The following is a 57,671-nucleotide window of genomic DNA, read 5'->3' on the forward strand; positions in this document are numbered from 1 at the left end:
ATGACAGAAACAGCTCAAGGCAACAGGGCAAATCAGCACACGGAGCACCAAAGTGACATGAAGCATGCACAGCATGAACGGAACGAGGCGAAAGGCTCATGGGTTGCCGGTGTTGACATTGGAGGAACCAAAATACTGATGTTGTTATCCAATCAGAAAAGCGGTGGTGAAGTTCATGAGCGCAGGTTGCCGACACAAGCCGCGGATCAGCCGGAATCCTTTTTCCAATGGTTATTTGCCGAATTAAAAACGTTCTGTGCAGAAGCTGGATGTGATTGGGATCAGCTCGCGGGAGTGGGGCTAGGTTTCCCGGGTGTTATTTTGCAAGATGAAGGCGTACTTCGGAATGCTCCTGCATTCCAGTGGGCTGAAGAAGATATTCGGCCGATGATTGCCAAGTACTACAGTGGAAGAATCGTTATGGATAACGATGTGAACATGGCAGCGATGGGGGAAGTGGACCAGGGGGCTGCTAAAGGGCATCGCCACAGTGTAATGGTAACCGTGGGCACAGGCATTGGCGCTGCACTTGTACTAAATGGAGAATTGCACAGTGGACAACAGGGCGCGGCGGGTGAGATTGGACATTTTATCACAGGGGACGAAGGGTTGACACGCGAATATGTAGTAGATGGTGATGCCTTCGGGGTGTTTGAACAAGTGACGTCAGGGACCGGTATTACGGAGCGGGCGAGGCACTATTTTAAATCGGGAAAAGGAAATGAACTATCCCTGATCTGGAGTCTGGCCGGAGGCGAAGTGGGGCAGATTGAAGCAAGACACGTGTTTAAGGCGGCTGAGTCAGGTGATGTAGCTGCCCTTGAAATTCTGGAACTGCCTATGCGTTATATGGCAAGAGGACTCGCGAATATTACGGCTCTATTGAACCCATCGATTATTGTACTCGGCGGCGGAGTAGCTGCATCCAATCCAACCTATTATTTGAACGAAGTTCAGGCCAGACTCAAACGTTATGTTGTGCTTCCGGTCCAAGTGGTCATTGCCGAGCTTGGCAATAAAGCAGGGGCAATCGGAGCGCTCGCTTCCATTAGACGTCATCTTGAACGTATGTAACGGCTAGTAATAGGAGTAAACCATACACAGAGACTACAGAAATAAAAGGATGGAGATCCGGATGAGTGATAGACATATGACGGCTAATACAAAAAAAACAAAAGCCGAATTCAATGAAGCAAAAGCGGTATTAATTAAATTGCAGTGTTTATATCTGTTTATGGGACTTGCCGGAGGCATCTTTAACCCTTACATCAATCCGATTCTGGTTGCTCAGGGTTTTTCGAGTAAGGATACCGGATTTATTATGGCTTTTGGAACCTTAATATCCATCTTTCTCCAACCGGTCTGGGGAATTTTGGTGGATAAATTCAAAAAGACACGCCTTGTATTGGTCTTTAGCCTGCTTATTCCAGCGGCGTTAGCGTATTTTTATAATATTCAGGTATACATTATATTAATTTTGATTTATACTTTGTGCACTATATTTCAAGTGACACAGATACCTGTAGCTGACTCCTACGCGGTAACGGCAGCAAGAGCGGCGAATACCTCTTACGGTATGATTCGGCTGTTCGGAAGCCTGGGGACAGGGCTTGGCGGATTCGCTGCAGGAATGTATCTCTCCCAGTTTTCCATTCATATGTTATGGCTGCCCTTTCTGCTTTTCAACATCTTGAGCGCAATACTGGCGGGCACACTCCCCAAGCAGACGAGCATCTCCTCGTCCTCGGTAACTTTCTCCGTAGGTTTGGCAAGATTACTTCGAAATCGCACGTTCCTTCTCTTTCTCACGGGTTGTTTTCTGGTGAATCAGACCCTTACAGCATTTAACTCCTTTTTTGTTATTTCATTTCAGATGGCTGGTGGCTCGGTTGCCTTGACGGGTACAGCTCTTTTGATCGCTTCCATCACCAATGTACCCTCTATGCTGGTAGCCGCTTATGTGTTACGCAGGTGGGGACATGAACGAACCATGTTGCTGGCAGCGGGAGCCTACATGTTACGCTGGGGAATTCAATGGTTATGGCCAAGTCCCGAAGTGATGATTGGTGTTCAGGTGTTGCACGGATTGTCATTTGGATTTTTCTATATCGCGGCAGTGGAATATGTGGCGTCTGTTACTGGACGTGAGATGCAGGCGACAGGTCAAAGCTTGTTTAACATGGTGTTTGCAGGACTCGGAGGCATTGTGGGAAATATGCTTAACGGCTATTTGTTGGATACTGGCGGTCCGTCCATGATGTATCTGGCTTGTACCATCAGTGCGGCAATGGGGGCAATTATTCTGTATATCGTCAGCAGACAGGCCAAAGAGCAGAGAAGGGCCTACCCGTTAGAGTAGAAATGGAGTTAGAAACTTAAAGTAGAAACGGAAGGAACTGAGGCCTATGAAGGTAAATCTGAAGCGGACTTGGCACACCAGGTTGATTTATTCATATTTCCCCCTATTTCTGCTTACGATTTCCATTCTGATCTTTCTCTCCTTCCTGGTTGTTAACGAATTGTCACGAAAAGAAACCAAAAAAGCGGATATGATCTCCACACATTACATTGTCAGCACATTGGAGCGTTCATTAGGCGATATTGAGATGAGACTGCTGGATGAAATTGTAACGAACACAATGTACAGTCGTTTTTTGGAAGCCGAAAAAGGACAATTGTCCAGTCAGTTTATTTATGATGCAGCCAGTGATCTGAACCGTATGGTGGATCAACAGGGCATGGTGCAGTCGATTTACCTCTACCGAATGTCGGATTCGAGCATTATTACACCTAGAGGAATGGTAAGTTTTGAGGAATTTGAGGATAAATCGTATATCGAACAGGCGTTGAAAAATAAATTGAATCTGGGTTGGAATCAGCCCAGATCCTACAAAGAACGTTCATTTGATGTCCCTTCACAGGTCATCAGCATGAATAAATGGCTACCACTGCCTTGGGGTGGTGAAGGTCTGCTTGTTATTACCATACGGATGTATGCTTTGGAGAGGCAAATTGACAATATGACGGATGCGAATCTTTCTTTTCTACAGGTGAAGGATAGTCATGGGGATCTCGTATATTCGGCTCATCAGATTGATGCGGCGGAGGGGAATGTCCTTAATCAGGTCAAGGCTGAGAAGCTAGGACTTACCTTTGAGAGTGGCATTCAGACAGGTCAGTTATATTCATGGGTATCACTGGTGTCTTATGTGTGGATTGGAATTGGTATTCTCACCATTGCTGGTGCGGTCGCAGGTTTAATCTATATTACACGTAGAAACGTAAAACCCATGCAACTGATGATGAATCGCATTCAGGCGTTACAGCCCCGTGTGCATGAAGAGGATGCCGCACCTTCTGTCAAAAACGAGCTTGCACTGATCGACCGGGCGCTGGAACATCTCATTGCTCAAACCGTAGATTACGAGAAACAGCATCATGAGAATCTGCTGATTCATCGCAGGCAGTTGCTTGTGGATTTGATGGAGGGTGAACGTATAGATTCTTTCCGTCAGCGTCTTCGTCACTTGCAACCGCTTGAGGAAAGGTTTCTTGAACCGCAGTGCGCCGCTGTATTGGTAGCGGAGATGAATGGGGCAGACCTGCCCGCTCCTTCCAATACGCTGAAAATGGCACTGATGAATGTGTTCAAGGAACTGGTGCAGAAAGAGAGCAATTTTGGTGCGTGGGCAGAATGGTTTGGCAGTCGGCGTTTAATCGTTGTGGTAGCCTGCAATGAAAAAGAAAGACTGAGTCGTGAACTTCTGATGGATTTGGCTAAACAGTTGCATATGTGGATTGCTGAGCATTTCCGGATTCGGTTTACGTTCGGAATCGGGCAAACGGTTAACGGCTGGGAAGAAATCACTCGATCCTATAGCAGTGCAGACACAGCTCTGCAGCACCGGCTCACCCTTGGTCAGAATGCGATTGTACTCAGTGAACAACTGCCAGGCCACATGGAACTGCATTCGTATAAATACTTGCAAATGCTCGCAGACATCGTTCGGGAGTTCAGGCTTACCGGGGATGGCTGGCGAGGGCAGCTTGACCAGATGTTTATTGCTTTTAATGAAGACCAAATGAATGATAAGGATATTCGTATGCTCTTGCAATCGTTGATTCAGATGTTGGCGCGTGAGTTCGGGGAATTGTCCGAACGTTTGCAACACCAATTTGATGAGCCCGTTCTGATACGGCTTCGCTCGCAAATTCAGGAGGTCGACACCCTTGAAGGCATTCGGGAGATTTTGCTGGATTGGCTGAAAGAGGTCTATCGTAATTATGTTGCAGTTAACGAAACGAAAAGTCATCGTGCGATGATTAACGAGCTGCGAGTGTATATTGAAGAGCATTTTGATGATCCGGATCTGTCGTTAAAACATCTGAGTGATCGTTTTCAAATTTCGGGTAAATATGCAAGTTATTTGTTCAAAGAAGAATTCGATATGAAGTTTGTTGATTTTCTTGTGAAGTTGAGAGTGGAAAAAGCATGCCGAATGCTGACATCAACAGATACAGCTATTCAGGATATTGCCCAGCAGGTGGGTTACGCTAATGCGATTTCATTTGGTCGAGTATTTAAACGTGTGATTGGCGTGACTCCGGGGGATTATCGCAAGCAGTATGGCAAGTAGCAAAACGATAAACCGAAGAAGGTGTTAGGCTAATTGGAATATATCTGTCATTTTGCTATCCATAACATTTTGCCTATATAGAATAAGAGAATGATTAAAAAACTCCTCTAGTTAAGCAACGTACATTTTCCCCGTTGCCGCATAGAGGAGTTTTTTTAGAAGGGCTACTCGAAAAAACGTAAGAGCACAGATAGAAGGTATACGATATGTTCTACACTATAGATATGAAAAGGGGGAGACAAAATGAATCAGTTTGGACAACAAATTTGGGGTTCCGTGGAGCTTGGCAGTGAGATAAACATTGATACAGATAACAATACCTTCGCTTTTGACGTGGATGGTTTGCGATATTCTTTGGCGATTCCAACGGGAAAATACATCACCAGTAGGAAAAGACATGAGTCAGAACTTGTTCAGATCATGACCAAGACAGCTGAACAACTGAACTTGCCTGTACAGTTTAGGCTAGGCGGGATTCATAATGATCAGAAGTTCAATGTATTAATTCTGGAACATCTCGACAAGGATAAAGAGTATCTGCTTGATGAATTCGGAGGAAGCGCAGTAGATACCGTTTTTGGAGAAGTGCGCTTTAATCTGGCCCCAAGAAACTAAGCGAGTAATAACATCGTACATTCTCTAGAAATGACCGCAGATCAGGCGGTCATTTTTTATTACATACAAAACGGGAAAATAGATTATCTTTTGTCTTCATTGTCGAATTAGAGAGAATTACCACCTAAAAATGAGTGTGGATCTCATGAATTTATGTTAGTTTATATAACATAAAATAACCGAAAATAGTTTATTGTAAGGAAAATGGTTTAAAAGTCAGGTTTTTTGACGTTGAATTGAGTTTTAACCCTTTTTGAAAATAGTTTATTGTCGATTTTCAGAAAATGATGTAATAATTAATGACATTCACGGATGCAACAAGTTGGACAACCATAACGGAGTGGCGATCATGTGAATCATTACAGAATGAGTGCGAAAGGGGAAAGGTTAAATGAAATTATTTCAAAGACGCAAGGCAGGAAAAGCAAGTTCGATTCTCGCAGTGGTAACAGCATTCACTCTATTATTATCCGCGTGTTCATCAGGCACTGAATCATCATCTTCATCATCCGGGGAAGCGGGTTCGGGGAACAGAACCACGTTGAAAGTAGAAATTTTCGACCGGGGAAATACACCGGCAGGTTACACCATCTCCGATAGTTATCTGACACGCTTCATTCAAAAAGAATTTGGTGATCCGAACAACATTGATGTTCAATTTGTTCCCGTTCCCCGCTCAGAAGAAGTGCAGAAGCTTAACGTGCTTATGGCAAGTGGTTCTGAAGTACCCGATATTGTATTCACTTATGATTCCGGTACATTTAATCGTTATGCCTCACAAGGCGGTTTGACAGAGTTGACCGATCTGCTCAACAAAGAGGGAACCAATCTGAAAACATTTTTGGGTGATGACACACTCGCATACGGTCAGTATGACGGGCAACAATTCGCAGTACCGGGTAAACGTCTGGTTTTAGGAAAGTACGCTTCATATGTTCGTCAGGACTGGCTGGATGCACTAGGATTGCCTACACCTCAAACGGCTGAAGAATTGCATACTGCTCTGAAAGCATTTAAGGAGAAAGATCCGGGCAAAGTGGGCTCATCACTTATTCCCATGGGGATGTCGATCGCTTCGGCACAATATGAGCCATTGATCTGGTCTTTCATTCAGCCTCTGACGGAAGAACAAAGATATACACAGACTCAACAGCTTGGCTCTAATGATTATCCAACGCTGCTGCCTGGCTTCAAAGATGCACTGAAATATATGAATACGTTGTACAACGAGGGATTAATGAGCGCAGACTTCGGACTTGATAAAGACAAGAAAAAACTGTGGGAAGATGTGTCCAACGGCAAAGTAGGTTTCTACAGTGAAGATGCCGGAGAGATTTACATCTCGGGTACGTATAAAAACCTGCAAACCAACAAACCTGATGCGGTGATGACACCGATTGATGCGTTCAAAAATTCGGAAGGCAAATTTGCCAAGCCGGCATATGCACCCAATGCGATGTATGTCATGATTCCGAAAACAAGTCAAAATGCAGAAGCAGCCATGAAATATTTGGACTGGATGGCTTCTGGCAACAATCTGTTTGACCTGCAATACGGCGTGAAAGACGAAAACTATCAGTTGGTGGACGATGTACCCCAGATCAAAGAGGATGCTTCTCCTGAAATCGCTGGCCGGATCTACAACTCCGGTGACATTGCGATTATTGTAAACGGCAAATATGTTGGAGACGAAAAGAAAAACGAAGAGGCTTATGTGGTTCAGGTAGATTCCAAATACCGGGATGACATGCGCAAATCGGTAACGATCTCTAACACGGATACAATTCAACCCGTACGATTCTCCAAACCGATTGAAGCGGAATCTCGCTATGGTAACGGCTTAAAAGATAAATTCTCGGAGTTTATTGTGAAAACAACCATCTCCAAACCGGCTGATTTTGAAGCTGTGTATAACAGTATGATGAGTGATTATATGGCAAGTGGAGGCCAAGCTATTCTTGATGAGCGTACGGAGGCTTACAAAGCGATGAAGTAATTATTTATCATATAGCGCAGGTTAGACAGGTCTGGCCGTATTAAACAGGACTTTTCATGGGGGCGATGTAAGGATCGCCTTCCATGAGACATCCTTCACGACTTGGGGGGAACATTATGAAGACAGGCACTTATTTCCGCCGAAACTGGCAAATGTACGCATTACTTGTGTTGCCCATGTTATACTTCATCATTTTCAAATACGGTCCAATGTATGGGGTACAGATCGCCTTTAAGGATTTTAACTTCTTCCAAGGGATTGGTGGCAGTGAGTGGATTGGATTCGAGGGGTTTAAGGAAGTGTTTCAAAATCAGGGATTTTATACCGCCCTGCGTAATACAATCGTTCTGAATTTGCTCGACTTGCTTGTCTCCTTTCCAGCACCGCTAATTCTCGCCATCTTGCTCTTTGAATTAAGAGTCGCCTGGTTTAAAAAGATGGCACAGACGTTGCTGTACATTCCACACTTTATTTCCTGGGTCATCATAGGTGGTATCGTATTGCAGGTGTTTGGCACACAATCTGGCTTCATTAACAACATGTTAATGAGCATGGGGCTTGATCCGCTTCCGTTTCTCTCAGATAAAAACTATTGGATTTTTACGTATCTCGCCGTTGGGGTGTGGCAGAGTGCAGGCTGGGGAACGATTTTGTATCTGGCTTCCCTTACAGGCATTAACCGTGAGCTCTATGAAGCTGCCGAGGTAGACGGAGCCAGCCGTTTGCGCAGAATTTGGCATATTTCCCTGCCAGGCATCAAAACGACGATTGTTACCTTACTGATTATCAATGTCGGCAACATGATCTCCATTAGCTTTGACCGGCCGTTTATCATCGGAAATGTGGCAGTACGCGAATACTCGGATGTGCTTAGTACGTTTGTGTACCGTCTGGGTCTGCAGTCGGGCCAGGTAACACTGGCAACCGCAGTGGGACTGTTCCAGGCTGTCGTTGGACTGATTTTCATCCTTGGTGCGAACTACGCTTCTAAAAAATTGACAGATGAGAGCATCATGTAACGGAATGAATGCTTCTGAGGCAACACGGTATCCATCTATGATCTGTAAGGAGTGAGTGAGATGTCGGAAAACACGGCGAATCGAATATTCAACACAGTAAATGTGATTCTGATTGTCATTGCGATGATCCTGTGCCTTGCACCTTTCATCCATATTATTGCGATCTCGCTAAGTTCGAACCGGGCGATCGGTTCGGGAGAGGTTTCCTTTTTTCCAAAAGAGTTGTCCTGGGAGGCCTATGGTAAGGTGTTCGGTGATGGTTCCATGATTCGTTCTCTGATCTACACGATCTGGCTGACGGTTCTGAGTACGGTGTTAAGTATGCTTATGACCATTATGGCGGCATATCCCCTTGCCAAAAGCAGTCTGAGAGGGCGAAAGTGGTTCATGCTAGTCATTGTAGTGACTATGTTTTTTAGCGGTGGCATTATCCCGGAATATATTTTGATCAAAAATTTGCATCTGCTTGACAGTACTTGGGGGTTAATTCTTCCTGGCTTGATCAGTCCGTTTTATATGATTATTCTGATCACCTTTTTCCGCGGCATCCCGGAGAGTCTGGAGGAGGCTGCTGATATTGATGGCAGTACCCAGATTGGAACGTTAATGCGCATCATTTTGCCGTTGTCTCTTCCGGTTATGGCGACGCTTAGTTTGTTTTACGCTGTAGGACGCTGGAATGGATTCCAGGATGCATTAATGTATATTACCAAACCGGAGTTGTATCCGTTACAATTGAAGTTATATCAGATGATTCAGCAAAACCAAATCACCGAACTAATGCAAAATGAAGGCATTGGTGCAGTCCATGTGTTACCAGAAAGCTTGAAAGCTGCTAGTGTAATATTCTCGACGTTGCCGATCCTGCTCGTATATCCGTGGTTGCAGCGATTTTTCATCAGCGGTGTAATGGTAGGTGCTGTGAAAGGTTAACGTCTCAGGAGGTCATAGGCATGACACAACCGATGGTTAAGAAGATGTCCAAGGAACAGCAACATCTGGTACACCAGTCCATGGTCATGATGGATCGTTTTTATGACGATGAATTCGCATTGCTTCGCAGCTTTGAAGACGATGCATCAGAGCACGGTACGCGAGGAAGTGCGCATTATGCGCTGGGCCTGCTGATTCGTCAGGAGCCCGGCGATGTAGCGCGGGCAGTTCGTGTGCTTCACAGCGTGCTAGATTATCAATATGACGCGCCCGAAGAAATCTATCACGGCACCTTTGCGACCCAGACAAATGAAGAGCACCCACCCGCGGGCCATTATGCATGGAAATCATTTGCGCTAGGCACAGCCTATTTCCTGGAACGCACCTTTGAGAAGGTGTCTGCGCAGTTTATTCATAATCTGCAGCAAGAGAATGATTTGTTGACGAAAGGCTCGGACGCCAAACAATTAAAAAAGTTGTTTTATGCGTCTGTGAACGCCGTTTTGCCTCCGGTCTGGATCAGCTATGATCCAAACTGGCGGGAATTTATCGCATGTGTGTGTGCTATAGCAACAGCCGAGTTTGCGGAACTTCTGCCGGATAAGCTTATTCGGCGAATGGATGAAGCGATGGAACGTGCCGTTCAGGGCTCTGTTGATCGCAGACGGTCAGATGTGATTCCGATGAACACGAACATTGAACTGATGCATATTTTTATTACCCATTATTATGGACACCGGTTCCAGCGGACGGATTGGATTCAGCATGCGGATGAACAGGCCGAAGGTCTCTTACAGGAGTTCGAGCAATACGGGGGTACGTTTGCTGAGTTCAATACCACGACCTATTACGGGGTGGATCTCGCCGTACTTGGGATGTTCCGAAAGTATGCCGTAACGGAGCGCATGACTGAAATTGCTCACCAGATTGAGTATGGTTTATGGAACAATATTGCGCTGTATTACAATGCCAATCTGGAGAATTTATCCGGGCCATTTGCTCGGGCATATGATATGGAGATGCGGGAGCATAGCTCCATCGGTGTGTTTCTCTATCTTTTGTTAGGGGAAGGTTACGAATATTTGACAGGCATGAACTGTGAATCGGGGCATGATCCGATGATTGCTTTACTGGGGATAGATGTCCCTGAAGAGGTTGTGCCGTATTTTTTAGCTCATCAAGGAGATCGACTTGTGCAAAAACAGTTCATGGAACTGTGTGAACGCAACGATCCAAAAGCAAACCGGAATCTCTGTACCGCTTCGGCCTGGATCGGTGAGAGACGAATGATGGGAGCAATGTCTGGCAGTCGCAATACAAACGGACAGATGCATCCGGCAACGATTCATTGGCAGACCGAGACAGGAGAGCGGTATTACTTGCGTCTGATTCGGCGTGAAACAGGTGGAGACTGGAACAGCCATCTGCGGGGCATCATTTTTGAAGCGGAGGTCACGCCGGAAACATTGAATATTGAGGTGCAGCTGGATACAGCGGAAGAGATTGAAGTTTATTTCGAAATCAAAGGACCTAATCTGCATCCACGCGATTTACAACCAGCACGTTGGACGCTTCCGGGGCTAACCTGTTCTGTAAAAGCAGAAGCGCCAGCACCGACAGTGCTCATGTATACGGATTATGCTGAGATTATATATCGCTATGTTCCGGGTGTGACGGAGAACCGGATGAAGTTTGGGCTCGGGATCAGTGAATAGAACAATGAGGTGAGACGCTTATCACCAAGGTAGAGAGAAGTCCATGATTGGGCGATGAAGAGGACTAGGATAGGGCTAATGTGCGGAAGGAGGCAGGGCATAGTAAATGTATACAGATAAAAAAGAGTACTCTTTCTCGACGTGCTGGAATATTAAACGCCATACGACGGGTGAAGGTATGATCGAAGAGATTCTGTCGCTTGGATTCAGACAGGTAGAGTTAAACTATAATGTGACGGATGAGCTATTGCGGACGATTGAACCAATGATTGAACGAGGGCAAGTAGACATATCAAGTGTGCATAACACCTTTCCGCATGTAGCTGATCCGGATTACGGTACAGATTCGGTGTTACTTGGATTTGATGATGAGCCGCGGCGTAAACGAGCGATTGAACTGCTGCTTCGTTCTGCTGAATATGCTCATCGCTACGGTGGAAAGGCGGTTGTTGTGCATCCGGGGGAAGTGCCGTTTGAGTATAACATTGATGAAGCTCTAAAAAAGATCTATCACGAGCAAGGCAAGGATTCATCCGCCTATCAATCGTTGTGGCAGGAGATGCTGGAGAAGCGGCAGGCTGGTAGTGAGCATTACTTGAAACGCATACAGGAAAGCCTGGAGGAGGTATGCAATCTTTCGGAGCAACGTGGATACGCTGTGAACTTTGGTATTGAAACCCGTTCACGCTGTTATCAGATGCCAACGCTGCAGGAAGCGGGCAGCATTATTGGTCAGATGAAGGGTGCACCTCTGGGATTATGGTACGATATCGGCCACGGTATGATGATGGATCGGATGGGATTGTATGACAATGTGCGCGAAGCGAATGCGCTGATTGATCATGTCGTGGGTGTGCACATCCATGAAACGGTAGGGTTGTCCGACCACTGGTGTCCTTATATTCATAGTCAAGACATGACTTATTTTGATTCATTCCTGGATATCATTGATCGATCTCCAGTGAAGGTGTACGAGCTGAAAACAGCTTGCACGCCTGAGGAGATCGACGAGAGCCATAAACTCATTACAGCTCGACTTGCTGAACGTCGGCAAGATAATCGGCTGGCGAACGAATTGTGATACAGTAGTGGAATTGGGGAAATACAAGGTACAACGAGCGTGAGCAAGTAGAGAAAACACAGAAAACACAGCAAACACGAGGTGAGCTTACGCTCTCTCGTGTTTGCTGTGTTTGCCGCGTCGAAACGGAGTGTGTCAATAAGGTTATGGGCAAGAGTGGAATGGAGAGGAAGTGAGGAACGTTAGTGTTAGTATGAGCGGCAATGTGCACAAGGTCAGTTTCGATAGCCTTCATATAGGCTGGATAAAACTAATATCCTTTCACTCATACATCCGTCGTTCCAATTCGGCAAAAGCAATAGCAGGATCATCACTAGAATTGTCGATATAAGCAACGGATTCCGCCGGAAGCGGCCAAGCCACGCGTTTTCGATCAAGAGAAGTACGAAACGCATCCCAGTTAGCCAGTTTCCATTCATCTAATGGAGATTGTCTCGCACTGATTCGCTGATGATATAACGCTTCGTTCTGCAAGTAAACATAAGCAACTCGAACGTCTGTGTTATTAAGGGAACGGCCAATGCGTGCAAGTTCCTGCTCAATCCAATCGGGTGTCCCGGTCTCTTTGGTAAAAGGCCCAACCACGAGAGTGTCTACACCAAGTTGTACGTTATCCAAAGCGGCGTCCATCGTGATTCGATAACCCAGATCGCGGCACAGCCGTTTGTATTCCGGTGAATCCCGGTCTGATGGATCAAGCCCTTGTAACGTCATGATGGCCTCTGCTGCGGGACGAAGCAAGATGTCCATGTCCAAAAATGCAGCTTTATATTTACGCGAGAGCGCTTTGGCGAGCGTAGTTTTGCCGCTTCCGGCTCCGCCGAGAAAGAAAATAAGTTTACTTTTGCTCATGCGAGAATGTCTCCTTTAATTCGTAATATCGGTCTATCTAACTCTGTGAAGATCGAAAAAATCTCTGTAATCAATTCAAGGTTTAATAGAGGTAGTTTAACATAAATGGATCAACCAAGTACTGGACATGAAAGGAATAATAAAGTAATATGACACCTAGATTAACTATGCATAGATTTCCGATGTATAAAACATTTATTTAGGAGGGAGAGATTTGCTTGCAGATCAATAAACAAATGATTAAAGGAAGTACAGAAACATTAATTTTAACTTTACTTCATGTACAACCCATGTATGGCTATGAGCTGATTAAGGAACTGCATCGTCAATCGGAGGGTGTGTTTAATCTAAAAGAAGGGACATTGTATCCGATTCTACACGCCATGGAAATCGAAGGATGGGTTGAGGCTTATTGGGCAGAAGTGGAGGGTAGAAAACGGAAATATTACTCCATTCGAGAACAAGGCATACAGGCACTACAACAGAAAAAAGCGGAATGGTCTTTATTTCGTCGTGCTGTAGATCGTGTGATTGGTGAGGGAGGTCTGATTGGATGAATCTGAAACAAGCGAAAGAGCAGGGCAAGGAGAAAGAAAATAAAAATGAGATTCAGATATATCTGAATCAAATCTGCGGTCAGGTCAAGGCGAGTGAAGTACATAACGATCTTCGTGAAGAACTCGGGAATCATCTCGAAGAGATGATCTATGACAAGGAGCAGGAAGGATTCACATCGAAGGAAGCTGTCACATATGCCATTGAACAGATGGGTGATCCGGACGATTTAGGCAGAAGAATGCACAAAATCCATCGTCACCGGATGCACTGGGGATTATTGGCGGGGGTCGTGGGGATGGCTCTCATTGGCATGGTTTTGACCTGGATTTATACAAATAGTTTATTAGGCTTGGGATATGAATACTCATCTGTCCATCTGATCTATACAAGTATGGGGATCTTAGCCATGCTGTTCTGCCTCTTTTTTGACTACAGGAAATGGATTAAATCTGCTTGGTGGGTATACATTCTAATAAATGTCCTCTTATGGATCACCCCGGTGATAGCAGACTCGTATGGTAGCATGAATAGATTCTTCACATTGCCATTTGGCTTCTCAATCGATGTTACCACATCCGCACTTTGGATATTGCCACTCGCGATCGGCGGGATTGTCATATCCCATTTTCGTTCGGGTCTGAACGTGCAAATGATCTTTACCTATATTGCATTAGTAGCTTTGCCTATGGTACTCATCTATCAAATCTCGGATTGGGTCCGATTATCGTTATTTGGATGCATATCTCTGCTACTGTTCGGATGGATTACAAGAAAGTGGTTATATACGCTGATTACTGCTTGTTTTTGTGGATCGGCTGCCGCCTTATTATTACTTGTAACCGATCAATATAGTCGATTCGAAAGGTTGTCTGTTGTATTTAATCTGGATCAAGAATCTAAGGGTATGGGATTTATGAACAACGCTATTATCGATATCGTCAAAACAGCGGGATGGTGGGGGAATGGTACAAACATCCCTATAGGATCAACTTTAAAATATCTTTATCTGAGTTATCCGGGGGTTATGCTTATAGATGTGTTTGGGTGGTCTGCCTGCGCGCTGTTTATTGTTGGCATAGTGTGGTTTGTAAATACATTATTTAAAATACTGCCGCGTGTACAAGACAAGTTTGGTTCGACCATTGTATTGTCTGTAACGGTTACACTCGCACTTCAACTGAGTTATTCAGTGGCGATCATTACGGGAATGGTCCCAATCATGAGTGTTAAATTTCCCCTTATAGGATATGGATCTCATGTGATACTTGAATACGCTATGATCGGATTGCTTCTTGGTGTTTATCGCCGAAAGGATACGCTTTCCTTGAGCCGTAACTACACCCGAACGGGGAAGGGTATGACTTTATCAGAAAGATGATGGATTATATCCAAGTTGACAACTTCTCAGAGCCCAGATATGCCGCGGATTTTGGGGTCTCCGTGTGTTGAACTGAATTAACAGATTTGCCAGAGATCGAGCCTGGGTAGAATTGTCCAAATTAAGAACGGAATCAAGCGGAGTTTGGATTTGCCAGCAGTTCATTTATGCAAATGTGATATGTAAGTGCTATAATGTAAAAATAAACGTATGAAGGGGGTGAATCTCTTGTTTGAATTACATGAGCTATTGCCGTATATATTCTCTATCGGTCTGATTTTCACCGTCAGTTACGCCTATATCGCCCATCTACACTGTGGCATGACGGAGTATTGGATGGAAGGCGGCAGTGGGGACGGAATTGAACCTGTTTTGCCGGCACTCGGCTTGAACTTACAGCGCAGACCGGAAGACTGGAGCCGCATGGTCAGACGAAAAGAAGCACCGGATGAAGATGAACCAGACTGTATTTCCTTGTTGAGACCGGAATCAAGCAATCAACAAGGAGGATATATATGGAACAACATACAAACAAGAGGTTCACACTTACATCTGGCAAAGGACGGATCTATGGTCTGATTGCGATTTTATTCGCAGTTATGCTACTTGCTGGATGCAGTAACAATGTATCAGAGATTAATTCATCAACACCTGGTTTTTTTAATCATTACGTTGTTTTTCCGCTGTCGTATCTGATTCAGCATATCGCCAGTGTATTCAATGGAAGTTACGGCGTTGCAATTATTGCCATTACATTGATTATTCGTCTCGCCCTATTACCGCTTATGATGCGTCAAGCCAAGTCCCAGCAGGGAACACGGGTCATTATGAATGCGATGAAACCTGAACTGGATGCCATTAAGAAAAAGTACGAGGGCAAGAACGATACGGCTAATCGGCAGAAGCTGTCTGAAGAGACAATGGCGTTATACAAAAAGCATAAATTCAACCCGCTGAATATCGGCTGTTTGCCATTATTTATTCAACTCCCAATTCTATCGGGGATTTACACGGCAATTCGTTTAACGCCAGAGCTGTCTTCCCATTCGTTTTTGTGGTTTAAGCTTGGCGCCCCTGACTATGTATTGGCTGTAGTTGTAGCCGTTATTTATCTTATTCAGGCGAAAGTGTCACAGGCGAATATGGCCCCGGAACAGCGCAAACAGTTTGCGATAATGGGGTATATTTCCCCGCTAATGATGGCATTTTTCTCGCTCTCGGCACCAGCAGCTATGCCGCTGTACTGGACGGTTGGGGGGTCATTCTTAGTGCTTCAGACATTGCTGTTCCGCAAATTGTACCCCGTAGAGCATCCACAGGTAGTTGAAGCGACGGAATTAAACACGCAAAAGCCAGATCACATCAAAGGCACTAAACGTACGAAGAATGCTACACAACCGAAAAATGCAGGCGGTTCCAAACGTTCTGCTAAACCTGCCAAATCGTAGTTGAGGTATAGAAATACGGTGTAGTGCAATAAAGAAGCGCGTCCATAGGGACGCGCTTTTTTATTTGCTTAACTTATATTCCAGGTATCTCTGGTTCTCCGGATAATTGAAAACGGGAAACGAAATGCCAAATTAACTCCCGACGGGAGGAAACTTTTGTTTTGGCGAAGATGGACTTCAGATGATCTTGAACGGTATAGGTTGAGATATGCATGGCTGCTGCCATTTCCTTCGAGGAAAAGCTGCGTAGCACGTAGGCGAGCAATTCACGCTCTCGAGCGGATAAGCCATAACTCTCGGACAGCAAGGGGAGCAAGTCCTGGGGCATAGCCTGCTCCAGCCAAACGGCAACTTGATCCCGCTTCTCTGAATGCTTCTCCGATTCGAGAGACTGCATTACGCTAGCCTGAAGCATAACGTAACGACCGTCCGCCAACTGGACACACACTTTAGACAGTGAACCGTCCGATGTTGTTGGTGATATTGACGAGGCATTCTTTTGAATGGATTGTAGCAGATGAGAACTTACGGCACGAACGGGTCTCGGAAGCACATCGGATTCAATCTGCTCCAATCGGCGTAATTGGGATAACCAATATTGTGCGGCCGGATTTTGCATTACAGGTTCGAGCGGAGCGCGTAAAATAACAATGCCTGGCTCCCTCGGACTGCCACCTTGAAGCTCTTCCATCAATAATAGATGCGTTGTCCGTAGCATAAATGCAATTGAGGATGCCCAGTGTTGCATGAGCTCTCGCTCTTCTTCAGAGAATGTAGGCTTGTTCTGTTTGCGGTACAACGTGAGATAACCCCAGCAGGCATCGTTATTCACAAATACCGTTCGAAGCTCATCTCCGAATCCGGCAGGCTGTAAAATATTCGTATAACGTGAACTTGCCCCAGGCCGTGATTGAATGGAAGCATGCAAAATGGCAGCATACTGACCGGATTGAATCAAGTCGCTATATTTATGGATATCCTCTTCCATGTATTCATTAATAAATAATCGATCATGAATGGCTTCAATGCCCTCTTCCGTCACCGCGCCTGTAGAAAGAAGGGTGGAAGGATCTACGGTGGTGAAGCAATATGCATCATATGTGATAACCGTATGAATTTGTTTGAGAACAGCTTCCCGATAGGTGCGAGAGGTCCAGTTTCCTTTTTCAAGGGAAGTAATCCGATGTACATTCTGTGTAGTAATTAGGCTGGTCAATTGGATAAGCTCCTTCCCGAGTACGTTAATATCCCATACTTATGGGATGGTCGTCTGTATGTATCCCTTTATAATGAAATTAGACGAATGCAGAGTCAAGTCTAACTTCAAATTCAGAGGAGTGTAGCTACGATGAAAGATCATATAGATGGTACACGGGATGAAAAACGAAATAAAGGAACGGATCATACATGCTCGGATAATCCTTCACCCATGAGTTGGGATAGCGCGGACATCGTTCGTTATGAACAATCGATTGCTCTCAAAATTCCGGGATATGCCCATATGCATGATCTGATGGAAAAACTTCTCACAGCAACAATAGCAGATAACAAACATATGAGAATATTAGTTACAGGGGCTGGAGGGGGCAAGGAAATCACTTTGTTGGGTACAAAACATCCTGACTGGTCGTTGACAGGCATGGATACTTCTAAGCCGATGTTGGATTTGGCGAAAAAAAGAGCACATGAAGCTCGCATCTCGAACCGGGTCAAGCTTTTTTCCGAGACCATTGAACAATTACCTGAGGATGGATTGTACGATGGTGCCACGAGTATGCTGATGCTGCATTTTATCCAGGGACTGGAAGCAAAAAAGTCTTTCCTAATGCATCTAGCAGGTAGGCTCAAATCCGGTGCACCTCTAATCCTTGCTTCTGTTAATGCAGATCTGGATTCTTCGGCTTATCCGGTCATGATGCAGGCATGGCGAGAACATATGTTGCAGGCGGGTGTGCTTACGGAGGAATGGGAAAGGTTTGCCGCCTCTCTCGGTAAGTCATCCGATCCTGTAAGTGGTGAAATCTTAGTGACATTGCTCGCGGAGTGTGGTTTTTCGCGGGTAACCCGTTATTTTGCAGCATTCTGGGTGGAGGGATACTATGCAATCCGAGACTAATATGCAACAAGACAACATCATGAAGGATCAGATCTGGATTGTTGGTGGTTATGGCCAAGTGGGGCAGATGGTCTGTACCCAGCTTGCGCAAGCATTTCCCGGCAAAGTGTGGGCTGCGGGTACACGCTTGGAACGTGCCGAACAATTCAGTCGCCAGACGGGTGGAGCAGTTAAACCGCTGCAACTGAATATTATGAAAACGGTGGACCCTGCCATGTTGCGACACGTTAAACTTGTCGTCATGTGTGTAGATCAAAATGACACCCGGTTCGTTGAAAGTTGTGCCAAAGCCGGAGCCGATTACATCGATATTTCTGCCAAAGGTGATTTCTTAAAACAAGTGGAAGGATTGCATTCCGTGATGAAAGTTTCTGGATCAACCGCTATTCTTAGTGTTGGCTTGTCGCCCGGCATAACCAATCTGCTTGTTCGTGAAGCGTCGATGCATTTGGATCAAGTGCAGGAGGCGAACATCACGGTGATGCTTGGTCTCGGGGAGAAACACGGCAAGGCGGCAATCGAATGGACAGTAGACCAGATGAATACCGCTTATGAGGTCAAGAAGCATGGAAAGTTTACCAAAGTTCAGAGTCTGAGCGACGGCAATTGGATTGATTTCGGCGAGCAACTGGGAAGACGGATCGCATATCGTTTTCCGTTTTCAGACCAACAGGCAGTAGCCCAAACGTTGCACATCCCTACCGTTTCAACCCGAATGTGCTTGGATTCCCGTTGGATTACCAAAGCATTGTCGATATCCAGACAAGCAGGATTAGTGAAGCTGTTGCGTTTTGCCTGGGTTCGTGATCTTGTAGTCAAAGCATTTGCTGCGATTCCGGCTGGTAAACCGATGTTTGCTGTGAAGATAGATGCGACAGGACGGAAAAATGGAGAGCGGGTGGAAATAGAGCAGTTCGTTGTTGGCGAGAAGGAAGCTGATGTCACAGCAGAGGTCGCTGCTGCTGTAGCGAAAAAATTGTACAGGAATCCTCAACAGCCGGGTGTCTTTCATATAGAGCAGAGTTTTTCACTTCAGGATATTCAGGAAGAACTTAATCATCCGTTAAAGGTGGTAAGGAAGATCATATCATCTGAGGGCAAGGCATTGTGAAGAGCTAGGTATATCGTAGAGTTAATTATAGCATTTGAATCTAGTGTTGAGATGTTTTTGTCCGCAGACTCCAATCTGCTATGATGGAAGTATGGATTAAGGACGATTGGAGGGAAGACATGAACTGTATCGCCGTACTGCCTTATTACAGAGTACAGCGAGAGGTGACCGGCCTTTCGCAGGAGATTGAGATGAATGCCCGTACTATGACCCTTTATTCGGATCGAATCGTGACCAAGTACAGGGAGTTCAGGATTACGGAAGTATTTGATATGTCTTTTCGCCGGATGGGGGATACAGGTGGTTTTTTCTATCTGCACACGAGTACAGGAGTGTATCCCTATATGGTAGAGATAGATCCTGGACCGTTCATTCAAACGTTCCGTCAAGTAGTAATTGCCCGAATAAAATGATTGACCTTGCCGCCGCGTTAAGCTTTACGCTGGATTGGACGTGAAATTAATAGTCTAAATCCAGAGGAGTGAAAGTACATGAGTATTTTGATTCAGCAAGCAACGATTTTAACGATGCAAGAAGACGAGGCGCCGTTTACGGGGGATTTACGTATTCAAGGAAATCAGATTGTACAGGTTGCCAATCATATATTACCTCAACCGGACGATAAGGTCATCGACGGTCGAAATAAAATGGCGATGCCCGGTCTTGTGAATGCCCACCAGCATTCGCCAATGAGTCTGCTTCGAGGTTTTTCCGACGATCTGAAGCTGATGGACTGGCTGGAGCGCAAGATGTTGCCTGCCGAAGCACGGATGACACCTGAAGATATTTATTGGGGAGCTAAATTGGGCATTGCAGAGATGATTCGTTCAGGAACAACGGCTTTTGCCGATATGTACATTCATATGAATGAGATCGCTGAAGCAGTCACGGAAACAGGCATACGTGCATCGCTGACTCGTGGTATGGTTTTTATGGAGGATGACGGAGGACGCAGGCTACAGGAAGCGATCGATCTGGTGCAGCGCTGGTCGGGCAAGGCGAATGGTCGAATCACAACGATGTACGGACCACACTCTCCTTATACTTGTCCGATGGAACCGCTGCGTGAAGTGATTGCGCTGGCTGTTCAGGATGATATCCCGCTACACATTCACCTTGCGGAAACGAAGGAAGAAGTAGAGAAGATTCATAGTCGTTATGGCATGACTCCAACGCAATATTTGGAGGAATCAGGTATGTTCGAGCGGGCGCATGTGCTACTGGCTCACGGAGTACATCTGAACCCTCAAGACATCAGCAGGCTGAAGGGCATGCGCGGCGGTGTCGCCCATAATCCGGTGAGCAACCTGAAGCTCGGTTGTGGCATTGCTCCAGTAGAGGCGATGATATTCGAGGGGATCACGGTAGGAATCGGGACAGATGGAGCAGGGAGCGCAACAACACTGGATATGTTCGAAGAAATCAAGGCTGCATGCTGGCTGCAAAAGCTGGACTACGGTGATCCAACCCGGCTTCCAGCACGTCAAGTACTTGATATGGCAACCCGTGGGAGTGCAAAATTGTTATCATTGCAAAATGAAGTGGGGATGCTTGCACCTGGATACAAAGCGGATCTCATTCTGATTGACCTTGCCAAACCTCACCTGCAGCCCATTCATAATGTAGAGTCGCTGTTGGCCTACAGCGTGAATGGGGCGGATGTGCACACCACCATTGTAGATGGGCAGATCCTGATGCAGGACAGAAAGTTGCTTACCATAGATGAGGATGAGTTATATCGGGAAGTAAACACTCGCGCGAAGCGAATTGTGGAAGGCGTTTAAAAATATTATGTTTTCGTTTAATCGATTAATTCAAAAGGCAATCTCTAATTTCATCTTAAAAAGTGCTGTATTTCTCCCCATATTTTATTGGCTTCCACAGCGTTTTGTGCTGGTGCGACATACCGAGAGTTATTTTTTGCATGAATGAAATATAATGTATTGAATTTATCGTCAGCCCACTGAATCGTATAATAATCGTCGAGATCAGTTCGGTTTTCATTTGCAATAATGGGGAAATACCGATCACCATTCATTTTTTTCTTCATTTTAGCTATGAAACGATCTGACCTTTCAGGTTCAAAAACATCATATACTTTGTCGTCAATAAGCATTTTTCCTTTAAAGGTAGTAGGTCTGAAAAAATCCCGATAACCTTTCATCGTCATTTGAATTTCGATTTTTTCTCCATCTAATGTACTAGCAGTGTATTTTTGCTTAATGTTATAAGGTAATTTATAGATTAATAGCATCACGATAAAAAGACTAACGACACCAACAATTACAGCAATTAATTTCTTGATAATATGACCGCCTCTCTATGAGTGAGTAACGCAAATGACTTATCCTAAAGAACAATTCTGTTTGCATGTTCATAGTCATTGAAATATCCAAAAATAAAAATATTTGTGGACATTGTAATTTGGTATGCTGATACAAATCATAACATGTAATATACTGGAAAATAAATCATTTATCAGTATATATAAGTGGGGATATTCACGTTTATCATACGCTCAAAATAGAAACTTGCGGATATTAAAAAAAATTTTTTCGAAAATTAAATGGAATATGGAAATTTTTTGATGATTAAAACGCTATGGGAGCTTATCCCATGGCTTTTTTTGTCGAATATTAACTGGTAATAGTTCTATAGACCTGTTCAGAATCCGTTCAGAATAGGTCGTTATACTTGCTATGTATCTATACAAAAATGAGATAAACACGAGGAGGAACATGAATTGAAGGGGAAAAACAAACGTAATACATTAAAGCCGATCATGAAAAAAAGCATGTTGGCTGTACTCGGTCTTGGCATAGCTTTACCGGTAGCTGGTTCACTTCCTCAGATTCAAGCAGGCGCTATTGGACCAACTTTTGAGATTTCAAGACCTGTACTTAATGAAGGCATTTCTTGGATGAGTGTTTCATCAACCCCATCTAACTCATCAAGCCCCTGGCCTTCTAGAGTTACTGCACCAATTACGGTTGAAGAGAATAATTTTATTACGATTGATTTAAGCAATCATTTTCCATCAGACAAATTTAGTTTCATCAGTGCGCAGTCCAGCAATAATGATATCGCTAGTGCAGATGTATCGCAATCGCAAGATCATTCGAAATATACACTGGTTGTTGTTCCCTTTGCCAAGGGCATGATCAATATTAAATTAACAGCACAATACAAAGCATCACAAGACCCGAATGTCCAATTAGAAACGATTGAGGACAACATCGAGCTGTATATCAGCAAAAAAGGTGATTTCAATAATGACGGTTATGTGGATTCTGCTGATGCGGTTGAATTATTAAGTTACCTTCGTACCCGGTCCTTCTTGTCCAACCGGGCAATAAATAGAGCAGATATTGACCGCAACGGTACACCAGAGTTAGCTAAGGACATGAAAGCTTTCATGCAGGGATATATTGAGGGTTCGCTCGGTGCGAAGAATAACAGCTACGTGCTGACGTTCAAGCAAGTGGATGATGCTCCTTATGCGTTCAATGGCAAGCTAAATGGAACAATGCAACTTGGACAAACGATTACTGGAACATTTGCACAATTAGATGTAGATGAGGATTATGCAGCTCCTGCCAAATATCAATGGTATACCGCTACAGATGTGAACGGAACAGACGAACTAGCGATTGAGCAACCCAATTCTGCTCAATATACGATTCAAAATGCTGACGTGGGTAGATATCTCATCCTTAAAATAACACCAGTATCCAATTCGAGTCAGTCTCCTGAAGGAAAGACCATCGTTATTCGTGGAATGCAAGCAATGGAGGGACCACCTCCCCCACCTTGATCATAATTTAATAATTCTATTTATCTGAAGAGTTAATCATTGAGTCTCAAACATTTGAATTATGACATGGAGGTTATACCATGCTTCAACCGAAAAACAAACGTGCAAAAGTGAAAAAAACGATGTCAGGCCTTATCATGTTAACATTATTATCTTCGCTTATCTTACCAGGTGTGGCTGGGGCCATACCGGCTGTCAAATCTCAAATCGAGTTCAGCAATGTTAGTGTACAAGCGGGTCAATCCGTTAAGGTACCTGTCAAATTGACACAGAATGAGTACCCGATTAACGCTTATAATATGCAGATTGATTATGATAAATCGACGTTGGAAGTGGTGCGTATTACACCAGCCGCGTCAGGCGTTATAACCTCTTCTGCAACGGAGGAAGGCGTGCCTGACTTCCAATACCAAATTAATAACGCCGAAGGCTGGGTACGCATCATCTGGGTGAATTCGAAAGACTTTTCTCAAGAAGAGGATACAGGGCTGATTGATGCAGATCATACATTATTCGAGATGGAGATTAAAGCGAAAAGCAATGCCGCTTCAGGAACGACAAAACTCACTGTTGATCAGAACGATAAAGAACACTGGCGCTTCAATAATCTGGAGTACAGTCCACCTGCCCAATTGTCTGGAGGAACCATTACCATTACAGCAGCTAGTTCAGGTGGTAACTCCAGTTCGCCTTCAACGGGTTCATCAGGTGGTGGGGGAGCGGCACCATCTCCTGCACCATCTGTGCCAACCACATCTTCCACTCCAGCGCCAACTAAAGGTGTAGACATTTACGTGAATGGACAGAAGCAGGAGCAGTCTGCAACGGCATCAACCTCCACGATTGATAATAAAGTGACTACAACGATTCAAGTGGATAACAACAAAGTGATTAATCAGGTGGGGAACGGACTTCGTACTCTGTTACTTCCGGTTACAGGCACAGGTACTAATTCGGTTGTCGGTGAACTGAATGGCAGACTCGTGAAGACGATGGAAGGCAGCAATGCACAAGTTGTTATTCAAACGGATACAGGAACGTATACCCTTCCAGCCAAGCAAATCAAGGTAGATCAGGTGGTTAGACAACTTGGTGGCTCAGCACCTTTGGAAGACGTTAAGTTCCAGATTGCGATTACACCAGGTAATGATGCAAAGAAAGCAGCGATTGCAGCGGCAGCAAGCAAAATGAATAATACAACGGTGATCGCGGCTCCGGTTGATTTTGAAGTGAAAGCTGTTTACAAAGGTCAGCAGGTGGATGTAAATCGCTTCAATGCTTATGTAGAGCGCACGATCACTTTGCCTAAAGACACCGACGGCTCCAAAATCACCACAGGTGTTGTGCTTCAAGCGGACGGTACAATGCTACATGTGCCAACCAAAGTAATCAAAGGAACAACAAATGATGCTGCGGTAATTAACAGCTTGACAAACAGTACGTATGCTTTGATTTACCACCCGGCAACGTTCTCAGATATCTCCAATCACTGGAGTCGTACGGATGTTGAGGATCTGGCTTCCCGTCTAGTTGTGGAAGGTGCAGGAGATAATACCTTTGCACCGGATCGTAGCATTACGCGCGCAGAGTTCACAGCCGTATTACTCAGAGGTCTTGGTCTGCATTCTCCTGAAAGTGCTGTAACGACAACATTTACAGACGTGAAAGGAGATAGCTGGTATGAAAATGAAGTGCAAACCGCAATTTCCTACGGGTTGATCTCCGGTTACACGGATAACAGCTTCCGTCCGAACGAGGAGATATCCCGTGCTGAAGCGATGACCATCGTTGCACGTGCCATGAAATTGGTAGACTTGGCTAAAGCGGATGCTTCCGAGACGGCGAATCTGCTTGGAGCGTATAGTGACGGTAGCAAAGTCCAAGCATGGGCTGCAGAGCCTGTAGCTTCAGCAATTAAGCAAGGTCTGGTTCAAGGGGCTGACGGGAAATTGATGGCAGACGCAGACATTAGCCGTGCTCAGACAGCAGCTATTGTGAAACGTTTGCTGGCAAAAGCCGGATTGATCTAACTTATTTTTAAATGATTGTTCAGTAAAATGTATTCCTAACCACAATAGAACACCTGCCTTTCGTTTAACGTTATCGTTGAATGAAAGACAGGTGTTTTTTATTTCAAACGAAAGCTTTGTTTAGAGGCGGATCATTTGATAAAATAGAAGGGACGCCTCAGCACACTTTTTAATAGAAAAAGTATATTGGCACATTTTAGATTCTTTCCTATGAGCCTTGTTGTGCGTCTATGTGAATATATGAACATAATCTAGCGATTTTATAATACACAGAATGGAGCCATCCGATGAAATATCGCAATATGGAAGATTGTATTAACGATCTGGAGCAACATGGTCATCTGATCAGGGTTAAGGAAGAGGTTGATCCGAATCTGGAGATGGCTGCGATTCACATGAAGGTGCATGAGGCTAAGGGCCCGGCGCTGTTATTTGAAAATGTAAAAGGTTCCAAGTTCAAAGCCGTGTCGAATCTGTTCGGCACCGTTGAACGCAGTAAGTTCATGTTCCGCGAGACACTGGAAGGTGTACAGCGCGTTATGGATGTGCGGGACGACCCTATGAAGGCGCTCAAGACGCCGTTTAAGCACATTCGCACAGGACTTGCCGCCTGGCAGGCATTGCCGAAGCAAAAATCCATCAGCCTTCCGGTATCGGCGCAGGAGATTCAGATTTCCGATCTGCCGCTCATCAAACACTGGCCGATGGATGGAGGCGCGTTTGTCACATTGCCTCAAGTGTATTCGGAAGACCCGGACAAACCGGGCATTATGAATTCCAATCTGGGCATGTATCGTGTGCAGCTGAGTGGTAACGACTACGAGATGAATAAAGAGATTGGATTACATTATCAAATTCACCGTGGAATCGGAATCCATCAAGCCAAAGCGGTGAAAAAAGGCGAACCGCTGAAAGTTAGCATTTTCATCGGCGGCCCGCCAGCTCATACGTTATCAGCAGTCATGCCGCTGCCAGAAGGATTAAGTGAGATGACCTTTGCGGGCCTGCTTGCCGGACGCCGCTTCAGATATAGCTACAAAGATGGGTACTGCATTAGCAATGACGCGGACTTTGTCATTACGGGGGAGATTTATCCTGGCGAGACCAAGCCGGAAGGTCCTTTTGGGGACCATTTGGGTTACTATAGCCTGACTCACGAATTCCCGCTTATGCGTGTTCATAAAGTATATGCTAAACCGAACGCGATCTGGCCATTTACGGTTGTAGGGCGCCCGCCGCAAGAAGATACGGCATTTGGTGATCTTATTCATGAAATTACGGGAGATGCCATCAAACAGGAAATTCCGGGTGTGAAAGAAGTGCATGCTGTGGATGCTGCTGGAGTCCATCCTTTGTTATTCGCCATCGGCAGTGAGCGTTATACGCCTTATACCGATGTGAAGCAACCAACCGAATTGTTGACGATTGCCAATCGAATTTTAGGAACAGGCCAACTCAGCTTGGCGAAGTATCTGTTTATTACGGCGGAGGATCAGCAACCGCTGGATACGCATCAAGAAGTTGAGTTCCTCAGCTATATTCTGGAACGGATGGATCTGCAAAGGGATATTCATTTTCATACGCATACTACGATTGATACACTCGACTACTCAGGTACGGGGCTCAACAGTGGTAGCAAGGTGGTTATGGCGGCATACGGCGACAAGATTCGTGAATTGTGCAAAGAAGTGCCGGAATCGCTGAAGAATATTCGCGGTTACGACAATCCGCAACTGATCATGCCGGGCATGGTTTCAATTCAGACATCTGCCTTCACTACGTATGAAGATACTGCGCGGGAGATGAGAGAGTTTACGGATCTGCTGCAAGAGCGTGTGGGACTGGAATCATGCCCGTTGATTATCGTGTGTGATGACAGCTCGTTCCTGAGTGCAAACCTCAGTAACTTCTTATGGGCTACGTTTACGCGCAGCAACCCTTCACATGACATGTACGGAGTGAACAGCAGTTATAATCACAAGCACTGGGGCTGTGACCAGCTGATTATTGATGCGCGGGTGAAACCACATCAGGCGCCGCCGCTTATTCCTGATGCATCGGTGGAGAAGAGCATTGAACGTTTTTTCGTAAAAGGTGCAAGTCTGGAATCCATTAAACTTTAAGTCGCATTGTAATGAATTGCTCATGAATCAGGAGTCCAAACCATGTGTTAGGGCTCTTTTTCATTACGTTAGTTTCGTTTCATTCGCTTGGAAACACTTGAAAAAGTTATTAAATCTCGCATACACGAAATTAAAAACCGGGATAATACCTTATTGCCTATGAGGATAAAGTCTTAGACGTTCATTTTTGTCCATATGATTAAGGTCGTTTGGACTATGTTGAAAATGTTGGATTCAAACGATATAAGATGTATAAGTATGTCTCGGCCCCGATCATTCGGGGTTGTTAACTATAATCATTTGTTCAGGGGGAGTTCCGATTGAGAATCCATATTATGAACCTGCAAGACGGGGACCGTCTGACAGCGGATACGTTTAGTGATGCAGGACTGCACATTCTCGGAAAGGGGACTGTCATTCGAAGCGAGGATATTACCTTGCTTATGCAGCATCGGGTAGATTACGTAGACATTGAATTGCGTGAAGAAGGAATTACCGAAGCAGAGTTTTTCGCAGCTTCGATGAAACACGCATCAGAATCCAGAAGTAACAGCAGTTCTAGCGGGACGAGCACTGGTGAACAACCTCCTGAAGAAGAGATGAAGTCTCAATTCCTTCAGACTGTACATAATTATCAGAATGCATTTCTGGAAGCGCTGACGGTAGGCAAGTTTAATGCGACGATGGTAGATGATGCCCTGCAACCTATGGTGGATGGACTTGATGAGCAAAAGGACGTTGTACATCTCCTGATGATGCTGGAACGCGATGACGTTAACAACTACACCCATTCCATACAGGTAGGTCTATTATCCTTCTATATTGCGAGCTGGCTAGGATATTCTCAGGAAGAATGTTACAAAATCAGCCGGGGCGGGTACTTGCACGATATCGGCAAGTGTAAGGTTTCACTTCGAATTCGAAACAAAACAGAACCGTTGACGGCAGAAGAGCAACTCGAATTGCAGCGTCATACGATCTATGGACATGAAATCATTAAGAACTCTATGACAGATGAAGCTACGGCTCTGGTCGCTTTACAGCATCATGAGCGTGAAGATGGATCAGGGTATCCAATGCAACTTGGAAAAGGTGAGATTCATCCGTATACTCAGATTGTGTCTGTAGCTGATATCTACATTGGTATGCGGACCGGTAAACATGGAGCGAGCAATCCGAACCTGATTAACAATCTCAGAGATATCTATGGCATGGGATTTGGTAAATTGAATGAAAAGGCGGTTCAAGCGTTAATGCAGCATTTGCTGCCTAACTTTATCGGTAAACAAGTACTTCTCAGCAATGGTGAGAAAGGTGTTATTGTCATGAACAATGCGTCCGATATTTTCAAACCGCTGATTAAAGTGGAATCGGAACAGTATCGTGATCTGTCCAAAGAGCGCACTCTTTCCATTAACGAATTGCTGATTTAAGCGGTAAAAAAGAAAACAGGCAAAACGAGCTTCTTATCATTGGATGAGAAGCTCGTTTTATTAATGAAACAATCTCAACCATTGCTATCAATCACGCCTCGCTGAAACGAACCGTTCCGAAAGGCGATCCACGATCCATACCACCAAAGCCGTGATACTGACGCCCGCACCTAACAAACATACTCCCCTCCAGCCTGACCAGGCGTACACTTGTGTAGAAATAATGGAACCAACTGCGCTGCCGATGGAATAGAAGATCATATACGATGCAGTTAATCGGCTCTGAGCTTCCGGACGGACTTGATAAATCAGACTTTGATTGGTCACATGCACAGCTTGTACAGCAAGATCAAGCAGGATCACACCCACAACCAGAAACCATAATGAAGTATGTAACAGGCTGGTAGGAATCCAGGACAACACTAAAATGATGAGAGAAATGCCGGTTGTTGTCTGTCCAGAACCATGATCGGCCAGTTTGCCTGCTTTGGCGGCAGCAAGTGCTCCAGCAAGGCCTGCAAAGCCAAAAGCGCCTATAGCAGCGTGGGATAACGATATTGGGGGTGCACTGAGTGGTAACACAATGGCAGTCCACAATATGCTGAAGGCCATAAAAATCAACATGGCTAGTAACCCTCGGATACGAAGTACATGTAACTCTTTATATAGTCGCAGGGTGGAAGCAAGCAGTTGCAAGTAGCCAAGCTTGGATTGTTTGAACGATCCTTGAGGGAGCATACGCCCCAGCACAAATACACTAATCAGAGTGAGACTGGCTGAAAATAAATATACAGATCTCCAGCCCAACCAGTCGTTCATCAAACCGGCCACAGATCGCGCAAGCAAGATGCCGATGACAATTCCGCTGGTTACCCGGCCTACGATGCTCCCTCGCTGGGAGTCGGCTGACAAATGAGCCGCATAAGCAACAAAGGTTTGTGTGATAACGGCTAATAACCCAACCATTGCAATAGCTGAGAATAAAATGGATGATGAAGCAGAAGTTCCTACAACGATTAGAGCGGATGCGGATAAAATCATCTGGATCAGGATCAGTTTTCGGCGGTTGACGAGGTCTCCCAGTGGAACAAGCAGTAAGAGGCCAAGCGCGTAACAAATCTGAGTAATGGTAATCACGAGACCAATGGTTGCAGTGGATAGATGAAATTCGAGTGCGATGGAATCCAATAAGGGTTGCGCATAGTAAATATTCGCTACGGATAGACCGCTACACACAGCAAATACCCATGCTAATGCTCCTGTCATGCTCTGTTTTGTAGAAGATTCTTTGTTTACTTTTTGAATAGAATGTTGCATTTATGACGCATTCCTTTCTTGTTTTCTATTTTGTACTGGTTGGTATATTATTGATGGGATTAACCATATATTTTATCTTTCTGAATGTCAATAGGGCTCCTGATTAGAAAAAGAGGAAATGGTTATTAATTGATTGAGATGCTATGTTTATTGTGGGGGAGGGAGGATTGATGATTTAAATACATTTTGACATTTCGAATCACTGCGTTAGTATATAACTATACTGTTCGATAAATAATGGAGGGGTATTGTGGTTAGAAAACGAGAGTTTAACACAGAAGAAGCACTGGATGCTGCTATGCATGTATTTTGGCTTAAAGGGTTCGAGGCAACCTCACTAACGGATTTAACAACGGCAATGGGGATTCAGCGTCCCAGTTTGTATGCAGCCTTTGGAGATAAAATGGAGCTGTTTGAACATGTGCTTCGTAGATACACCAATTCACATGCCGCGCAGATCAGAGCTATGCTAGGGCATGGAGAGTCCGTCAGAGAAGCTTTTCGCGCAGTTTTTGACTGGATTACATCTGAGAAGAAGAAAGTTGATGCCAGTCAAGGTTGCTTTTGTATCAACACCATGGTTGAACTGGCTCCCCATGATCCCAAGTTTGCTGTGTTAACACGTGAGCATCAGATGTATTTAGCGGTCATTTTCAGAGAAACAATCGAAAAAGGTCAACAGAACGGAGAGTTACCAGAGGTGTTAAACGCCGGACTTGCGGCACAGAGTTTGGTTGTTTCGATGATTGGGTTAACCGTGCTAATGAAGGCAGGACCGGATCGTTCGTTTATTGAGCAAAGCATTGAGGCAGCGTTATCTGTATTGAATAACAGTGATCATAGAAACGAGCCTCTTATTTTAAAATAAGAAGCTCGTTTTTTTGGGATGGATACGGCGATGATTGTGTACAGATGCGTTTGTCTTTCCTTTTTAGGAGATGGTATTGTTTATCATGTTTGACGAACGAATCATAGCTACGCTGGACTCGCGGACAATCAAGCGGGGTTCGAACTGGATATGCTCGTAATCCGAAGTACTCATCTCACGAATTCGTTTAAGTAACAACTCGGTTGCGAGACGAGCGACCTCCTCACCCATGATGGAGACGGAACTGATCTGAGGCGACGACACCGTTGTCCATTGATTGTTATCCACGCCCACCACAGCAACATCCTCGGGCACCCGTACGCCGAGCTCTTTAAAGCGGTTCACAAGTCCGATGGCAACCATGTCATTAATTGCATAGACCGCATCCGGCATATGGGTCAAACCATAGAAATAATCCGCTGCACTTGCTCCCGTAGCAAGGGAGAAGTCCTCACCGAAGTACACGAGGGAAATATCCACATGTCCGACAGCCTGCTCGTAAGCACGATAACGCTCCTCAATAATGTCTTTGGGGGCTCCGGCATAAGCAATACGGGTTCTTCCGATTTTGAACAGATGCTCCATAACCAGTTTCCCCTCGGGTTGCGACAAAGAGACGATGTCGGCATGAATGCCGGGCTCCAATTTTTTTCCGTAATTAATAATCGAGATGGGAAGAGGCGCTTTGTCAATAAGCCCGGGCAGTGTTTTTGGATAGGCAAGTGGCATGAAAATGAGACCATCGACGTGTAATTTCTTTACATTACGTATCGTCTCAAGTTCTGTTCTGGCATTACCAGCGGTGTTAATCTGCACAACATGGTACCCATGCTGTTTCGCGGTCTGTTCAACGGACCAGGAGATTTCGGGAATAATGGCATTACGGATATCCGGAACAACAAGTGCAATCTGATGCGTTTGTCTGATTTTGAGACTCTGTGCAGAAGTGTTTGGCACAAAACCTAAATCTTCTATGGCACGCATAACCTTTTCTCGTGTTGCACTGCTAATTCCATCCGAATTGTTAATAGCCCGCGATACGGTAGCAATTCCTACACCAGCGCGTTCAGCGACATCTTTAATCGTGATTTTCTGCTCTTTACTCACTTTATCATTGACCTCACTTCATCGGAAACGATTCCGTATTTTAGGCTTATGTATGTACTGCAAAGTATGCATATAACTTGATTATACCATTGCAGTAACACAGTAGCCCGTCAACAAACTGAAAAGAATGTAATTTTATGCATTTTTATGATTAATTTTCTAAATGGTCATCAAGAAATAACGAAATCTTAGTAAAATTATACGGTTTATACTCTAAATCAACGCAAACTAGCAGATGAATCGACGGATTTACTCACGAGATCGACATATTTATGGAGAAAGATGTTTGACAGGTTATCTCTAATGTGACATATTTAATTTACGGAAACGTTTCCGATATTATGCGAATTAATCATTGGGGAGATGAATGAAATGAAAGCATTGCGTTGGCACGGTGTCAAAGATCTTCGTCTGGAACAAATTTCTGAACCTCAGATTGAACAGGGTAAAGTGAAAATAAAAGTGGAATGGTGCGGGATCTGCGGCAGCGATCTACATGAATACACAGCTGGACCGATTTTTATCCCAGCTCAGGCTCCGCATCCGCTAACAGGCGAACAAGCACCTGTTGTAATGGGGCATGAGTTTTCCGGACAAGTGGTTGAAGTGGGCGAAGGGGTGACTCGTTTTCAGGCCGGTGATCGTGTGGTTGTAGAGCCCATTTATGCATGCGGTCATTGCGAAGCTTGTAAACAAGGCAGATACAATTTATGTGACAAGATGGGATTTTTAGGTCTGGCCGGCGGCGGAGGGGGATTCTCCGAGTATGTAACAGCAGATGAGAAGATGGTTCATGCCATTCCCGATTCCATCTCCTATGAGCAGGGCGCTCTGGTTGAACCTTCTGCGGTAGCTCTGCACGCTGTACGCCAGAGTAAACTGAACGTTGGGGATACGGCAGCGGTATTTGGTGCAGGGCCGATTGGACTGTTGGTCATTGAAGCGCTCAAGGCATCCGGAGCATCCGATATTTATGTTGTGGAATTGTCGCCGGAGCGTAAAGCAAAAGCGAAAGAACTAGGTGCGATTGTGATTGACCCGACCGAGGTTCAAGTGGTTGAAGAGATTCACCAGCGTTCGCCAGGGGGAGTCGCTGTAGCCTACGAAGTAACAGGTGTGCCTCGTGTGCTGCAACAAGCGATTGACTCAACACGTATTGGTGGCGAACTGATGATTGTGAGCATTTTTGAACAAGAGGCGCCAATACAGCCAAACTCCATTGTGATGAAAGAGCGCACAGTAAACGGAATCATCGGTTATCGCGATGTGTTCCCGGCTGTCATCCGTTTGATGGAGAAAGGTTTTTTCCCGGCCGACAAGCTGGTGACCAAGCGCATTGTGCTGGATGAGGTTGTGGAACACGGTTTTGAAGCGTTGCTTAAAGAAAAAAATCAGGTAAAAATTTTGGTCAAGGCAGAATAGTTCTTCAATTCTTATAGTAGACCTCTTATCTTCGGATACGAGCGTCTACTTTTTTTGCTGAAAAGGGCGAAATTTGTTGCAGTGTAAGCACCTTTTACATACTATAAAAAGATACAATTTGTATCTTTTTTGAGCGTATTTGCAAAGTGATTATGTTGAAGGAGGATGCGGATATGCAAAAGAAAGCAACCTGGGCAGCGATTGGGCTGGCTCTTGTCGCCGGAGCGGGCTGGATGCTCGTGGGAAACGCCAAACCCAAGATGAATACTCCTGCATTAAGACCTGCGGCTACAGACCGCGGGGATGTGCAAGTGTCCAATGCCCCGCTTCAATCTGTTGATGTGACGAGCAAGCTGGAATTGTTAGGGAGGGCTTTTAACAAATCGCCTTATGCCAACAACGTATGGGACATGCAACGATACAACGGTAAAATCTATCTGGGTCATGGAAACAGCAGCAATACGGGACCTGCACAAAATGCGGGACCGATCCCTGTCGTATACTATGATGCAGCGAATGCCCAATTTGAGACACAGGCCGTGATGAACAGTAATCCGAGCATTATTCCTTCGACAAAAATGTACGTGGATGAAGAGCAGATCGACCTCTATAAGGTGTTAAATGGAAAATTGTATATTCCTGGTCATGATTCCGTTGGTGAAAGCTGGGACTTTGGCAACTATTACCGTTTGGATGATGGGGTGTGGACTAAATATCGTAATCTGCCCAAGGGCGTTCATGTCTATGATCTCGCATATTATCAAGGCAAGCTGTTTGCTGCACTTGGCACAGAAACCAAACCAACGGTCTTAATCTCACATAATGATGGGCAAAGCTGGCAGCAGTTTGCAACAATCAACTCATTTGGCTTTAGAGCGTACACGCTGTTTGAAATCAATGGGAAATTGTATGCTTCCGGAATGATGTACCCCGCCAATCAGATATGGAGTGACAAAACGAATATACTGGAGATTAATGAGCGTTTGGAAAAGAGAGATGTAGCCATCTATGGTAGCAAAATGTTACCTGGGTTAACCTATCAACAAGGTACAGTTCCTTATAACAAAATCGGTAAAAATATTAAATATAACAATAAGCTGGTGTATATTGCTGGCGGTGTCTTCAATGATAGTCAGCTGTTGCCTAAATCATTGAACGTGATGACGGATATCAACCAGGCGAGACGTGTCATTCTGGCAGATGCAAATGCGTTGCCAACAGACCTGCTTGTGCGTGATGATAAAGTTTATGTGTTAACATACACTCGCAAACAGGCCAATGTTTACGTGAGCAGGGTCTATCAAACCAATGATCTGATAACATGGAATGAAATTTTACGCTTTACACAGGACACGTATGCCAAGTCATTTGAGGAGCTTGATGGCGATTTTTATTTTGGATTGGGTACAGACCCGGACGTCCTATCTCCCTCATCTGGAAAATTATTACGAGTGAATCGAGTGGATATTCCTGTGAATTCGAATTAAAGTAGAAGGAAGATTATGGATTATATACTATGCTGCATCCACATTGTTGGTGACCCGGCGATGTGCTGATGATATTCATCGTGCAGACAATCTGCAGCACCCGGGTCAACGGACAGCGGCTCTTCCGAAGCTGTTCTTTTTTTTGTGGTTCCGTTTCGTGTGAGAAATTTGTTTGAAAATAAAAATAAGAATCTATAAAATGGATAAAGAGAAATATTAATGACAGTTCACAGGCGTATGACCACTGCTTAATGTATCCAAAGCATGTCACATCTCAAGGTAAGTGCGAAATGTATACTTCCCATTGCAAAGGAGACTAAATCATGAGCGTACCTTCATCATTGTTTAAACCGTTCACATCTGACAAACTTACCTTGCCCAATCGAATTGTTATGGCACCGATGACCCGGGGATTTTCACCGAGCGGTGTACCAGGGCCCGATGTGGCTGACTATTACCGCCTTAGAGCGGCAGGCGGCGTGGGACTTATTATTACAGAAGGCACAGGGATAAACCATCCATCCTCAGTAAGTGGTGAGAACATTCCGCTTTTTTATGGTGAAGAAGCGCTGCAAGGATGGGCGAATGTGGTCAGGGCTGTTCACGATGCCGGCGGGAAAATAATGCCTCAGCTCTGGCATGTTGGCACTGCACGGCGCTCTGGAGATTTACCTAATGCAGAGGCTCACCCGGTTAGTCCGTCCGGAATAAGCATGGCTGGTGAAGCGGCTTACGAACCATTAACGGAAGAGGAGATCCAAGAGCTTATACAAGCCTATGCTGAAGCAGCGGCTGATGCGAAGCGTATCGGTTTTGATGGAATTGAATTACATGGTGCGCATGGATATTTAATGGATCAATTTTTCTGGGCGCAGACGAATCGTAGGTCTGACAAGTATGGCGGTGATTTAATACGCCGAACACAGTTTGCTGTCGAAGTGATCGAAGCATGCCGTGCTGCGGTGGGGCCTGATTTTCCAATTGTTCTTCGCTTCTCGCAATGGAAAATGGGCAGTTACGAGGCAAAGCTGGTCGAATCGCCAGAGGAGCTGAAACAGTTTTTGGAACCGCTCAGTGCAGCGGGGGTAGATATCTTCCATTGTTCAACACGCCGTTTCTGGCTCCCGGAGTTTGAAGGTTCTGATCTTAATCTTGCGGGCTGGACCCAGAAAATAACGGGCAAACCCGCGATTTCGGTTGGTTCAGTAGGTTTAGAGGCAGAGTTTGTTGAACGTGGCAGTGAAAAGCAAGAAACGGGAGATGCACATCTTGACTTGCTGAACGATAAGATGGAGAACGGGGAATTCGATCTGATTGCACTTGGACGTGTGCTACTGAGTGATCCCGAATGGCCGCTTAAAGTGAAAGAGGGACATAATGCCGATATCATTCCTTTTACAAGTGAAGTGTTATCCAAACTACATTAAAAAAATTCATTATATGAAAAATTCAAAACAGCAATACTTAACATGTGATTATATCCATAATAATGGGATAAAAGCTTTTAAAACCAATTACAGAGCCGCCGCAAGGCGGTTTTTTCATTTCTCATAACTATCCTGTTGAATAACGAACTTAATACCTCTAATTCTCAGTTGGTAAACATTTCATTATATGAAAAATTCACAATAGATAAACAGGAATCCGCATATACTCAGAACGCCTTCATTACGTTAATGCCCGCGCAATGTTAAAACAGCTATTCATGCCATATCCAGGTACAAGAAGCAAGAATACTTTTCACATCTATATAAGTTGAACTATTCTTTTACACAAAAACGGAGAGGACAGAAAAAAACGAAAAAGCGGAGCTGAGAGCTTTCAAGCATAGGTTTCGCCTTTATCACCGGATTTTCCCCTTTGGAAAAGGGAATCTAAAAAATCTGGGGATAACCGCTACTCTCCAGGTTATTCCGTCATCGGAGTGGGACATGTAAAATCTTTAGTTCAACTTATATAAGACCTATTTTGAAAATCATTCACCTTATGGTAAGGTTAGGCCTGAACGAACTCCAACATTTCCAGAAAAGATATGATATAGGGAGGAAGAACATCCTTGAACATGAATACAATCCTGCGTTTCAATCGGCACCTCAGATTTGTACTGGTGCTGCCTGTAATAGCTGCCCTGATCCTGTTACTGGCTGCATGCGGACAAACCCCGAAGCCTTCAACTGCAACAGATAACAATAATGGAACAGCAGCGAGTCCAAATCATTCACCATCTGGGAATAATGTCACTCAACCTCAAGATGAAGCACATGAAGAACCTCAGAATGACTCACCATTAGAAGAGAATGACCCGGTAAAGGAACAGATTCAGCAACTAACGCTGGAAGAAAAAGTAGGCCAGATGATTCTTGCTGGTGTGCAAGGAACAGCGTTGGATGAACAGGCGAAACGAATGATTGCTGACCAGAAGATCGGCGGCATTATTTTTTATGCCAACAATGTAACGACACTCCAAGGAACGGCTGCTTTTGTGCAATCGATTAAAGAGGCGAATCAGCAAAACCCGGTTCCCATTCTAATGAGTGTGGATCAAGAGGGCGGCAAGGTAAGCCGAATGCCAGAGGCGGTTGAGTCGATCCCGCCCAATCGAAAAGTAGGTAAAACCAATGATACCAAGCTTGCTGAGAAGATGGGCGCATTGCTGGCGAGACAGGTCAAGCTTGCCGGCTTTAATGTTGATTTTGCTCCCGTGCTGGATATTAACAGTAATCCGAAAAATCCAGTCATTGGGGATCGATCCTTCGGCACTACTGCTGCCCTAGTTACACGTATGGGGATGGCCGAGATGAAGGGGCTCCGTAGCGAAGAGGTTATCCCGGTAGTGAAACATTTTCCTGGCCACGGTGATACTTCCGTCGATTCTCATCTGGACTTGCCTGTGGTGAACAAATCGGAGAAACAGCTTGCAGAGCTGGAGTGGATTCCGTTTCAGGCGGCGGTGAAACAACAGGCCGAGGCGGTAATGGTTGCCCATATTTTGTTTCCCAAGCTGGACCCGAATTACCCTGCATCCCTATCAAAAGTGATCATCGGGGATCATCTGCGCGGAAAGTTCAAGTATGACGGTGTAGTGATCACAGATGATTTAAGCATGGGAGCGATCTCGAAAAACTACCCATTGAACAAAGCTGCAATCGCAACGGTTCAGGCCGGAAGTGATATTTTGCTGGTGGCTCATAGTTATGAAAGTGCCAGAACGATTTTTGATACTTTAATTAGCGCAGTGAAGTCAGGCAAAATCAAGGAGTCCCGTATTGACGAGAGTGTGTATCGGATTCTTGAATTGAAACAACATTTCAAGTTGTCTGACGACCAAAAGGCCACTGGAGATGTGAAGCAGTTAAACGCAGATATTCGAAGCTGGCGCAAGCAAGTCGATGCCCGCTGATCTATCCTGTGTTATGATTTGGCTATGAAATTGAGAGAAGATTGCCATCATAACAGGTTAGAGGAGAGAGCTTTTCATGTATACCATTATGATTATTGAAGATGATCCCAAGATTGCGGGGCTACTGAAATCACATATTGAGCGCTATGGGGACCGAGCTGTATTGGTTGAAGACTTTGAGCAGGTGACGGAACAGTTCAAACATCTCCAGCCTCATGTTGTATTACTGGATATCAACTTGCCGAGCTACGACGGATTTTACTGGTGCAGGCAGATCCGAACGATATCGACATGTCCGATCCTGTTTATTTCCGCGAGGAGTGGCAAGATGGATCAGGTCATGGCGCTGGAGAACGGGGCTGATGATTATATTACCAAGCCGTTTGAACATGAGATTGTTATGGCTAAAATACGTAGTCAGTTGCGCCGGGTGTATGGAGATTATGCTGCCCGAGATGAAGAACGGAAGGTCGAACTGAACGGACTCGTGGTTTACTTGGAAAGGCTTGAGATTGAACTCGGCGATCAGAAAGTGCAACTCACCAAAAAGGAAACGATTCTACTGGAAACGCTGATGCGTCGCAGTCCCAAGCTGGTCAGTCGGGAAACCATTTTGGAGAAGTTATGGGATGACTCGTTTGTGGATGATAATACCCTTAGCGTTAATATTACCCGGGTACGCAAACGTCTTGCCGAACTAGGCATTACCGATGCGCTGGAAACGGTGAGAGGCTCCGGATACAGGCTGATTAACAACTGGAAAGCGGCACCATCGTTATGAAGCTGTTTATTCGAGAACATCTCGCTCTGACGTGCTGGGTGTTCGCCATGATGTTCACCGTGGTTGCTGTATTTTGGTACGATGGATACGATCATTGGAAGACGGCGCTATATGCCGTAGGCCTAGGCTTGTTTTTGTATGCCGGTTATCTGGTGTATCGTTACACGTCACATCGAGCCTTTTACACCCGTATGACACAGCCCGTGAATTCGCTCGGTGAATTGGTAGCATTACATGAAACAGCGCCGTTATCAGCCTCTTTGGAAAAACTGCTGGATTCCCAGTATGCGCAGTATCACGCACATCTGAGCCGGCTCGAACAAAAACAACAGGAATATCTTACGTTTATGAACCAATGGGTTCACCAGATGAAAACACCGTTATCTGTCATTGAGCTGACTGTGGAAGAAGAAGAGGACGATGATGCTCGTTTTCGCAGTATTCGCGAGGAAGCGGATCAGATGCGACGGGGATTAGAAACGGTTCTATATGTCGCAAGGCTGGATACCTTCGAGCAGGACTTCAGCGTGGAACCGGTTGAACTCCGAGCGGTAGGTGAGGAAGCGATTCATGAGTTGAAACGATTTTTCATTCGTAACCATGTGTATCCGGAGATGCAGATTGATGCTTCGCTAGTGGTGCAATCCGATGCAAAGTGGGTTCGATTCGTGCTGGTACAGCTGTTATCCAATGCGATCAAGTATGCCGCAGGCAGCGGGCAGAAAGTGCACATGCGCGCCTACGAAGCGGAGCAGAAGGTTATACTGGAAGTTCAGGATCATGGGATTGGCATACCCAAATCAGACCTGAACCGAGTGTTTAGACCTTTTTTCACCGGAGAGAACGGAAGACATTTTAAGGAATCTACTGGTATGGGGCTGTACATCGCGAAAGAAGTGCTGACACGTATGAATCATCAGATCGAGCTTGAATCGGTATATGGGGAAGGAACGACAGTCCGAATTACCTTTTCGGTTTGAACGCAAGCAATCATGAAATAAAGCTGAATTCATATTCGAATTGAATATGAGTTAGATGTGAAATAACGACGCCTTTTGCCGTTCTGGGAGGAAGGCGTCTTTTTCTTGCGATTTCTGAGGGGTACGGGTACGGAACCTTACAATATTGTCATGTTGGTGAAAGGTTAACCCATAGGAGAATAAGTGAAGTTTCGGGTAGACTGTAGTCAGAAGGTTAGCCAAGAAGATAAGTACTTAGAAGTTAAAATTAGACGTTAATCGTTAAAGGAGTTGTAGGTATGGAGATATGTTCCGTCAAACAGATCAGCAAAATTTATAAAGGGATTGTATCCTATGAAGCCTTGTCAGGGATTGATCTTAGTATCCAAGAGGGAGAGTTTGTGGGTATTATGGGGCCATCCGGTAGTGGCAAAACAACATTGCTGAACATGATTTCAACCATTGATCATCCCACATCAGGGGAATTGCGAATTGCGGGTCAGAATCCATTTGATCTGGGAGCAGATCAGCTGGCTTTGTTCCGGCGCAGAGAACTAGGCTTTGTGTTTCAATCCTTCAACCTGCTTAACACACTGACGGTGAAGGAAAATATCGTGCTCCCATTAACATTAGATGGCGTTTCCGTTCCGGAGATGAATACGCGAGTAGTGGAGCTTGCAAGCAAATTGGGCATTGAAGGCATTTTAAACAAACGCACGTATGAAATATCGGGCGGACAGGCACAGCGGACAGCGATCGCTCGAGCGTTGATCCATTCTCCCAAGCTTATTCTGGCAGATGAGCCAACAGGTAATCTGGACTCCAAGGCAGCCAAGGATGTAATGAAGATTCTTGAACAGCGCAATCGAGAGGATCAGGCGACGATGTTGCTCGTAACCCACGATGCTGTGGCTGCTAGTTACTGTAGCCGAGTCGTCTTCATTAAGGATGGTCAATTATATAACGAAATTCATTACGGTGATAACCGCGCGGCCTTCTATCAAAAGATTATAAACGTATTATCCCTGATGGGAGGCTCTGGACATGAATTTTCGCCAGTTCGCCATTAATAACGTTGTTCGAAACAAACGAATTTATCTGGCTCATTTTCTAAGCAGTACGTTCTCGGTTATGATCTTTTTTATCTATGCGTTGCTGCTGTTCCACCCGGATTTACAAGATGGTTTGAAAGGTTCTTCCCAGACGGTGACGGTGCTTGCGAACCAAGGCCTGATGATTGCTGAAATCATCATTTTCATATTCTCTTTCCTGTTTCTGCTGTATTCGGTCGGTTCATTTCTGAAGACTCGGAAGAAGGAGTTTGGTATCTTCCTGATCATCGGCATGACTCGTAAGCAGATGAACCGACTTTTGTTTATGGAAAATATGTGTATCGGCTTAGCCTCCATCGTGGCAGGTATCGGACTTGGACTCATATTTGGTAAATTGGTTTTGCTTATTTGTGGTTCCATGCTTGCGGTGGAGAACAGTCTGAGATTTTATTTTCCACTCAAAGGCATTCTGCTGACAGCCGGAGCGTTTCTGGTGCTTTTTGTAGTCATTGCTCTGTCATCCTCATTGCTGATTCGTAAGGGAACGTTGATTGACCTCGTGAAATCAGAGGAAAAACCAAAACCTGAGCCGAAGGCATCACCGCTGCTCTCGTTGCTCTCGGTTGTGCTGATTGGTGGAGGGTATACAGGTGTATTTATCTTCGCGTGGGGATCATATATTTTCCCTTTATTGTTTGGCAGTGTGCTCAGCGTAATTGCAGGTACGTATCTTCTGTTCACGCAGCTGAGTGTATATGTCATTCGGGCATTGAAAAAGAAAGAAGGATTGTTTTACCGCAAGACGAATCTGCTCTTCCTGTCCGAGCTTACCTATCGCATGAAAGATAATGCTGTGATGTTTTTTATGGTCAGTGTCATCTCGGCTTCTGCGTTTACGGGCATTGGCAGCATGCTGACTATAGGTGATCCAAGGCTGTCTTCCATGACGAATCCATATGCTTTTACGTATACAAATTCAGGCTTTACGGATTCCGCGGTCGTTGATCGTCAGATCCGAAAAATTGAAGAGACGCTGGTTAATCGCGAAGTTCCATATGTGAAAGGTAGTTATCGGCCTCTCTATGAGAACAATAACAACTACATCATCAAACTGAGTTCATATAACCGTCTTGCCAAAGCGCTTGGTTATGAAGAACGGGTACTGGATCGCAATGATCTGGCCTTTAATACAGCACCCAATATTACTGCACGCAATAAACTGTTAGATACGAAAGAGGACAGTTACCCCTACTCCGCTGATTTGTATGTTGGTGAACAGCAGCATTTACAAATGCAGATGTTGCCACCGGCAACAGATATCGTGATTCCGATGGATGGTGAGGCGGGCGTCTACGTTGTTTCCGACGACCTGTATTCCAAGATTCGAGAAACATACATTGCAGAGATTAAGATGAATATTGATTTTTACTCCGATCAGACGACATTTTTTGTGATAAAAGACTGGATGTCGACGCGCAGTTTTGCTCCGGAATTGCTGGATGCGATTGAGAAAGACCGCCCGGAGAAGGGATATATTCAGTTCACTTCTCTTGTCGTAGACTGGCTAAATAATAAACAAACCAATGGCATCATTCTCATCGTAAGTGGATTGATCGGTATTGTGTTCTTCACCTTCGCGGCGAGCTTCACCTATTTCAGGCTGTATGCAGATCTGGAGCGAGATGAGGCACAGTATCGCATGATTGGTAAAATGGGACTTAGCCGCCCGGAACTACGTAAAATTGTAACAAGACAGCTCGTGCTGATGTTTTTCCTGCCGCTTCTCGTGGCTTTGATTCACAGTACAGTTGCATTTACGGCGCTGTATCAGATGGTTCAGTTTTCGATTCTAGATCATAGCCTTGGCGTATTTATGGTGTTTGTCACGATGCAACTTGTCTTCTTTGCCATGGTTCGCTGGCGCTATCTGCGTCATATGTATTCGAAGCTCGTGTAAACTAGCGTTACACCTTATACATTTCACTGCGTTTTATCAGCCTTGGCCGGTAGGTCAGGGTTTTCTTTTTTTAGTTAAGAAAGATTTAAGATAGAGGAATTAGCAGGAATGAAGGAACTTGATATATAGTAATATTAATATAAAGAGAAAAAAATAATTCAAAGCAGAAGAATGGGGATGTGGAGGGAAATCTATTGTTTAAAGGTAATGCATTTGTCCGGTTCAGTATTGCACTGGCCCTAATATTGGTTAATATCTATTTACTATCCCGTGTGAGCTTTATCTTTCAGCCGCTGGTTACTATGGTTACAGTAATTACTGTGCCAATGATGCTGTCCGTGTTTTTTTATTACTTGTTGCGGCCGCTCGTGGGTTATTTGGAGAAATTAAAGTATTTGAATCGAACGCTAAGTATTCTGCTAATCTACGTTGTGGCTATTATGCTGGGTGTGGCGTTTATTGTGGGGTTGTGGCCTTCTTTGCGAGAGCAACTGGTGAACCTGGTCGAGAATGCGCCTAATCTATTGAACGCACTTAGTCTGCAATTAAAAGATTTGGAGCAGAATGGTGCGATTCAGGCATTGTTCCCGAATGACTCCACGCCATTATCGCAGGTTACGGATTATGTGAACAAGGGATTTACGTTTGTAACCAACTATGTGAGTGGCTTCATTTCGTTAATTTCCAGCTTTGCGATCATCTTATTTACGTTTCCCATCATTCTGTTCTATATGCTGAAGCAGGACAAGTTGTTTGGACGCAAATTGGTGAATATTGCCCCTAAACGTTTCCAGCAGGACAGCCGTGAAGTGGTACTTGAGATTGATCAGGCTTTGAGTGGGTTTATCGTAGGCAGAGTGCTCGTCAACCTGGCTCTGGGTGTGCTCATGTATATTGGTTTTCTGTTCATCGGCCTTCCGTACGCACTACTGTTGACGGTAGTCGCAGTCATCCTGAACTTTATACCTTTTATCGGTGCCATTGTATCTTCCATTCCTATTGTAATCATGGGACTGGTTGTATCTCCATCGGTTGCCATCTGGTCACTTGTAATCATTCTCGTATCGCAACAGATCCAGGATAATCTGGTTGCGCCGTACGTATTCGGCAAAAAGCTGGATATCCACCCGCTCACGACGATTATTTTGGTACTTGGTGCTGGTGACCTCGGTGGAATCATTGGTATTCTTGTTATTATTCCCGTCTACATGATTGTAAAAATACTGCTGGTTCGAATCTATCAGATGTTTTTCAAAGAAAAATGGCAGAATGCCTAGGGCGTGTCTGAAAACGCTGAAAGAAGGTTTCAAGACACGGCCTAGGTCTATTAGTAGAGCTACCCATAGGGTAAAAATGTAACTGTTCGTAAACCGTGGTAGAATAGAAGGGATAACAGCCATACTTAGAACAACAAAAAAAGATCATAAGGAGAGGAACTTATGTCTGAAATCATTGAAAAAAGTGTAACGGAAGCGGAATATATTGCCCCTCCAGCGGTTCAGGTCGGAACCATTCATATTTCTAACGATGTCGTGTCCAAAATTGTTGGCATAGCCGCGCAAACCACTCCTGGGGTGTCTTCCATGTCTGTTGGGCTGACGGAAGGTCTCGCCAAGAGCATCAGCGGTAAAAGTCTGCAAAAAGGCATTGACGTTCATATTCAAAATGATGAAGCGTCCATTCAATTGCGCATTAATGTGCAATATGGCCGCAAGATGCACGAGGTCTGCCAGGAACTGCAACATAACGTACAGCAAGCGGTGGAGCAGATGGCAGGCGTAATCGTGAAGGAAGTTAAAGTGCAGGTTGTCGGCATTGCCATGCCTGAGAACGTGTAAATGGTATAATTATTTTTAATAGGTAAGCACCTTCCTAAGACGGGTTCATGGGGAAGGTGCTGTTTTGTGTTTGCGATAGAAGGTGGGGGCTTCACCCACCACTTTTTTAAACATTTTGGAGAAAAGAAGCTGGTCTGCATATCCAACGGAACGGGCAATATCCCCGATACTCAGGTTAAGATCAAGCGTCAGTTCTGCTGCTCTGCGCATACGATAATGGACGAGATAAGACTGAATGCTGCTTCCGATCTGATCTTTAAAGAGGGAACACAGATAACTTCGCTGCAAGCCGATGTGAGAGGCGATGGATTGTACTGTAATGTTGTTGGCATAGTTCATCTCGATAAAATCAATCACCTGAGTCACATATGTTTCTTTGCCATAATCTACGGTGGTGTGTACGTTCTCTTCATGCGCATGATCGATCAAGATCGCAAAAAACTGATAGAGCCATCCAGTCATACTAATCTCCCAGCCTTTATGAGCCGTGCGAGAATGAACAATCCGGTGCAGGCAGGAGCGCATCTCGTCGTCTTCGTCACCGAGATCAAAGATGGGCTGTTGTTCCGACAAAGCGGCTTGTTGTAAAAAGGAAGCACTGTGCGTGCCCTGAAATGCAACCCAGCTATATTCCCACGGATCATCTTGATCAGCCTTATAATGCACTACGGAATGAGGAACGATCAGGAAGCCTTGCCCCTTCTGTAGATGGTAGGTCTTGCCTGCAACTTCAAACGTGCCTTTGCCGTTCAGGACATAATGGATTTTATAGTAATCCCTCATTGCTGGGCCGAAGTGGTGCCCGGGCGTGCAGGCTTCAGTACCATAATGAAGGAGTTGCAGCTCCTGAAAATGTGTGTTTTTGAACATATATGTAATCATTACGTCCACCCCTGTGAGAATTAATTGATTCATGCATTTTAACATATATGAAGAAGTAAATGTTATATATATTAAAGTTAAAGTGTAATCATAACGATCATTTTCACATATCAATGTAGCGATAAACCATATCGTTTATCCAAAAATATGACTAAAATAGAGAGTATTAATAGCCGAGCTTAACCAATTTTATAGAAAAGAGTGAATGAACGATGCCTTATATTGCAAATGAACAACGTTATGATGATATGACCTATTCTCGCTCAGGAAAATCGGGAATTAAGCTTCCACAGATTGCACTGGGATTATGGCAGAATTTTGGCGGCAACCGCTCGCTGGATATTCAGGAAGAAATGATTTTGCGTGCGTTCGATCTCGGTATTAACCATTTTGATCTGGCGAATAACTATGGGCCACCTCCAGGGTCAGCGGAAGAGAACTTTGGCGTGATCTACCACAAACATCTGCGTCCTTACCGGGATGAGCTGCTGATCTCTTCCAAGGCGGGCTACCATATGTGGAGCGGCCCTTACGGCGAGTGGGGTTCCCGTAAAAATTTGATTGCCAGTCTCGACCAGAGCTTACGCCGAATGGGACTGGATTATGTAGACATTTTCTATCATCATCGTCCAGATCCAGACACGCCACTGGAAGAAACGATGACAGCGCTGGATCACATCGTAAGGCAAGGTAAGGCGTTATATGTGGGCTTGTCCAACTATAATGCACAACAGACGCAGGAAGCAGTGACGATTCTGCGCCGGCTGGGAACACCTTGTCTTGTTCACCAGCCGAACTATTCCATGTTGAACCGCTGGATTGAAGATGGTTTGCAAGATGTGTTGGACGAGCAAGGTGTAGGTTCTATTGCGTTTTGCCCACTCGGTCGAGGTCAGTTGACGAACAAATACGTGGACAAAATCAAAGCGGAACGGGCCAATCCTACAGGTAATCTAAAGAAAGAATCTTATACAGACGAACGTATCGCGAAATTCGAAGCGCTACAAGCCGTGGCAGAACGACGAGGACAGACGATTTCACAACTTGCACTCAACTGGGTATTACGTGGTGACCGCGTAACGTCTGCATTGATCGGAGCCAGCCGAGTATCGCAGATTGAAGAAAATGTTGCTGCGCTCAAGGCTCCTGAATTAACAGCCGCAGAGCTGAGTGAGATGGATACGATTTTGGACGGGATCGGCAACATTCCTTGGTAAACGTCTTGTATAGGTAATGTTTTATATGGGGTACCTTTTCTCTCTATAGAGAAGGGGTACTTTTTATGTTGAGAAGGGAAGAACTGGCGTATCGAGTGGCTTAAGGTTTATACTGGAATGATTCGTTATTAGGTTATCAGATCAGCAAGAAAGGGAGATGCATCATGGAGTTTTATCGCTTTGATCGAGAAAGTGGGAAACCCATTACGAAATTTGATTCGAATTTTGTGATGTCTCGGATTATTCAAACGAGTGAAAACGCGCATATAGGCTGTATGCATATACCTGCTAATGGTGTGGTTGGATACCACCAGGCGGTATCACCGCAACTCATGCTCATTATGACAGGAGCAGGACGGGTCCGAAGCGGGAACGACGATTTTATCGAAGTAAAAGCGGGAGAGGCTGTTTTTTGGGAAAACGGAGAATGGCATGAAACGATATCAGAGACCGGTCTAACAGCAATTGTCATCGAGAGTGAAGCATTGAAGCCCTCAGCATACATGAATTCCAAAGAAAGTGACATCTAACTAATCACAAATGGAATGAGAAAGACACGTTCTTATGATAAAAAGGTTGTTGTTCATAGTACCTGGTCATAGGATTTGATGTATAATATAAAGACGTTATATAAATGAACTATTTTTTCACATAAACGGAGAGGACAGAAAAAACCTGGAGAAGCGAAGCTAAAGCTTTCTGTAAGAAAGCTACATCGTAAGCATAAGCTTGCCCTTATCACCGGATTTCCCTTTAGAAAAGGGAATCAAAAAAATCTGGGGATAACAGCGATGGGAAGGTTATTCTGTCATCGTAGTGGATGTGTAAACCTGTTCAATTTATATATATTTGAATGATAAAGGAGAGGCTCCATTTGAATTTTGAACAGTGGATTGCGCCTGAAAACTATAACCTGACATCCGAGATGGAGAACCACCCGTCAGATCGGATCGCACTTAGATGGCTCAGCGATCAACAAGAAGTAGAAGAGATTACGTACGGTGATTTATTAAAGCAGGCGAACCGTCTCGCTGGAGGACTGCGTGAACTTGGTTTGGTAAAAGGGGATCGGGTGTTGGTCATGGTACCACGCCGGATTATCGCTTATGTAATATATATCGCATGTCTGAAACTTGGCATTGCTGTGATTCCATCTTCGGAGATGCTGCGTGCCAAAGATTTGGAATACCGTCTGCGGCATTCATCGGCGAAGGCAGTCATTGTATGGTCTGAGACCACATCAGAAGTGGAGAAAATGGATTCCGACCTGCCAGCACTTGCCCATCGTATCGTTGCATCACCTAACGGAGACCATACTGTGCCTGGAGAAGGCTGGGTTAACGTACACCAATTGATGCAGAATCAGCCGGAAGAAATGGTTGCTGTTCAGACGCATCGTGACGATATGGCCATTCTGGCGTATACCTCGGGCACGACGGGGAATCCAAAGGGCGTTGTACATAGCCACGGCTGGGGTTACGCACATCTGCGGATTGCATCCACGTTATGGCTGGATATTCAGCCGACCGATATGGTGTGGGCGACAGCAGCGCCTGGATGGCAAAAGTGGATCTGGAGCCCGTTTCTGTCGGTACTCGGAAGAGGAGCAACAGGTTTGGTATACAACGGCTCATTTCAGCCGAAGCGTTACCTGGAGTTGATGCAGGCGCATCAGATTAACGTACTCTGCTGTACACCGACGGAATACCGCCTGATGGCAAAAACGGATGATCTCGGACATTATGATTTATCCCATCTTCGAAGCGCTGTATCGGCGGGAGAACCGCTGAATCAGGAAGTGATTGAAATCTTCCAGCGCCATTTCGATCTCACCATCCGCGATGGTTACGGACAGACGGAAAGCACACTTTTAATTGGAAGTTTGAAGGATGCGCCTGTGCGCATCGGTTCGATGGGTCAGTCCATTACCCCGGGATTGATCGAGATTATCGGCGAAGACGGACAACCTCTGCCTGCGGGCGAAGTGGGAGATATTGCTGTACATCAGGACATGCCGGCGCTGTTCCGTGCTTATTATCAGGACGAGGGTCGCAAGGAAGCGAACCAACGCGGGGAATATTTTGTCACAGGTGACCGGGCAAAAAAAGATGAAGAAGGGTACTTCTGGTTTGAAGGCCGGAGTGATGATATTATCATCAGTTCGGGATACACGATTGGGCCGTTTGAGGTTGAAGAGGCGCTCATGAAACATGCGAGTGTGAAAGAGTGTGCTGTCGTTGCAAGTCCCGATGAAATTCGGGGCAACATTGTCAAAGCCTTTGTTGTGTTACGAGACCCTTCCCAAGCCTCATCGGAACTCGCGCATGAACTGCAAAGACATGTAAAGGAATGGACAGCACCTTACAAATATCCACGCAAAATTGAGTTTGTAACGGATCTGCCCAAGACCAACTCAGGTAAAATTCGGCGCATTGAACTGCGAGAGCAGGAAAAACGCAACGGTTAGTTTTCGGACTATGCATAGAGCAATATAGAGGCTACAGAGGAAACAGCATCTTATATGATGATGTTCGGGAATACAACAATTTGAATCTTAACGAAGCAGGAGTGAAGCTAACATGAGCTCGTTTGAACATTCTTTTGCAACATTATTGGAACAATACGCTGAATTAGTAGTTAAAGTGGGTGTCAATATCCAGAAGGGACAAGACCTACTGGTAACAGCACCGATAGAAACACTGGAGTTTACACGTCTAATCGCCCAAAAAGCTTACGCGGCCGGAGCTAACTATGTACAAGTCGATTTCGAGGACGATAATATTACACGTAGCCGGTTTGAGCATGGTTCGGATGATAGCTTTGACTATTATCCGAAGTGGAAAGGCGACATGATGGAACGTTTCGCCGAAGCTGGAGGAGCAACACTGACAATTAAAGTTCCTGACCCAGACTTGTACAACGGAATCGAAGCGACCAAAGTATCTCGTGCGACCAAAGCGGCAGCAGAGGCACGCAAAGGCTATTCTAAATATACACGGAATCATGATATCAGCTGGTGTCTGATCAAAGCGCCAACCGAAGCTTGGGCTAATAAAGTGTTTGCCGACATTCCTGAGGAAGATCGCATCAACGTGATGTGGGATACCATCTTCAAGATGAATCGCGTGGACGGCGGAGATGCTGTACAGAACTGGAAAGAGCATATCGAAACGTTGAACAAGATGAGTGAATTACTCAATCAGAAAAATTATAAGAGCCTACACTATCGTGCACCAGGTACGGATCTGAAAATTGAACTGGTGGGCAACCACATCTGGGGCGGTGGCGGCAGTGAAAACAAACAAGGGGTCTACACCGTCGCGAATATGCCGACAGAAGAGGTATTTACGATGCCGAAGCGTAGCGGTGTGAACGGTTATGTTAGCAGCACAATGCCGCTGAATTTGAACGGACAACTGGTAGATCAGATGCGAATTACATTTAAAGATGGTCAGGTTGTTGCGTATACAGCGGCTTCTGGCGAAGAACATCTGAAGAACCTGTTTGCGACAGACGAGGGGGCTCGTTACTTGGGAGAAGTGGCACTTGTGCCGCATAACTCGCCAATATCGAATCTGAATCGTATTTTCTACAATACGGGCATTGACGAGAATGCATCCTGCCATCTGGCTGTCGGAAGTGCCTATCCGTTCAACATGAAGGGCGGTACATCGATGTCGAATGAAGAATTGCTGAAACATGAATGCAATGTAAGTTTGACGCATGTCGATTTCATGATTGGTTCTGCGGAACTGGACATCGACGGGGAGCTACAGGACGGTACGATTGAGCCGGTATTCCGCAAAGGAAACTGGGCATTTTAATATGAAATGCATAGTCTGTTAACGATGAAAGTATAAGTGCAATTCTAGTGTAGTCAAATCAATAACAGATGCAACGTAGAAAAGTGACTTCAATGGAAGTCACTTTTCTGTTTATATTCAGTCATTAGAGAGCATATAAGACTAAGTCTGGCACAAAACATGTGAAGTCTAAGCAACTGTGGAATCATCACCTTCCATGCTTTCTGAATACCCTCAGCCGTATGAGGAATCGTGAAAATGATAGTCTGGTAGCATTGTAAACCACCCAAAGAACTCATAAAATAGGCATAATATGATATGTACAGTGAGCCGTATGTAAAAGTGGTTAGGGAGGAGAATGGATGATGAGTATGGATGGAATGGATATTACAAACGCCTTTACAGATGAACTTTTCAAGCAATACATATTAGCCAATTATTGTGATCAACGAGGTTATATTCGGGCACAGGATGTGAGTGAAGTGGAGACCCTGGAGCTTCCCAGAGTAGGTATGAAAAATCTTCAAGGCATTGAATATTTCACGGAACTCAAGGTGCTCGATTGCACATATAATGCGTTGGTCAGTCTGAATGTTGAACATAATCTGAAGTTGAAAACGTTATTATGCAGAGAAAATCAAATTGTTGAGCTGAAGTTGAACTCCAATACAGAGCTTGAAACATTAGATTGTAGCTTTAATTGTTTGCGTAAACTGGAACTGTCGCAGAATCTCAAGCTGATAGCGATTGAATGTAACTGGAATTTGCTCTCTGAACTGAAAGTAGGGCATCTAAAGCAATTGCAAAGACTCGCATGCAGCTACAACACACTTTTCTCACTGGATATGGTAAGTAATGAGCACCTAACTTATTTGGATTGTTCGAGCAATGATCTTATTGAGCTTGATGTCACTGGCTGTCCTGCTTTACTGGAGCTTCGCTGTCATCACAATCAACTTAAAAGTCTGGATCTCCGTTCCAATTACCGTCTGGAAAGTGTGCGTTGTTTCCATAATCATATTCGTGAACTGGATTTACGTAATAATACCGAACTTGTGAAACTATATTGTTCTGAAAATAAGTTAAAATCACTTGACGTAAGCTGTAATTCCAAGATGGAGCGCGTGCAGTACGGTGATAATCTCATCATGGAACCGGATCATGAAGTCCCAGGCATGGGTACATTTCAATATGATAATGAAACGACGATATATCATATGAATTTGCAGGAGGAAGGAAGAGAACTGCGAGTTACGGCACAAATTTCAACGAAGGCCGGTATGGAGGCATTGTCGGCTTCTTTCGAAGCTGCTTGGGAACAATGGCATGTCCTGCGAGAACGGGCGCTTCATATGATTGGTAACGCTCATCCAGACGAGGATGTAAATACTTTGGCGCTGGCAGATGTAGAATTTCAAGCAGATGGCAGTTTAAAGTTGGGATTTGATGCTGGCGATACGCCAGCCGGGCAGCTCTATATCTATGCTGAATTCGATAGCGAACTCCAGATCTCGGATGAGTTAATATATGAAACGTATTGAAAAACGGAATGTTAAAAAAGCTATGAACGCATTCGGTAACTTGATTAAGTTCTACACACGAAAAAGCCACGAAGTCGAAGTCGTGGCTTTTCAAGCATTTTTAATTTAAGGAAAAAGATCGGGTAGCAGTTATTCGGCATTCATTTTATTAAAGCTAACATATTCATGAATGGGTTTCCGATATCCGCGTGGACGCTGTTTGGATTCTGATTTTTTGCCAATGGTAATCATCATCGCAGGTACGTAATGATCCGGAATGCCCAGGCTCTGCTGCAGTTCTTCAGCATTAAATCCAATCATTGGACAAGTGTCCCAGCCACGATCTTGAGCGATCAGCATGAATTGCATCGCTGACAGGCTGGCGTTACGGATGGCATCCTCACGTTGGAAAAATCTGCCGCGAGTTTCGTAGAATTCGATAACACTTTGTGATTCCTGCTCGTATTGAAACGGTGTCATTGCGCCCAAGTTAAGCAGTCCTTCGTTAATCGTGCGAATGTGATGATGCGCGTTGACATCCCCTAACACAATAATAACCGCAGAAGCTGTTTTCACTTTATACTGCTGCGAAGCCTGATATACTTTCTCTTTCTGAGCTTCATCCGTCAATACAAGATAGTGAGTGTGTTGCAGGTTGAATGCGGAAGGTGCAAATTTGTTCAAAGCAAACATTTCTTCCAATTCGGACTCTGAAATTTCAATTCCCTCTTCAAAAATAACAGCAGATCTGCGGTTTTTAATCAATTGGTCCAGTTCTCTCATGTTGTTTACCTCACTTATGTATAGTTTGCTTGCTTATAAAGTGAATATAACATACTTAATTACTTTATGTAAGTATTATTTTTGAATAAGACAAGATGTGCTCGCCATACGCTAGTAGAAAACAGCAGAGGTGAGTCATGAGATCATTCATCCTCAGATTAAAATCAGCTTGGCGGCATCATGAGTTCCAGGTATATGTCTTTGAATCCTCTGCCCTTAAAAAGTTTGTGGTGGTGGAAATCATACTGGGTTATCTTGTATACAAAACAGCCTTTTATCTGAGCCACAACGATTTACTGGCAGGGGCAAGTTCCTGGGCGGGTACCGAAGGCGTGAAACGGTTGCCTATCTTGATCCGGCGTATTGCCGGAGTGTGAAAAACTCGAAGAGATGGTCTGAAACCGTATGGGATGCGTGACTATTTAGAAACATTAGCAGAGTACATGTGTCCAACCAAGTGTTCCTTTAACTACATCGATTTTGTAATGGATATGGAGAAGGGGCAAATCGCCCCGTTCTCCAGGTGTCTATTTGCAAATGAACGAATTGAGTTAACTAAGCTGCTTGCCAAATCAAGAGCTTATTTTGCTCGTTCCAAATATTGCTCCAGCGTTAATTTTTGGCTAGTAATCTCGCCAGCAATGTAGACACCAACATAACGGACATGCCAAGGCTCATATGAATATCCGGTTAACTTCTCTTGATCTTTGCCATAACGGATAATAAAACCGTATTTGTGGGCATTGGCTTTCAGCCATTTGCCTTCTTTGGTGTTTCCAAAACTTTGCTGAAGATCATAACCTGCCGAAGCGCTGGAAATGTCCATGGCGAGTCCGGTTTGATGTTCGCTCTGTCCTGGACGAGCACTTGTTTTGTTAGCAACAGCTTCGCCTTTGATGCTGGCATTACGGTCAAAGATTGCTTTTTGCGTAGCATATGAACGGTAGCCGGATACAGCTTTGATATCGATACCATCCTTTTTCGCGGCGGCAAACAATTTCTCCATTGCTGTTGCTGCGACTTTGCGCATCTGTTTCTTCGGACTTGAGCCGGAGAAGCTGAATGGGATGTTAGGAACGACCAGATCTTTCGGCTCGTAAGTGGATGGTAGGTTTCTTTTTTTATTCACAAGCACAACGGTGCTGGATAGATTAGTCACGGTAGCAACGCCTTTGCTAGATGTCGTAATGGTACGGCTTGGAGCATTATCTTTCAGAAATTGAGAGAAGCTTGAGCTTGCCGCAGAGGCAACCGGGTTAAAGATTTGGTTGATTGGAAGTGTAGTAAACGCTGTGCTCGCAAGCACTGAGCCAACCAGAAGTGTCGATATGATGGATTTGCGAGTAAATGATGACATGATGGGAATTCCTCCTTGGAATATATTAATCTATAAACCAAGTATACTGGAGGATTATGTCCATAGGTTCTCCAAATGTTTCCGACTTGTAAACAAAGTTTGCTAGAATCTATTTTATTGGAAAATTAGATGAAAGTTCGAATATCGCATATTTCAGGATGAAGGTCCTAGAAAATCGGTTGCTACCGGGCAAAAGATGCTGGAAGGAGAAATGTAAACGGTGGGAGAGTAAGGTGACAATGAGTAAAGACATAAAGAACTTAAAGAGCACAAAGTAAAGAGCATAAAGGGAATAAACAGGGAGGGCCAAGTTATTCATCAGCAAATTCAAGGCACAAGCAAGTAAAACAATTTAAGCAAGTAACTCGAGGCTTTTACCCAGTAAACTGTAAAAAATCTAACGATCACCACAGACGTTATTTGCCGCTTTTCACGCATTTTGAAATTTTAACGATCACCAGAGTGCTTATTCTACGAAAAAAGCCCATTTTTATAATCAAATACTTCTTTCAGGCTAAATAACGTTACTGGTGATCGTTAGATTTTCAATTTACTATTTTGGAGCTAAATAAGGTTTCTCATGATCATTAGAAGTTGCTCCAAGCATCTGGTGCTTGAGAAAGCTGGGAAAATCATCTTTGCATGCTTTCCCTACAAGGGCGGTAATACGCTGCGTACCTGCTGTTTAGGATAGTGTACAAGCGTTTTCCGCACTAGGTGTACCTACTGCGGCGGCACGTGCATCCCGGAGTCTGAGATTACTGCTGATTACACCCGAATCACTGCTCAAAGTAAAGGCAGGATAGTTTTCTTGTGCATCCAGCTTCATGTTTGATTCCAGGTTAAGCTGGTGTTTGGGGTCCACGTAAAATGGAACAAAGTTGGTTTCAATCTGCTCATCCAGCGCAGCCAGTTCATCAACAATCAGCAGTACGACAACACCGTTACATCCACAGCCTTCCATATCGTAAAATACTTTGAAATAACCAGGTTGATCATTCAAACTTGTTGTTAAACGTTGTGCCGCCAGATCAGTAATTTGCATATGCATATCGCTTCACTCCTCTATATATTGACCTCGTCATAAATGGTTAAGGAACATTCCGCCTGTAATGCCATTATACCACTTTGTCGAAAATTAAATCATTCATTTTCTTGACTGATCAGTCTGGAAAGTGTAAGATGTGTTTAACGAAGAGGAGGTGGGGACACCAGTTGGGGAGAGCGAAAGAGTTTGACACAGAACAAGTATTACGAAAAGCGACTTCTGTTTTTGGCACTTATGGTTATGAAGGGACCTCGTTAACGGTATTACTTAATGAACTCGGCATTGCCCGGCAAAGCCTCTATGACACCTACGGAACAAAACATGATTTGTTTGTCTCTGCTCTGAAATTTTATGTGCAGCAGAAAACAGAAGCATCGACACAACTGTTAGAACAAAGCGGCAGTGTACGTGAGGGTATGCAACAATTGTTTGAAGAGGTGGTGAACGTGTTAGCCGATCCGGATCGGCGCAACGAATGTTTTATCATTAACAGCGCGATAGAACAGGCACCTCACCAACATGAGATCGCTGCGTTTATACAGGCGAACAATCGCATGATGGAGAACGTATTTTACACAGTACTTTTACGAGGGTGTAATACGGGAGAGTTACAGTTACAAGAAGAGGATCTGCATCGCATCGCACGGTTTCTTAACTATTCAAGGCTTTCGTTCACATATACGGCAAAGAGTGGTGCTAGTGAGGAAGAAATGCGGGAACTTGTGCAAACGACTTTGAAGGTTTTGGATTAAACGATTAATAAATGAACGCCTTAAGCGTTTATTTTTTTAACTATTCTAGACTGATTAGTCCAAAAAGGAGAGGGTTTAAAATGAAAGAACAACAACAGGTGGACAATGAGCAAAATGTGCCCAAGCAAATCATGCAACACTTCACCGGGCTTCTGCTTGAAGGCAAATTAGATCAATGGTCAGAACTGTTTGCCCCAGATGCGATCTTTGAATTTCCTTATTCACCTCCAGGTTATCCGCAGCGGTTGGAAGGGAAATCAGCTATTTTCAATCATGTGAATGCGTTGTTTAAATTTCTCGAAATTCATCAATTTAGCGAACCGACCATTTTAATCGATTCAGATCAACAACGATTTGTAGCAGAATTCACTTGTGAAGGCGTATTTCTGAGTACAGGGAAGCCATACAATCAAACATATATTTCTGTCGTCAGCTATGATTATGACAAAATTACGCATTACAGAGACTATTGGAATCCTCTTATCGTAATGGAATCGGAAATGGGAGGTGTTGTAGATGAGCAATGAGAAACCTCTTACACTCATTACCGGAGCGAGTGGCAAGACAGGAAGTCGAGTGGCTGCACAGCTACAGAAACAAGGTTATCCGGTACGTTTGGCTGGAAGAAAGCTTCCGTCGTCCACAGATTCTCGTGGGAATCATGTCTACTTTGACTGGTATGATCCTGCGACATATGGCGCAGCACTAAAGGGTATTAATCAAATTTATCTTGTTGTGCCACAGATGGATATGAATCCAGAGAAAGTGATGGTTCCTTTCATTCAGGAAGCGATATGGAGTGGAGTGAAGCGTTTTGTGTTGCTGGGAAGAGCATCTGTCGATGAAGAAGGGCCCGTTTTTGGCAAAGTACATCAAGCCTTGAAAAAGCTTGCGCCAGAGTGGGCTGTGTTACGTCCTTCTTATTTTATGGAAAATTTTACGGAGGGTCCACATCGACAGACGATTGCCCAGTTTCGCAAAATATATAGTGCAACGGGTGAGGGGAGAATCGGTTTTGTAAGTGCGGACGATATAGCAGCGGCTGCCTTCCATGCCCTAACCGATACTGTGCCTCATAATAGAGAGCACATCATAACGGGACCGGAATCGTTGTCCTATGCAGAGGTGGCGCTGAAAGCCAGTGAAATTTTAAATCAGCCGATCCAGCATGAATCGTTATCGGAGGAGACTTTAAGGAACCAGATGATTCAAGCAGGGATGCCAGAGGAATATGCGACGATGCTTGCAGGTCTGGATACTCA

The 57,671-nt window shown here is 44.7% G+C and carries 50 protein-coding genes (1 of these 50 cut by a window edge); 41 read left to right on the plus strand and 9 right to left on the minus strand.

The annotated features are described in order from the left end of the window. The 9 genes from M3629_RS05825 (at position 1) to M3629_RS05865 (ending at position 11,996) form a co-directional block, all read left to right on the plus strand. On the plus strand, positions 1-1,074 hold the full coding sequence (locus M3629_RS05825) for an ROK family protein (RefSeq protein WP_251503260.1): 1,074 nt from the start codon (positions 1-3) through the stop codon (positions 1,072-1,074). Between the two features lie 61 nt (positions 1,075-1,135). After that, on the plus strand, positions 1,136-2,359 hold the full coding sequence (locus M3629_RS05830; protein WP_353056723.1) for an MFS transporter: 1,224 nt from the start codon (positions 1,136-1,138) through the stop codon (positions 2,357-2,359). 46 nt (positions 2,360-2,405) lie between these two features. Next, entirely contained in the window at positions 2,406-4,637 is a 2,232-nt protein-coding gene (locus M3629_RS05835) for a helix-turn-helix domain-containing protein (protein WP_251503261.1), read from the plus strand. Between the two features lie 243 nt (positions 4,638-4,880). Further along, positions 4,881-5,252: a hypothetical protein gene (locus M3629_RS05840; protein ID WP_251503262.1), complete on the plus strand. Its 372-nt coding sequence runs from the start codon at positions 4,881-4,883 to the stop codon at positions 5,250-5,252. Positions 5,253-5,643: 391 nt separating this feature from the next. Beyond that, complete coding sequence (locus M3629_RS05845; RefSeq protein WP_251503263.1) at positions 5,644-7,248, plus strand: extracellular solute-binding protein; 1,605 nt, start codon at positions 5,644-5,646, stop codon at positions 7,246-7,248. A gap of 116 nt (positions 7,249-7,364) precedes the next feature. After that, entirely contained in the window at positions 7,365-8,267 is a 903-nt protein-coding gene (locus M3629_RS05850) for an ABC transporter permease (RefSeq protein ID WP_251503264.1), read from the plus strand. 60 nt (positions 8,268-8,327) lie between these two features. Next, entirely contained in the window at positions 8,328-9,200 is an 873-nt protein-coding gene (locus M3629_RS05855) for a carbohydrate ABC transporter permease (RefSeq protein ID WP_251503265.1), read from the plus strand. 20 nt (positions 9,201-9,220) lie between these two features. Then, positions 9,221-10,915, plus strand: a complete 1,695-nt coding sequence (locus M3629_RS05860) for a hypothetical protein (RefSeq protein WP_251503266.1) — start codon at positions 9,221-9,223, stop codon at positions 10,913-10,915. A gap of 106 nt (positions 10,916-11,021) precedes the next feature. Beyond that, on the plus strand, positions 11,022-11,996 hold the full coding sequence (locus M3629_RS05865) for a sugar phosphate isomerase/epimerase family protein (protein ID WP_251503267.1): 975 nt from the start codon (positions 11,022-11,024) through the stop codon (positions 11,994-11,996). Positions 11,997-12,257: 261 nt separating this feature from the next. Here the strand turns inward: M3629_RS05865 and M3629_RS05870 are convergent, their stop codons facing one another. Continuing rightward, a complete protein-coding gene (locus M3629_RS05870; protein ID WP_251503268.1) occupies positions 12,258-12,848 on the minus strand; it encodes an AAA family ATPase in 591 nt (196 codons plus the stop codon). Positions 12,849-13,066: 218 nt separating this feature from the next. On the opposite strand from M3629_RS05870, the gene M3629_RS05875 reads away from it, so the two are divergent. The 4 genes from M3629_RS05875 (at position 13,067) to yidC (ending at position 16,232) form a co-directional block, all read left to right on the plus strand. After that, the gene (locus M3629_RS05875) at positions 13,067-13,405 is read left to right on the plus strand and encodes a PadR family transcriptional regulator (RefSeq protein ID WP_251503269.1); all 339 of its coding nucleotides are present in this window, start codon (positions 13,067-13,069) and stop codon (positions 13,403-13,405) included. Then, entirely contained in the window at positions 13,402-14,784 is a 1,383-nt protein-coding gene (locus M3629_RS05880; protein WP_251503270.1) for an FtsW/RodA/SpoVE family cell cycle protein, read from the plus strand. The genes M3629_RS05875 and M3629_RS05880 overlap by 4 nt, the downstream gene beginning before the upstream one ends. A 228-nt stretch (positions 14,785-15,012) precedes the next feature. Continuing rightward, positions 15,013-15,363, plus strand: coding sequence for a hypothetical protein (locus M3629_RS05885; RefSeq protein WP_251503271.1), 351 nt, complete (start codon positions 15,013-15,015; stop codon positions 15,361-15,363). Then, the gene (gene yidC / locus M3629_RS05890; RefSeq protein WP_251503272.1) at positions 15,300-16,232 is read left to right on the plus strand and encodes a membrane protein insertase YidC; all 933 of its coding nucleotides are present in this window, start codon (positions 15,300-15,302) and stop codon (positions 16,230-16,232) included. Before M3629_RS05885 ends, yidC begins: the two co-directional genes overlap by 64 nt. A 73-nt stretch (positions 16,233-16,305) precedes the next feature. Here the strand turns inward: yidC and M3629_RS05895 are convergent, their stop codons facing one another. Continuing rightward, the gene (locus M3629_RS05895; RefSeq protein ID WP_251503273.1) at positions 16,306-17,448 is read right to left on the minus strand and encodes a LuxR C-terminal-related transcriptional regulator; all 1,143 of its coding nucleotides are present in this window, start codon (positions 17,446-17,448) and stop codon (positions 16,306-16,308) included. Positions 17,449-17,580: 132 nt separating this feature from the next. Between M3629_RS05895 and M3629_RS05900 the strand changes: the two genes are divergently transcribed. The 4 genes from M3629_RS05900 to M3629_RS05915 all read left to right on the plus strand — a co-directional run bounded on the left by M3629_RS05900 (position 17,581) and on the right by M3629_RS05915 (position 21,243). After that, positions 17,581-18,348, plus strand: coding sequence for a class I SAM-dependent methyltransferase (locus M3629_RS05900; protein ID WP_251503274.1), 768 nt, complete (start codon positions 17,581-17,583; stop codon positions 18,346-18,348). Continuing rightward, entirely contained in the window at positions 18,332-19,459 is a 1,128-nt protein-coding gene (locus M3629_RS05905) for a saccharopine dehydrogenase family protein (RefSeq protein ID WP_251503275.1), read from the plus strand. Before M3629_RS05900 ends, M3629_RS05905 begins: the two co-directional genes overlap by 17 nt. 119 nt (positions 19,460-19,578) lie before the next feature. Further along, positions 19,579-19,872: a hypothetical protein gene (locus tag M3629_RS05910; RefSeq protein ID WP_251503276.1), complete on the plus strand. Its 294-nt coding sequence runs from the start codon at positions 19,579-19,581 to the stop codon at positions 19,870-19,872. 78 nt (positions 19,873-19,950) lie between these two features. After that, positions 19,951-21,243: an amidohydrolase gene (locus M3629_RS05915; RefSeq protein WP_251503277.1), complete on the plus strand. Its 1,293-nt coding sequence runs from the start codon at positions 19,951-19,953 to the stop codon at positions 21,241-21,243. A gap of 50 nt (positions 21,244-21,293) precedes the next feature. Here the strand turns inward: M3629_RS05915 and M3629_RS05920 are convergent, their stop codons facing one another. Further along, positions 21,294-21,716 carry a hypothetical protein gene (locus M3629_RS05920; protein ID WP_251503278.1) on the minus strand — a complete coding sequence of 141 codons (423 nt, stop codon included), beginning with the start codon at positions 21,714-21,716 and terminating at the stop codon, positions 21,294-21,296. Positions 21,717-22,202: 486 nt separating this feature from the next. Between M3629_RS05920 and M3629_RS05925 the strand changes: the two genes are divergently transcribed. The 4 genes from M3629_RS05925 to M3629_RS05940 all read left to right on the plus strand — a co-directional run bounded on the left by M3629_RS05925 (position 22,203) and on the right by M3629_RS05940 (position 28,859). After that, entirely contained in the window at positions 22,203-23,273 is a 1,071-nt protein-coding gene (locus tag M3629_RS05925; protein ID WP_251503279.1) for a dockerin type I repeat-containing protein, read from the plus strand. Between the two features lie 80 nt (positions 23,274-23,353). Next, entirely contained in the window at positions 23,354-25,303 is a 1,950-nt protein-coding gene (locus tag M3629_RS05930; protein WP_251503280.1) for an S-layer homology domain-containing protein, read from the plus strand. Between the two features lie 287 nt (positions 25,304-25,590). Further along, entirely contained in the window at positions 25,591-27,426 is a 1,836-nt protein-coding gene (locus M3629_RS05935) for a UbiD family decarboxylase (protein WP_251503281.1), read from the plus strand. A 320-nt stretch (positions 27,427-27,746) separates the two neighbouring features. After that, positions 27,747-28,859 (plus strand): HD-GYP domain-containing protein, encoded by a 1,113-nt coding sequence (locus M3629_RS05940; RefSeq protein WP_090923975.1) that lies wholly within the window; start codon positions 27,747-27,749, stop codon positions 28,857-28,859. A gap of 87 nt (positions 28,860-28,946) precedes the next feature. Here the strand turns inward: M3629_RS05940 and M3629_RS05945 are convergent, their stop codons facing one another. Continuing rightward, positions 28,947-30,176, minus strand: a complete 1,230-nt coding sequence (locus M3629_RS05945; RefSeq protein ID WP_251503282.1) for an MFS transporter — start codon at positions 30,174-30,176, stop codon at positions 28,947-28,949. 250 nt (positions 30,177-30,426) lie between these two features. Between M3629_RS05945 and M3629_RS05950 the strand changes: the two genes are divergently transcribed. Then, the gene (locus M3629_RS05950; RefSeq protein ID WP_251503283.1) at positions 30,427-31,044 is read left to right on the plus strand and encodes a TetR/AcrR family transcriptional regulator; all 618 of its coding nucleotides are present in this window, start codon (positions 30,427-30,429) and stop codon (positions 31,042-31,044) included. Between the two features lie 63 nt (positions 31,045-31,107). Here the strand turns inward: M3629_RS05950 and M3629_RS05955 are convergent, their stop codons facing one another. Next, positions 31,108-32,151 (minus strand): LacI family DNA-binding transcriptional regulator, encoded by a 1,044-nt coding sequence (locus tag M3629_RS05955; protein WP_251503284.1) that lies wholly within the window; start codon positions 32,149-32,151, stop codon positions 31,108-31,110. Positions 32,152-32,523: 372 nt separating this feature from the next. On the opposite strand from M3629_RS05955, the gene M3629_RS05960 reads away from it, so the two are divergent. From M3629_RS05960 to M3629_RS06005, 10 genes are all read left to right on the plus strand, one after another. After that, positions 32,524-33,573 carry a 2,3-butanediol dehydrogenase gene (locus M3629_RS05960; RefSeq protein ID WP_251503285.1) on the plus strand — a complete coding sequence of 350 codons (1,050 nt, stop codon included), beginning with the start codon at positions 32,524-32,526 and terminating at the stop codon, positions 33,571-33,573. 173 nt (positions 33,574-33,746) lie between these two features. Next, positions 33,747-35,060 (plus strand): hypothetical protein, encoded by a 1,314-nt coding sequence (locus M3629_RS05965; protein WP_251503286.1) that lies wholly within the window; start codon positions 33,747-33,749, stop codon positions 35,058-35,060. Positions 35,061-35,383: 323 nt separating this feature from the next. Beyond that, complete coding sequence (locus tag M3629_RS05970) at positions 35,384-36,487, plus strand: NADH:flavin oxidoreductase (RefSeq protein ID WP_251503287.1); 1,104 nt, start codon at positions 35,384-35,386, stop codon at positions 36,485-36,487. Between the two features lie 635 nt (positions 36,488-37,122). Further along, a complete protein-coding gene (gene nagZ / locus M3629_RS05975) occupies positions 37,123-38,460 on the plus strand; it encodes a beta-N-acetylhexosaminidase (protein WP_251504597.1) in 1,338 nt (445 codons plus the stop codon). Positions 38,461-38,536: 76 nt separating this feature from the next. Next, the gene (locus M3629_RS05980; protein ID WP_251503288.1) at positions 38,537-39,241 is read left to right on the plus strand and encodes a response regulator transcription factor; all 705 of its coding nucleotides are present in this window, start codon (positions 38,537-38,539) and stop codon (positions 39,239-39,241) included. Then, positions 39,238-40,221, plus strand: a complete 984-nt coding sequence (locus M3629_RS05985; protein WP_251503289.1) for a sensor histidine kinase — start codon at positions 39,238-39,240, stop codon at positions 40,219-40,221. The genes M3629_RS05980 and M3629_RS05985 overlap by 4 nt, the downstream gene beginning before the upstream one ends. A 278-nt stretch (positions 40,222-40,499) precedes the next feature. Continuing rightward, positions 40,500-41,270 carry an ABC transporter ATP-binding protein gene (locus tag M3629_RS05990; protein WP_251503290.1) on the plus strand — a complete coding sequence of 257 codons (771 nt, stop codon included), beginning with the start codon at positions 40,500-40,502 and terminating at the stop codon, positions 41,268-41,270. Further along, entirely contained in the window at positions 41,245-43,209 is a 1,965-nt protein-coding gene (locus tag M3629_RS05995) for an FtsX-like permease family protein (protein WP_251503291.1), read from the plus strand. Before M3629_RS05990 ends, M3629_RS05995 begins: the two co-directional genes overlap by 26 nt. 194 nt (positions 43,210-43,403) lie before the next feature. Next, positions 43,404-44,486: an AI-2E family transporter gene (locus M3629_RS06000; protein WP_251503292.1), complete on the plus strand. Its 1,083-nt coding sequence runs from the start codon at positions 43,404-43,406 to the stop codon at positions 44,484-44,486. A gap of 162 nt (positions 44,487-44,648) precedes the next feature. After that, a complete protein-coding gene (locus M3629_RS06005) occupies positions 44,649-45,047 on the plus strand; it encodes an Asp23/Gls24 family envelope stress response protein (protein ID WP_251503293.1) in 399 nt (132 codons plus the stop codon). Between the two features lie 45 nt (positions 45,048-45,092). Here the strand turns inward: M3629_RS06005 and M3629_RS06010 are convergent, their stop codons facing one another. Next, the gene (locus M3629_RS06010) at positions 45,093-45,929 is read right to left on the minus strand and encodes an AraC family transcriptional regulator (protein WP_251503294.1); all 837 of its coding nucleotides are present in this window, start codon (positions 45,927-45,929) and stop codon (positions 45,093-45,095) included. A 212-nt stretch (positions 45,930-46,141) separates the two neighbouring features. On the opposite strand from M3629_RS06010, the gene M3629_RS06015 reads away from it, so the two are divergent. The 5 genes from M3629_RS06015 (at position 46,142) to M3629_RS06035 (ending at position 52,490) form a co-directional block, all read left to right on the plus strand. After that, positions 46,142-47,146 carry an aldo/keto reductase gene (locus tag M3629_RS06015; RefSeq protein ID WP_251503295.1) on the plus strand — a complete coding sequence of 335 codons (1,005 nt, stop codon included), beginning with the start codon at positions 46,142-46,144 and terminating at the stop codon, positions 47,144-47,146. 164 nt (positions 47,147-47,310) lie between these two features. Beyond that, positions 47,311-47,676: a cupin gene (locus M3629_RS06020; RefSeq protein WP_251503296.1), complete on the plus strand. Its 366-nt coding sequence runs from the start codon at positions 47,311-47,313 to the stop codon at positions 47,674-47,676. A gap of 323 nt (positions 47,677-47,999) precedes the next feature. Beyond that, a complete protein-coding gene (gene mbcS, locus M3629_RS06025; protein WP_251503297.1) occupies positions 48,000-49,613 on the plus strand; it encodes an acyl-CoA synthetase MbcS in 1,614 nt (537 codons plus the stop codon). Positions 49,614-49,725: 112 nt separating this feature from the next. Continuing rightward, the gene (locus tag M3629_RS06030; RefSeq protein ID WP_251503298.1) at positions 49,726-50,970 is read left to right on the plus strand and encodes an aminopeptidase; all 1,245 of its coding nucleotides are present in this window, start codon (positions 49,726-49,728) and stop codon (positions 50,968-50,970) included. Between the two features lie 341 nt (positions 50,971-51,311). Further along, on the plus strand, positions 51,312-52,490 hold the full coding sequence (locus tag M3629_RS06035; RefSeq protein WP_251503299.1) for a leucine-rich repeat domain-containing protein: 1,179 nt from the start codon (positions 51,312-51,314) through the stop codon (positions 52,488-52,490). 129 nt (positions 52,491-52,619) lie between these two features. Here M3629_RS06035 and M3629_RS06040 read toward each other — a convergent pair whose 3' ends face one another. Beyond that, complete coding sequence (locus tag M3629_RS06040) at positions 52,620-53,252, minus strand: nitroreductase family protein (RefSeq protein WP_251503300.1); 633 nt, start codon at positions 53,250-53,252, stop codon at positions 52,620-52,622. Positions 53,253-53,389: 137 nt separating this feature from the next. Between M3629_RS06040 and M3629_RS06045 the strand changes: the two genes are divergently transcribed. Continuing rightward, complete coding sequence (locus M3629_RS06045; RefSeq protein WP_145330363.1) at positions 53,390-53,629, plus strand: hypothetical protein; 240 nt, start codon at positions 53,390-53,392, stop codon at positions 53,627-53,629. Between the two features lie 203 nt (positions 53,630-53,832). Here M3629_RS06045 and M3629_RS06050 read toward each other — a convergent pair whose 3' ends face one another. Beyond that, positions 53,833-54,609, minus strand: a complete 777-nt coding sequence (locus M3629_RS06050) for a M15 family metallopeptidase (RefSeq protein WP_221791195.1) — start codon at positions 54,607-54,609, stop codon at positions 53,833-53,835. A 685-nt stretch (positions 54,610-55,294) separates the two neighbouring features. Next, a complete protein-coding gene (locus M3629_RS06055) occupies positions 55,295-55,660 on the minus strand; it encodes an iron-sulfur cluster biosynthesis family protein (RefSeq protein WP_090923995.1) in 366 nt (121 codons plus the stop codon). A gap of 164 nt (positions 55,661-55,824) precedes the next feature. Between M3629_RS06055 and M3629_RS06060 the strand changes: the two genes are divergently transcribed. The 3 genes from M3629_RS06060 to M3629_RS06070 all read left to right on the plus strand — a co-directional run. Continuing rightward, a complete protein-coding gene (locus M3629_RS06060) occupies positions 55,825-56,409 on the plus strand; it encodes a TetR/AcrR family transcriptional regulator (protein WP_251503301.1) in 585 nt (194 codons plus the stop codon). 80 nt (positions 56,410-56,489) lie between these two features. Continuing rightward, entirely contained in the window at positions 56,490-56,936 is a 447-nt protein-coding gene (locus tag M3629_RS06065; protein WP_251503302.1) for a nuclear transport factor 2 family protein, read from the plus strand. Next, on the plus strand, positions 56,926-57,671 hold the 5' portion of the coding sequence (locus M3629_RS06070) for an NmrA family NAD(P)-binding protein (protein ID WP_251503303.1). The gene runs 130 nt beyond the window's last position; only the first 746 of its 876 coding nucleotides appear in the window; its start codon is at positions 56,926-56,928; its stop codon lies off the right edge, out of view. The genes M3629_RS06065 and M3629_RS06070 overlap by 11 nt, the downstream gene beginning before the upstream one ends.

Source organism: Paenibacillus polysaccharolyticus (assembly GCF_023714295.1).
GTDB classification, from domain to species: domain Bacteria; phylum Bacillota; class Bacilli; order Paenibacillales; family Paenibacillaceae; genus Paenibacillus; species Paenibacillus polysaccharolyticus_A.

What these genes read in the sequence shown, in the direction of transcription:
- M3629_RS05825 (WP_251503260.1), top strand. Translation starts at nt 1, where the DNA reads ATGACAGAAACAGCTCAAGGCAACAGGGCAAATCAGCACACGGAGCAC.
- M3629_RS05830 (WP_353056723.1), top strand. Translation starts at nt 1,136, where the DNA reads ATGAGTGATAGACATATGACGGCTAATACAAAAAAAACAAAAGCCGAA.
- M3629_RS05835 (WP_251503261.1), top strand. Translation starts at nt 2,406, where the DNA reads ATGAAGGTAAATCTGAAGCGGACTTGGCACACCAGGTTGATTTATTCA.
- M3629_RS05840 (WP_251503262.1), top strand. Translation starts at nt 4,881, where the DNA reads ATGAATCAGTTTGGACAACAAATTTGGGGTTCCGTGGAGCTTGGCAGT.
- M3629_RS05845 (WP_251503263.1), top strand. Translation starts at nt 5,644, where the DNA reads ATGAAATTATTTCAAAGACGCAAGGCAGGAAAAGCAAGTTCGATTCTC.
- M3629_RS05850 (WP_251503264.1), top strand. Translation starts at nt 7,365, where the DNA reads ATGAAGACAGGCACTTATTTCCGCCGAAACTGGCAAATGTACGCATTA.
- M3629_RS05855 (WP_251503265.1), top strand. Translation starts at nt 8,328, where the DNA reads ATGTCGGAAAACACGGCGAATCGAATATTCAACACAGTAAATGTGATT.
- M3629_RS05860 (WP_251503266.1), top strand. Translation starts at nt 9,221, where the DNA reads ATGACACAACCGATGGTTAAGAAGATGTCCAAGGAACAGCAACATCTG.
- M3629_RS05865 (WP_251503267.1), top strand. Translation starts at nt 11,022, where the DNA reads ATGTATACAGATAAAAAAGAGTACTCTTTCTCGACGTGCTGGAATATT.
- M3629_RS05870 (WP_251503268.1), bottom strand. Translation starts at nt 12,848, where the DNA reads ATGAGCAAAAGTAAACTTATTTTCTTTCTCGGCGGAGCCGGAAGCGGC.
- M3629_RS05880 (WP_251503270.1), top strand. Translation starts at nt 13,402, where the DNA reads ATGAATCTGAAACAAGCGAAAGAGCAGGGCAAGGAGAAAGAAAATAAA.
- yidC (WP_251503272.1), top strand. Translation starts at nt 15,300, where the DNA reads ATGGAACAACATACAAACAAGAGGTTCACACTTACATCTGGCAAAGGA.
- M3629_RS05900 (WP_251503274.1), top strand. Translation starts at nt 17,581, where the DNA reads ATGAAAGATCATATAGATGGTACACGGGATGAAAAACGAAATAAAGGA.
- M3629_RS05905 (WP_251503275.1), top strand. Translation starts at nt 18,332, where the DNA reads ATGCAATCCGAGACTAATATGCAACAAGACAACATCATGAAGGATCAG.
- M3629_RS05910 (WP_251503276.1), top strand. Translation starts at nt 19,579, where the DNA reads ATGAACTGTATCGCCGTACTGCCTTATTACAGAGTACAGCGAGAGGTG.
- M3629_RS05915 (WP_251503277.1), top strand. Translation starts at nt 19,951, where the DNA reads ATGAGTATTTTGATTCAGCAAGCAACGATTTTAACGATGCAAGAAGAC.
- M3629_RS05930 (WP_251503280.1), top strand. Translation starts at nt 23,354, where the DNA reads ATGCTTCAACCGAAAAACAAACGTGCAAAAGTGAAAAAAACGATGTCA.
- M3629_RS05935 (WP_251503281.1), top strand. Translation starts at nt 25,591, where the DNA reads ATGAAATATCGCAATATGGAAGATTGTATTAACGATCTGGAGCAACAT.
- M3629_RS05945 (WP_251503282.1), bottom strand. Translation starts at nt 30,176, where the DNA reads ATGCAACATTCTATTCAAAAAGTAAACAAAGAATCTTCTACAAAACAG.
- M3629_RS05960 (WP_251503285.1), top strand. Translation starts at nt 32,524, where the DNA reads ATGAAAGCATTGCGTTGGCACGGTGTCAAAGATCTTCGTCTGGAACAA.
- M3629_RS05965 (WP_251503286.1), top strand. Translation starts at nt 33,747, where the DNA reads ATGCAAAAGAAAGCAACCTGGGCAGCGATTGGGCTGGCTCTTGTCGCC.
- M3629_RS05970 (WP_251503287.1), top strand. Translation starts at nt 35,384, where the DNA reads ATGAGCGTACCTTCATCATTGTTTAAACCGTTCACATCTGACAAACTT.
- nagZ (WP_251504597.1), top strand. Translation starts at nt 37,123, where the DNA reads ATGAATACAATCCTGCGTTTCAATCGGCACCTCAGATTTGTACTGGTG.
- M3629_RS05980 (WP_251503288.1), top strand. Translation starts at nt 38,537, where the DNA reads ATGTATACCATTATGATTATTGAAGATGATCCCAAGATTGCGGGGCTA.
- M3629_RS05985 (WP_251503289.1), top strand. Translation starts at nt 39,238, where the DNA reads ATGAAGCTGTTTATTCGAGAACATCTCGCTCTGACGTGCTGGGTGTTC.
- M3629_RS05990 (WP_251503290.1), top strand. Translation starts at nt 40,500, where the DNA reads ATGGAGATATGTTCCGTCAAACAGATCAGCAAAATTTATAAAGGGATT.
- M3629_RS05995 (WP_251503291.1), top strand. Translation starts at nt 41,245, where the DNA reads ATGAATTTTCGCCAGTTCGCCATTAATAACGTTGTTCGAAACAAACGA.
- M3629_RS06005 (WP_251503293.1), top strand. Translation starts at nt 44,649, where the DNA reads ATGTCTGAAATCATTGAAAAAAGTGTAACGGAAGCGGAATATATTGCC.
- M3629_RS06010 (WP_251503294.1), bottom strand. Translation starts at nt 45,929, where the DNA reads ATGATTACATATATGTTCAAAAACACACATTTTCAGGAGCTGCAACTC.
- M3629_RS06015 (WP_251503295.1), top strand. Translation starts at nt 46,142, where the DNA reads ATGCCTTATATTGCAAATGAACAACGTTATGATGATATGACCTATTCT.
- M3629_RS06020 (WP_251503296.1), top strand. Translation starts at nt 47,311, where the DNA reads ATGGAGTTTTATCGCTTTGATCGAGAAAGTGGGAAACCCATTACGAAA.
- mbcS (WP_251503297.1), top strand. Translation starts at nt 48,000, where the DNA reads ATGATAAAGGAGAGGCTCCATTTGAATTTTGAACAGTGGATTGCGCCT.
- M3629_RS06030 (WP_251503298.1), top strand. Translation starts at nt 49,726, where the DNA reads ATGAGCTCGTTTGAACATTCTTTTGCAACATTATTGGAACAATACGCT.
- M3629_RS06035 (WP_251503299.1), top strand. Translation starts at nt 51,312, where the DNA reads ATGATGAGTATGGATGGAATGGATATTACAAACGCCTTTACAGATGAA.
- M3629_RS06040 (WP_251503300.1), bottom strand. Translation starts at nt 53,252, where the DNA reads ATGAGAGAACTGGACCAATTGATTAAAAACCGCAGATCTGCTGTTATT.
- M3629_RS06045 (WP_145330363.1), top strand. Translation starts at nt 53,390, where the DNA reads ATGAGATCATTCATCCTCAGATTAAAATCAGCTTGGCGGCATCATGAG.
- M3629_RS06050 (WP_221791195.1), bottom strand. Translation starts at nt 54,609, where the DNA reads ATGTCATCATTTACTCGCAAATCCATCATATCGACACTTCTGGTTGGC.
- M3629_RS06055 (WP_090923995.1), bottom strand. Translation starts at nt 55,660, where the DNA reads ATGCATATGCAAATTACTGATCTGGCGGCACAACGTTTAACAACAAGT.
- M3629_RS06065 (WP_251503302.1), top strand. Translation starts at nt 56,490, where the DNA reads ATGAAAGAACAACAACAGGTGGACAATGAGCAAAATGTGCCCAAGCAA.